38 protein-coding genes, 3 pseudogenes and 1 riboswitch are annotated in these 51,752 nt (G+C 47.9%); of the genes and pseudogenes, 39 read left to right on the top strand and 2 right to left on the bottom strand.

From position 1 onward, the window contains the following. Positions 1–427: 427 nt before the first annotated feature. From A372_RS0107110 to A372_RS0106965, 30 genes are all read left to right on the top strand, one after another. The gene (locus tag A372_RS0107110; protein WP_019420140.1) at positions 428–2,059 is read left to right on the top strand and encodes an extracellular solute-binding protein; all 1,632 of its coding nucleotides are present in this window, start codon (positions 428–430) and stop codon (positions 2,057–2,059) included. Positions 2,060–2,154: 95 nt separating this feature from the next. Then, positions 2,155–3,060 (top strand): ABC transporter permease, encoded by a 906-nt coding sequence (locus tag A372_RS0107105; RefSeq protein WP_019420139.1) that lies wholly within the window; start codon positions 2,155–2,157, stop codon positions 3,058–3,060. Between the two features lie 20 nt (positions 3,061–3,080). After that, on the top strand, positions 3,081–3,959 hold the full coding sequence (locus A372_RS0107100) for a carbohydrate ABC transporter permease (RefSeq protein WP_019420138.1): 879 nt from the start codon (positions 3,081–3,083) through the stop codon (positions 3,957–3,959). Positions 3,960–3,993: 34 nt separating this feature from the next. Further along, positions 3,994–5,724 (top strand): sensor histidine kinase, encoded by a 1,731-nt coding sequence (locus A372_RS0107095; protein WP_019420137.1) that lies wholly within the window; start codon positions 3,994–3,996, stop codon positions 5,722–5,724. Positions 5,725–5,737: 13 nt separating this feature from the next. Beyond that, positions 5,738–7,465, top strand: a complete 1,728-nt coding sequence (locus A372_RS0107090; protein WP_019420136.1) for a response regulator transcription factor — start codon at positions 5,738–5,740, stop codon at positions 7,463–7,465. A gap of 313 nt (positions 7,466–7,778) precedes the next feature. Further along, complete coding sequence (locus tag A372_RS0107085; protein ID WP_019420135.1) at positions 7,779–7,985, top strand: sporulation protein Cse60; 207 nt, start codon at positions 7,779–7,781, stop codon at positions 7,983–7,985. Positions 7,986–8,025: 40 nt separating this feature from the next. After that, a complete protein-coding gene (locus A372_RS0107080) occupies positions 8,026–8,328 on the top strand; it encodes a hypothetical protein (protein ID WP_019420134.1) in 303 nt (100 codons plus the stop codon). Between the two features lie 407 nt (positions 8,329–8,735). After that, positions 8,736–9,482: a type I methionyl aminopeptidase gene (map, locus tag A372_RS0107075; RefSeq protein ID WP_019420133.1), complete on the top strand. Its 747-nt coding sequence runs from the start codon at positions 8,736–8,738 to the stop codon at positions 9,480–9,482. A 318-nt stretch (positions 9,483–9,800) separates the two neighbouring features. Further along, a complete protein-coding gene (locus tag A372_RS0107070) occupies positions 9,801–11,078 on the top strand; it encodes a Gfo/Idh/MocA family protein (protein ID WP_019420132.1) in 1,278 nt (425 codons plus the stop codon). 545 nt (positions 11,079–11,623) lie between these two features. After that, positions 11,624–12,286 (top strand): hypothetical protein, encoded by a 663-nt coding sequence (locus A372_RS0107065; RefSeq protein WP_019420131.1) that lies wholly within the window; start codon positions 11,624–11,626, stop codon positions 12,284–12,286. A gap of 142 nt (positions 12,287–12,428) precedes the next feature. Continuing rightward, positions 12,429–12,644: a hypothetical protein gene (locus A372_RS0107060; protein ID WP_019420130.1), complete on the top strand. Its 216-nt coding sequence runs from the start codon at positions 12,429–12,431 to the stop codon at positions 12,642–12,644. Positions 12,645–12,855: 211 nt separating this feature from the next. Further along, positions 12,856–13,248: a hypothetical protein gene (locus A372_RS33460; RefSeq protein ID WP_019420129.1), complete on the top strand. Its 393-nt coding sequence runs from the start codon at positions 12,856–12,858 to the stop codon at positions 13,246–13,248. 47 nt (positions 13,249–13,295) lie between these two features. Beyond that, positions 13,296–13,859, top strand: a complete 564-nt coding sequence (locus A372_RS0107050; protein ID WP_019420128.1) for an AAA family ATPase — start codon at positions 13,296–13,298, stop codon at positions 13,857–13,859. A gap of 91 nt (positions 13,860–13,950) precedes the next feature. Beyond that, complete coding sequence (locus A372_RS0107045; RefSeq protein ID WP_019420127.1) at positions 13,951–14,148, top strand: DUF4177 domain-containing protein; 198 nt, start codon at positions 13,951–13,953, stop codon at positions 14,146–14,148. Next, positions 14,148–14,693: a GNAT family N-acetyltransferase gene (locus A372_RS0107040; protein ID WP_019420126.1), complete on the top strand. Its 546-nt coding sequence runs from the start codon at positions 14,148–14,150 to the stop codon at positions 14,691–14,693. Before A372_RS0107045 ends, A372_RS0107040 begins: the two co-directional genes overlap by 1 nt. Positions 14,694–14,733: 40 nt before the next feature. Beyond that, a complete protein-coding gene (locus A372_RS33455; RefSeq protein ID WP_019420125.1) occupies positions 14,734–15,285 on the top strand; it encodes a DUF6886 family protein in 552 nt (183 codons plus the stop codon). Next, the gene (locus A372_RS0107030) at positions 15,278–15,898 is read left to right on the top strand and encodes an NUDIX hydrolase (protein WP_019420124.1); all 621 of its coding nucleotides are present in this window, start codon (positions 15,278–15,280) and stop codon (positions 15,896–15,898) included. The genes A372_RS33455 and A372_RS0107030 overlap by 8 nt, the downstream gene beginning before the upstream one ends. Positions 15,899–15,980: 82 nt before the next feature. Beyond that, a complete protein-coding gene (locus A372_RS0107025) occupies positions 15,981–16,625 on the top strand; it encodes an SMI1/KNR4 family protein (protein ID WP_019420123.1) in 645 nt (214 codons plus the stop codon). Between the two features lie 111 nt (positions 16,626–16,736). Continuing rightward, on the top strand, positions 16,737–17,012 hold the full coding sequence (locus A372_RS0107020) for a hypothetical protein (RefSeq protein ID WP_019420122.1): 276 nt from the start codon (positions 16,737–16,739) through the stop codon (positions 17,010–17,012). A gap of 841 nt (positions 17,013–17,853) precedes the next feature. Continuing rightward, complete coding sequence (locus A372_RS0107015) at positions 17,854–18,867, top strand: LacI family DNA-binding transcriptional regulator (protein ID WP_019420121.1); 1,014 nt, start codon at positions 17,854–17,856, stop codon at positions 18,865–18,867. Between the two features lie 217 nt (positions 18,868–19,084). Next, entirely contained in the window at positions 19,085–20,494 is a 1,410-nt protein-coding gene (locus tag A372_RS0107010; RefSeq protein WP_019420120.1) for an extracellular solute-binding protein, read from the top strand. 124 nt (positions 20,495–20,618) lie between these two features. After that, positions 20,619–23,603 (top strand): extracellular solute-binding protein, encoded by a 2,985-nt coding sequence (locus A372_RS0107005; protein WP_019420119.1) that lies wholly within the window; start codon positions 20,619–20,621, stop codon positions 23,601–23,603. Continuing rightward, positions 23,600–24,487: a carbohydrate ABC transporter permease gene (locus tag A372_RS0107000; RefSeq protein WP_019420118.1), complete on the top strand. Its 888-nt coding sequence runs from the start codon at positions 23,600–23,602 to the stop codon at positions 24,485–24,487. Before A372_RS0107005 ends, A372_RS0107000 begins: the two co-directional genes overlap by 4 nt. Before the next feature lie 12 nt (positions 24,488–24,499). Continuing rightward, on the top strand, positions 24,500–25,372 hold the full coding sequence (locus tag A372_RS0106995) for a carbohydrate ABC transporter permease (protein WP_019420117.1): 873 nt from the start codon (positions 24,500–24,502) through the stop codon (positions 25,370–25,372). An 11-nt stretch (positions 25,373–25,383) separates the two neighbouring features. Further along, on the top strand, positions 25,384–27,423 hold the full coding sequence (locus A372_RS0106990; protein WP_019420116.1) for a YIP1 family protein: 2,040 nt from the start codon (positions 25,384–25,386) through the stop codon (positions 27,421–27,423). Next, complete coding sequence (locus tag A372_RS0106985; RefSeq protein ID WP_019420115.1) at positions 27,410–29,665, top strand: DUF5696 domain-containing protein; 2,256 nt, start codon at positions 27,410–27,412, stop codon at positions 29,663–29,665. Before A372_RS0106990 ends, A372_RS0106985 begins: the two co-directional genes overlap by 14 nt. Continuing rightward, entirely contained in the window at positions 29,665–30,525 is an 861-nt protein-coding gene (locus A372_RS0106980; protein WP_019420114.1) for a carbohydrate ABC transporter permease, read from the top strand. Before A372_RS0106985 ends, A372_RS0106980 begins: the two co-directional genes overlap by 1 nt. Positions 30,526–30,538: 13 nt before the next feature. After that, the gene (locus tag A372_RS0106975; RefSeq protein ID WP_019420113.1) at positions 30,539–31,474 is read left to right on the top strand and encodes a carbohydrate ABC transporter permease; all 936 of its coding nucleotides are present in this window, start codon (positions 30,539–30,541) and stop codon (positions 31,472–31,474) included. 25 nt (positions 31,475–31,499) lie between these two features. Further along, the gene (locus A372_RS33450; protein WP_019420112.1) at positions 31,500–32,297 is read left to right on the top strand and encodes a glycoside hydrolase family 16 protein; all 798 of its coding nucleotides are present in this window, start codon (positions 31,500–31,502) and stop codon (positions 32,295–32,297) included. A 29-nt stretch (positions 32,298–32,326) separates the two neighbouring features. Then, complete coding sequence (locus A372_RS0106965; RefSeq protein WP_019420111.1) at positions 32,327–34,339, top strand: glycoside hydrolase family 2 protein; 2,013 nt, start codon at positions 32,327–32,329, stop codon at positions 34,337–34,339. A 93-nt stretch (positions 34,340–34,432) separates the two neighbouring features. Here the strand turns inward: A372_RS0106965 and A372_RS0106960 are convergent, their stop codons facing one another. Continuing rightward, the gene (locus A372_RS0106960) at positions 34,433–34,870 is read right to left on the bottom strand and encodes a GNAT family N-acetyltransferase (RefSeq protein ID WP_026010939.1); all 438 of its coding nucleotides are present in this window, start codon (positions 34,868–34,870) and stop codon (positions 34,433–34,435) included. Between the two features lie 387 nt (positions 34,871–35,257). Between A372_RS0106960 and A372_RS0106955 the strand changes: the two genes are divergently transcribed. The 7 genes and pseudogenes from A372_RS0106955 to moaA all read left to right on the top strand — a co-directional run bounded on the left by A372_RS0106955 (position 35,258) and on the right by moaA (position 41,074). Continuing rightward, on the top strand, positions 35,258–35,833 hold the full coding sequence (locus A372_RS0106955; RefSeq protein ID WP_026010938.1) for a TetR/AcrR family transcriptional regulator: 576 nt from the start codon (positions 35,258–35,260) through the stop codon (positions 35,831–35,833). A gap of 27 nt (positions 35,834–35,860) precedes the next feature. Beyond that, positions 35,861–38,506: a cation-translocating P-type ATPase gene (locus A372_RS0106950; protein ID WP_019420108.1), complete on the top strand. Its 2,646-nt coding sequence runs from the start codon at positions 35,861–35,863 to the stop codon at positions 38,504–38,506. Positions 38,507–38,821: 315 nt separating this feature from the next. Next, a pseudogene (locus A372_RS0106945) lies at positions 38,822–39,118 on the top strand (nitrate reductase Z subunit alpha); the annotation flags it as partial. Positions 39,119–39,323: 205 nt separating this feature from the next. After that, positions 39,324–39,485: a hypothetical protein gene (locus A372_RS37225; RefSeq protein WP_157259470.1), complete on the top strand. Its 162-nt coding sequence runs from the start codon at positions 39,324–39,326 to the stop codon at positions 39,483–39,485. Between the two features lie 2 nt (positions 39,486–39,487). Continuing rightward, a complete protein-coding gene (locus tag A372_RS37220) occupies positions 39,488–39,637 on the top strand; it encodes a hypothetical protein (protein ID WP_019420105.1) in 150 nt (49 codons plus the stop codon). Positions 39,638–39,754: 117 nt separating this feature from the next. Further along, positions 39,755–39,916, top strand: a pseudogene (locus tag A372_RS36230) (molybdenum cofactor biosynthesis protein MoaE); the annotation flags it as partial. A gap of 141 nt (positions 39,917–40,057) precedes the next feature. Further along, the gene (moaA, locus tag A372_RS0106930) at positions 40,058–41,074 is read left to right on the top strand and encodes a GTP 3',8-cyclase MoaA (protein WP_019420104.1); all 1,017 of its coding nucleotides are present in this window, start codon (positions 40,058–40,060) and stop codon (positions 41,072–41,074) included. A 203-nt stretch (positions 41,075–41,277) separates the two neighbouring features. Here the strand turns inward: moaA and A372_RS33445 are convergent, their stop codons facing one another. Further along, positions 41,278–45,156 carry a glycosyl hydrolase family 18 protein gene (locus A372_RS33445; RefSeq protein ID WP_036703561.1) on the bottom strand — a complete coding sequence of 1,293 codons (3,879 nt, stop codon included), beginning with the start codon at positions 45,154–45,156 and terminating at the stop codon, positions 41,278–41,280. A gap of 108 nt (positions 45,157–45,264) precedes the next feature. Further along, positions 45,265–45,349: riboswitch (cyclic di-GMP riboswitch) on the bottom strand. A gap of 1,204 nt (positions 45,350–46,553) precedes the next feature. On the opposite strand from A372_RS33445, the gene A372_RS0106920 reads away from it, so the two are divergent. Both A372_RS0106920 and A372_RS0106915 read left to right on the top strand, forming a co-directional pair. Further along, entirely contained in the window at positions 46,554–48,275 is a 1,722-nt protein-coding gene (locus tag A372_RS0106920) for a hypothetical protein (RefSeq protein WP_019420102.1), read from the top strand. Positions 48,276–48,442: 167 nt separating this feature from the next. Further along, positions 48,443–51,752: pseudogene (locus A372_RS0106915) on the top strand (polymorphic toxin-type HINT domain-containing protein); the annotation flags it as partial.

Raw genomic sequence — 51,752 nt, 5'->3', positions numbered from 1 at the left:
CAAACATTAGCTGGTTTTTTTGTTTATGACATTTAGGTTTAAGACTGTTGCCGCAATAGTTGTATATAGATGTAAAGACCAGTATATAGAAACGCCGCCAAGCTCTTTTTATAATGAATCTATAAGAGGGTGTTCAAAAAGTCCGCTTTTGATCACGAAGTCAACCAGGAAGTAACTCGGCATCGAATCTTGCATTCACTCTCGAACAGCGTATGCTTTCGAAGTATGTTTCCTGCGGAAACATTTCAGCTGCTCATGTAGTCTTGCCTACACTGCGCTGCTCCTTACAAGTTTTGCAAAGCAAAACTCGCTTCGGAAGCATACGCTTCGAGTTCCTGCAACCTTCTCGGTGCTGAAAACCAACCTTTTTGAACACGCATTATAAGATATATTTACTACTTACTTTCACTTACTGGGAGGGTCGCACGTGAAAAGAAAACAGAAAATCAGTTTGGTCGTGGCGCTCATCATTAGCCTCGTTGCCGCCACTGCATGCGGGAAGCAAGAGGAGGCACAGAAGCCAGAGGGAGTACCAGCCACCGAGGCGAATGCCGTCTTGGAAATTTCAACGGTTCGTGCCAGTGATCCGTATCTGAAGTTTGATGAAGGAGAAGACTTTGACAACAACTCGGTGTACGACGCATACGAGAAAGACACCGGGGTGAGAATTACGAACAAATGGATAGCCGACGGCAGCCAGTTCCCAGAAAAGCTGAAGATGGCGATAGCTTCCAATGATATCCCTGACTTTTTCCCGGTTGAAGCCGCTCAACTGCAGCAGCTGATCGAAGCAGATATGATTATGGATTTGACAAGTGTGTATGAAGAGTTCGCCACGCCTGAAACGAAAAAGTTCATGAAAATGGACGGCGGTCTGCAGATGAAGTCTGCTACGTTCGATGACAAGCTGATGGCGATTCCACAGACGGGGAATCCTTATACCGGACAGTTCGTGTGGGTGCGAACCGACTGGCTGAAGCAGCTCAACCTGCCTGAACCGAACACGATGCAAGATTTAATGACAATTATGGAAGCGTTCGCAACGAAGGACCCGGGCGGAACGGGCAAGTCGTACGGCTTGGCATTGAATAAAACATTTAACGACGGCGCAACCGGCCTTGTCGGCTTCTTGAACGGCTACCATGCTTACTTGGAACAGTGGATTGACGATGGTACAGGTCAAATCGTGAGCGGAGACATTCAACCGCAAATGAAGGATGCATTGAAGGCATTGCAGGATATGTTCAAGAAAGGACTGATTGATCCTGAATTTGCTGTCAAGGATACGCAGAAGGCATCCGAATTGATCTTCGGTGACAGCATTGGCGTACTATACGGTGCCGAATGGACACCGGCCCATCTCGTCCAAGGGGCGGTAAAGGACGGAAAGGCCGTTCAGGAATGGGGCGTATATCGGCTGCCATCAGCTGACGACAAGCCAGCAAAGTCACAGATCGGATTGGGAGCCATCAATTACTATGTCGTGTCCAAAAAAGCCAAGCATCCAGAGGCTGTTATCAAGCTGCTGAATCATTGGATCGTGGTCGACAACAACCAGACGGAAGAAAATAAAGTATACGAATTTGGTAAAGATCGGGTGGAGAAGTCTAGCAACTACTGGCTGCTTAACCCGCTGACGCCACACAACCAGACGAATGACAACGGTGAAGTATTGCCGAAGGCGATTCAGAACAAGGACGCCAGCATTTTGACGACGAAGGAACACAGAACCCGGTATGGCCGAGCTATGAAATATGTGGAGGGCGATATTTCCATGTGGTGGGAATATTTGATTTCCGGCCCGAACGGATCGCTGTCACTCGTTCCGAAGATGAAGCAGGACAATCTATTCGAACAGACCAAGTTCTATGGCGCGCCGACGCCGACAATGGTTGAAAAAGGCGCGATTTTGAACAAGAAACGGGACGAAGTGTTCGTCAAAATCATTATGAATCAAGTTCCAATTGAGCAATTCGATCAATTTGTCGCCGATTGGAAGAAGCTCGGTGGAGATCAGATTACTGCGGAAGTGAACGAATGGTACGCCAAAAATAAATAATTGCATCGATGGATAGATGACATCTCGTTCCTTAGGGGAATCGGAACGCGTTCGGTTCCCCTTTTTCCTATTTTGATTTCAAGCAGGTGGTGCGTATGAATACAATAAAACGCATGTGGAAGACCGAGTGGCCGCTTCATGTCATGCTCCTTCCCGGATTGGTCTTCATTCTCATATTCAGTTATATTCCAATGGCTGGCATTATCATGGCTTTTCAGAAGTTCATCCCGAGTAAAGGGTTGTTTGGATCGCCGTTTGTCGGGTGGAAAAACTTTCAGTTTGTGATTGATTATCCCGATATCGGCCAAATCTTTTTCAACACCGTCTTCATTGCCGTTATGAAAATTGCAGCCGGACTCATCGTGCCGATTACGATCGCGATCTTGTTAAATGAACTGGGCAAAGAATGGATCAAACGGACCTTCCAAACGCTGGTCTATTTGCCGCACTTCTTATCTTGGGTGCTGCTAAGCGGGATCTTGATCGACATCTTATCTCCCTCTTCAGGCATCTTCAATCAACTCCTTGGCGTATTCGGCATTGATCCGATTTTTTTCCTGGGCGACAATAAGTGGTTTCCTTACGTGATGGTCATTTCAGACGTATGGAAGGAATTCGGATTCGGAACGATCGTGTACTTGGCTGCGCTCACCGGGATTAACCCATCGCTTTACGAAGCTGCAGAGATCGACGGAGCCGGGCGCTGGAAGCAGACGCTCTACGTGACCTTGCCGGGAATGATGCCGATTATCGTGTTGATGTTAACCTTGAACATCGGCAATGTGTTGAATGCGGGCTTCGATCAAATCTTCAATTTATACAGCCCGCAAGTGTATGAAAGCGCAGATATTATTGACACGTTCGTCTATCGCATGGGGATCCAGCAATCGCAATTCGGATTTGCAACCGCGGTGGGTCTGTTAAAGTCAATCGTCTCCTTTATTATGATTTCCGTGTCTTATATGTTGGCTTATCGTTTCGCGAACTATCGTATTTTCTAGCAAAGGAGCTTGGCGTACTTATGAAAAAGACACTGGGCCGGCGACTGTTTATTGGCTGCAATTTTCTGTTGCTTGCGGCGATCTCGTTTATGTGCTTGATGCCCATCATCCATATTTTGGCCATCTCGTTCAGCTCCGGCGCGTCGGCCTCGGCTGGCAAAGTGACATTATGGCCTGTCGAGTTCACCACGGCCGCTTATGAGAATGTATTCGGCAAGCCTGAATATTTGCAGGCCTTCTGGATTTCGATCCAGCGTGTCGTGCTCGGGACAGCCGCCAGCATGTTTCTAACGATACTAACGGCATATCCATTATCGAAAGACACGAGGCAATTTCGCCTGCGTACCGTTTACGTATGGATATTTGTATTCACGATTTTGTTTAACGGCGGTCTCATTCCTTGGTATATGACGATTAAGACGCTCGGTCTGATCGATTCGATATGGGCATTAGTGCTTCCGAGTGCGGTGCAGGTGTTCAATATTATTTTGCTGCTTAATTTTTACCGCAATTTGCCGAAGGAACTGGACGAATCGTCAAGGATGGACGGCGCCGGACACTTCACGACATTATGGAAAATATATGTGCCATTATCTCTGCCAGCGCTTGCGACAACCGGTCTCTTCACGATGGTCGGGCATTGGAACAGCTGGTTCGACGGGATGATCCTGATGAATCATCCTGATAAATACCCGCTGCAAACGTTTTTACAGACGATTATTATTAACCTGGACTTCCGATTTCTGAAATCGCAAGACGCAGAGTTAATGATTCAACTGTCCGATCGGACCAGCAAAGCAGCGCAAATATTTGTCGCCGCCTTTCCAATCCTGATCGTCTATCCGTTTTTGCAACGATTTTTCATTAAAGGAATTGTGATGGGAAGCGTCAAAGAATAATAGTTTAAAGTTATCTACTTAGGGAGATCAGATGATGAAGCTATTATTTCGCTTGAAAGACTCCTCGATTTTTATGAAAATCATGGCGGCGTTCATGACGGTGCTGCTTCCGCTCATTATGATCACGTGGCTCATCAATCACAAGGGAGCGGAAAGCATTCAGACGGAAATATCGCGGTCGACCATGAACACGACCCGGTTCTATCTCGATTCGCTCGAGAAGGAGGCGGATCGGATCATGCGATATTTGCCCAACTATGTTATGGACAGAGATTTGCTGGAACTAGCGGCGACGGGCAGAGATATGACCGATTACGAACGAGCGCAGAAAATAACGGCCATTCAGCAGCGGCTTGATCTAATGAAAAATTCGAGTCCGTTCATAAGGGAAGCGAAAGCTTACATTCCGCTGCTTGAACGAACCATTCTCAGTCTGCAATACGAAACGGCAATTGATCAGCAGGAATATAAGGCCATGCAGCTTAGCGCCAAGCATTACGATGAACCGTTCATCTATTGGCGGAATCGCTTGTTCATCAGCATGCAGTATCCAGCGAATTCCTTCAAGGAGCCGCTGTATGCCGTTAGTGTGGAGCTGTCCATTCGCGAAATAAAGGAGGCGCTTGACCAAATTGCCGGCTCGCTGGGCGGAGCAAGCGTGCTTTTGAATTTGGATCGCGACTGGGACATTCAGAGCAATGGCAATTCGGAATTGATGGAGCAGATCAAGGCTTTTACGCAGGAGAAGCGGCGCGGAGGAATGGAAGAAGGCTACGAAATGGTGCGATATGGCAGCGAGAGCTATTTGACCGTGTATAAGTATTCTCCGTTATGGAATTCGTACTCGATCACGTGCATTCCGGAATCCACCATTTTGGGGCCGCTTCAGACGTATCGGCAATGGTTTTGGTGGGCATGCGCCCTCGCGATCTGCGTTGGGCTGTTCTTCTCGTATTCGCTGTTCAAGCTCATCTATCGTCCATTAATGCGACTGATCCATTCGTTTAAGCGGGTGCAGCGCTTCAATCTGCAGCCGATCCCGATCGATCGCGGACATGACGAGTTCGGTTATCTATATCAAGCCTTTAATGATACAATTCAATCATTGAAGACGTTGATCGAGCAAAATTACGAACAACAAATTCGCAACCAAAGGTCAGAGTTGAAACGGCTGCAAGCCCAAATCAATCCTCACTTTTTATACAACTGCTTCTTTGTGCTGTGCCGGTTAATCAAGTCTGAGCATAAGGAGAAGGCCTATCAATTTTGCTTGTACATCGGCGAATATTTTCAATTTATTACACGGAACGATGAAGACGAGATACCGCTTGAGCTGGAAGTGAAGCATTCCCGCACGTATGTGGATATGCAGTCGATCTGCTACGGAGATCGCATCCGCGTCTGGTTCGACGTAGAGACACCGCACATCTTCGTTCCACGTCTCATTCTGCAGCCCATTATCGAGAATGCCTATAAGCATGCACTCGGCAACTTGTTGGCAACCGGCGAATTGTGGGTGCACAGCGAGCAGAAGGCGGAAGGGATTGCAATCTGTGTAGAGGACAACGGCAACAGCATGAGCGATGAAGAGCTGGAGTGGTTGTTGAATCGATTAAGACATTCCGCGGAATGTATCGACGAAACGACGGGACTTATTAATGTGCATCGGCGGATTCAGCTCCGTTATGGTGCAGATTACGGAATTGAAGTATCTCGCTCCGAGCTTGGCGGACTCAGAGTGCATATCTATCTCGGCATGAAGTAAAGGAGGAACCTGCATGTATCGGCTGCTCATCGTCGACGATCTGCCTATTATTGTAGATGGCCTGCTTGAACTGTTCGAACAGACGGAACGTTTGGAACTCGATATTATGAAAGCGTATTCTGGCGAAGAGGCTTTGGATGTGTTGCAGAATTACCGCGTCGATATCGTCATTTCAGACATCAAGATGCCGGGACTGGAAGGGATTGAATTATTGCAAGAAATCAAATCCCAATGGCCGGCCTGCAAAGTCATCTTTCTGACCGGGTACAACGATTTCCATTATATTCAGAGCGCCATCACCTACGGCGGGTTCGATTACATCTTGAAGGTGGAGAGCGACGATAAGATCATTCGCTCTGTCGAACGGGCGATCGCGTTGCTGGAGGAAGAAGGCGACCAGCGCCAAATGGTAGAGCGGGCCAACAACCGTATGCGGCAGGCGCTGCCTTTGCTGCAGAAGGAGTACGCTTGGGAGCTTCTGCAAGGAAAGCAGGAGACGGCAAGCGAGTTGGCACGGCATTTGCGGGAATTCGATATTCCTCTGCAGGCGGATCTGCCGGTGCTGCTGTTGCTCGGGCGAGTGGATGCATGGAAAGACACGTTCACGACGCCGGACAAGGCGCTGCTTATTTACGGGGTGCAAAATATAACCGAGGAATATGTAGCACCATATGTGCGCTGTTATTCATGTGTATACGACACGTCCAAAATCGTCTGGCTCATCCAACCGCGGGAGCTCGCGCTGGCAAGCCTTGCTTCGGAGCCATCTGCATCCTGCGAGATGCAAGCGTCAGGCGTATCCGATTCTGCTGCATGGAGAAACATGTACTCGTGCTTAAGCGACACGCTGGATACGGTTCAGCGGACTTGCAAGCAGCTGCTGCAAGTGTCTGTTTCATTCGCTATGAGCAGCGGACCGACAGAGTGGCACACCGTCTCCGACCGCTTCCATATGCTGAAGTATTGTTTCGTATATGGCCTGGGCTTGTCCAGCGAGGTCATTCTGACTGACTCTGACATCTTGAAGCAGCAAGAGAGCGAGACAGGAGGGACAACGAACGATTTTTTTCGCCATACCCGCATTCAGCTGCTCGTGAAATGCCTGGAGAACAACCATCGGGAGGAATATTACAAGCTGTATCTTCATCTGACGAAAATATGGAGTGACGATACGTACGCCTATGAACGAAAAATGGAGCTGTATCATTCCATGGCGGCCACTTTTTTGTCGTTCTTGAGCCAAAATGAAGCGTTCAAGCAGAAGGTAATCACTGTCCTCGACTTGGCTCCATTATACCAGAGGGACGATTCGGTATCTTGGCTGAATTTGAAGCAGTATTTTTTGAAAATGGCCGATTGCTTGTTTGAACGACAGGCTGCACAAGGGGAGCAGATGCCGGTTGAATTAGTCAAAAAAGTACACCGGTATATCGAAGATAACGTAGCGACCGATATATCGCTGTGTGCCATCGCAGATTATGTCGGGTTGAATCCATCTTATTTTTCCAGACTATACAAGCAGATGACTGGGATCGGGCTATCCGACTATATTAACGACTATCGCAACTTGCAAGCGAAAAAATGGCTGCTGAACAGCTCTATGAAGGTCAATGAAATCGCAGTTGCGCTTGGCTATAATTCTGCATTGGCCTTTATCCGGTTTTTCAAGAAGCAAAATCAATCGACACCGCAAGAATATCGGATGCAGCGCCAATACAAGGAAGTCAACAACGGTATATGAAAGTAAGGGTCTTGGTCTAAGCCTTAAGCCATGCTTTTCTCTGTGCAAAGGAGAACGGACGGATGTACAGCATCGGAAGCCATTGTATCATCGAACGCAATCGCTTATCGTAAGATAATTAGTTCAACTTATAAAGATTGAAGAAAAAGGATATTCACTTACTATTTATGGATACATCAGGGAAGATTGACAACGAGTTCCTATATTGATACAGTATGAACAACGAGGCATTTCGCTCCATACAGGGCGAGATGCCTTCGTGCATATTTGTGCCTTTTTACATTTAATGGACAACTGAGAAAGGAATGATGCAATGATTCAGGTGAAGGAGTTTTTAGATTTAGGTACCGCTTCAGCGGAGAAGAAGGCCAATGAATTTTTGGCTACGCTGCAAGACGACCAAGTGATCGATATTAAGTATTCGGCAGGTTATCGCTCGAATCGTGATACATCTGAGCAGAGAAGCTGCATTATGGTCATTTATCGAACCAACGATCATACAGGCATGCATGAGCCGTAGTGACGGGCAAAATAATGAACACGTAGAGGAGTTAATTGACATGACACATTGTTTTAAAGCGGTAACAAGAACGAATGAGAAGCGCTCCGCCTTGCGGGGACTGCGCAACGAGGGCAGAATCCCTTGCGTTATTCTCGACAAAGGAAGCAGCACCATGATTCATATCGACTCGAAGGAATTTACAAAATGGGTCAGAGACGGTCTTAGCAATAAGCTGGAGCTGAGCATTGACGGGGCAGGCAGCGTGTCCGTAGAAGTGAAGGCCATTCAGCGCCATCCGGTCACGAACGAAATTCTCCATGTCGATCTGCTTCCTGCAGACGGCGTGGCTGCTATTGCTTAAAGCCAAATCATACGTATGATAATCTGTATGGACTCATAAACCTTATCATATGGTAAAAAGAAGTCAGGGGAACAATGCCTCTGGCTTCTTTTTGAGTTGGGGGTTCATGAGGTATACGGGGCTGTCTTCTGAAAGCCTGCACAGCGTATCTCCTTCTTCGAGTTCTTGGTCCCTTTGGGTCGTGAGACCATATTCTGATGGAAGGGGAGAGTGAAGCAAGGCGGTCGGAGGAACAACTTGCCCATACTCCAAACGCCATTTAACCTGCTAATTCCCCAGTGATGATGGACAATTAATAAGCTTTACGAATGAAAATTGCGAAAAAGTTTCACAAGAATGCCGAATGGCAAACCATTTTGATGTAAAATATGATATATATCATCAATAGGAAACAATCGAGGTGTAGCATGATTATTTTGAAGAGCAAACAAGAAATTATGGAAATGCAGAAGTCGGGCAAGCTTTTGGCCCAATGCCACACAGAAATTAAAAACATGATCAAACCGGGTGTGACCACACATGACATCGACCAATTCGTAGAAAAATTTCTCGAGCAGCATGGAGCGACACCCGAGCAGAAAGGGTATCACGGCTATCCCTTCGCGACTTGCGCTTCCGTCAATGACGTCATCTGCCATGGCTTCCCGAACAAGGAACCGTTGAAGGAAGGGGATATCGTCACGATCGACATGGTCGTCAATCTCAATGGCGCTTTGTCCGACTCAGCTTGGAGCTATCGGGTAGGGGAGGTGTCGGAAGAGGCCGATCGATTGTTGAAGGTGACGGAGCAATGCCTGCACCTGGGTATCGAGCAGGCGGTCGTAGGCAACCGGATTGGAGACATCGGCTACGCCATTCAACATCACGCCGAACCGCTCGGCTATTCAGTCGTAAGGGACTTCATCGGACATGGCATTGGAAAAAGCATGCACGAGGAGCCGCAAGTCCCTCATTACGGCATTCGCAACCGCGGTGTAAGATTGAAGGAAGGCATGGTCATTACGATTGAACCGATGCTGAACACAGGAGCGTATCATGTCAAGCTGGACAGCGACGGCTGGACCGCTCGAACGGCGGACGGCAGCCTGTCCGCTCAATATGAGCATACGCTTGCCATTACGGAGGATGGTCCGCTCATTTTGACTAAGCTGTAATCCGTATCTGTCATACTGAACATGCTTAGCATGAACCGTGCGCTCCCTAAAACGGTGTTCCGTGGCGGGAGCGCATTTTTGTTTTTTCATCGGATTTATCCCGTATGCCGTTGAGAGCGCGAACGATTATTCCGGCAAGCCGATCGCAGCAATTAAAATGAAGAAGGAAATCCAAAAATAAAGTAAGATAATCCAATGAATTGTGAACGGCAATAGTTATAATAGCACTATACCATTAGAAGTGTTATTAATTATGGTATGTAGCATTCGATTTTGATTCAACCAAGAGAGAGAAGCAGATAAAGAGGTGTCTAGGATATGAGTGTGAAGGCAATCTTGCTGGGGGCCGGAGTGCGTGGCGCGGAAGTATACGCGAAGCATGCATTGCAATACCCGGAAGAACTGCAATTTGTAGCCGTTGCCGAACCGGATGAGAAAAGACGGGCTTCTTTCGCGCGAGAGTATAATATTGCTGACGAACATGTATATGCGGACTGGAAGGACGTATTTCAACAGCCTCGCTTCGCGGATGCCGTATTCATTTGCACGCAGGATCGGATGCATTACGACGCAGCGATGACAGCGCTTGAAAAAGGGTATCATATCTTGCTCGAAAAGCCAATCTCGCCATCGCCTATCGAATGTGTAGAGATTGAGGAGGCTGCACTGCGGCACCGTCGCATTTTAACGATATGCTATGTTCTCCGTTACACGCCGTTCTGGTCTACAATTAAACAGATTATCGATCGGGGCGATATTGGCAAGGTCGTAAATATCCAATTAAGCGAGAATGTGGGCTTTGCGCATATGGCACACAGCTATGTGCGAGGCAACTGGCGCAGCACGGAGCATTCCAGCCCGATGATACTTGCGAAGTCGTGCCACGATCTAGATATTATTTTGTGGCTGATGGCCCAAGATTGCAAGCGGTTAACTTCATTCGGCTCTCTGTTTCACTTCAAGAAGGAAAATATGCCGGAGGGGGCAACCGAGCATTGCACAGACGGTTGTCCGCATGTTGAGGACTGCTGTTATTCCGACTTGCGTTATTATTTAGGAGAAGGCCGCCGACGCGCGCTTCATTTCTCTACAGATCTATCTGATGAAAGTATTCGCGAGAAGGTTGGTCATACGCCATATGGCCGCTGTGTATACCGATGTGACAATGACGTCGTCGATCACCAAGTGGTTAATATGGAATTCGAAAATGGAGCGACGGCCTCTTTCACCTTATCGGCATTTACCCATGATAGCTCGCGTACGGTGCAGATTTCAGGGACACGTGGTGAAATTAGAGGGAATATGCAGAAGCAATCATTCACGGTGTTTGATTTTGCAAGCAACCGCTCTCATGAAATAAAGGTCCATGATGAAGGAAGTGAAGGCTGCAGCATTATGCTTAGCGAGTTCTGCCATCTTATTCAATACCCGAATAATACGTATGCGCAAGCTTCGTTGCGTGGTTCCGTACAGAGCCATATGATGTCCTTTGCAGCAGAGGAATCTCGATTGCAGCATGGAAAACCGATAGAAATATCGGAAATTACACAACGCTACAGACAATTTTCCGGCTGTGAAGCAGTTGGTTCTTGTTAATGCTTTGGAATTGTTCCGAATTATGAAGCCTGGAGGAGTGTGTTTACTCACGCAAACCATTGTTATGATAAATCGCCCGCTTCAGGCTTTAGCATCACTGAACGTGGAGATAGCTGTCCTCTGTCCGACGGGTATGTCAGGTAGTTCACTGAACAGGATCTGGAGGAAGGGTTATCGCTATCTCCATTTATCATTATTGATAGCTCCCCGAAGGGAATATGATCGCCACGTTCTGGCGTATAATTGCGAAACAGTACTTCCCCATGCTGCGCCCCCGCGCCATAGCGAAACGATAGAATAATAACCGCTGCTATATTTAACCTCATGGCTGTTTTAATCCCTAAAATATATTAAGCTTTAAAGTATCCGACCCATGGGAAAAACTTAATTCCGACGACGATGATGATGCCCAGAATATCTGCCTGGAGCATGTTGCCGATTATTTTCAAGAATACTTGGACAATTAGAAGGGCAAGGGAATCGATGTATTTGCATCAAGAACGTCATCGTAGCCGATCGCCGATGTAGAAGGAGGTTGCACGCTCTTGAAAAAATTATTGATATCCGCTATTTTCACCATTGCCGTCGTCGGCGCGATATGGTTCGTGTATGAGTCACAATCTGATGATGGCTCAAGCGATTCAATCGTCAGCGCCATCGAGAAGGTGCGAGGGTACGCGTATGTCGGTTATATCATTCCTGAACAGCCGGTAGAGGGCGGAGTCGTCGTATTCTTCCTGCGGAATGCTACTGGAAACAAAGCCGGATCTGCGGTCTCTACGGAATATGTGAAGAAGACACCATCAGGTTGGAAATGGGGATCTGGCGGCAGTTTCTCTGCTTCCAATTTACATATGACGCTTCCTGAGCAGCAAGCGCGTAACAACCCCATTCCGATTGGCAATGCAAGCATGTATGTGCCGAGCACGGCAGGCTCGGAATTCGGGGACAGCCCGTTTCCGATGCTCATCGGCGTCGTCGTACATCCAGACGAGGCGAGAGTGGTTGTCAAGGATGGAGTGAAGGGGCTTGAAAGGCAAGCGGAGCTCATCAAAGTAAGCGATTCGTTCAAATTGTACTATACTTTTTTGGATGAGGTTCAGGGACAAAAGCTGTATATTACCACTTATAATGACAATGGTGACATCGTGCGGGAGGATATCATCGATGAAACGGTGACTATCACTACGATAACCAATCCGAAATAGCGAAAAAAACAATGAGGTGGTGGCATAGCATGACAGGTCGAATCTATTTTATTAACAATCCGTGACCGAATGGTCATCGCATCAGTACCGTATTTCATCGCATCCGGTTCGACCGGGCAGATAACGACGCCTATACGATTCATTGGCAAGGGAAGGCGGCTATGACGTATGCCGGGATGAAGAATTCAAGTATGATTACAAGACGACGATCTCTGCGGCTGTATTTCAAGGCATAGAGATACATACGGAGATTGATGAGCGTACGGCGCATCAGCTGCTGGAGAGATATGTGCAGCACCCGAACGAGTTTACGCTGATTGAAGTGGATGGGCAAAGAAAGTTTGTTTTTCGGAAATAACTATGGCTCGGGCCTTAGCGGGTTAGGGAAGCTGGAAGTCTTGGGGTTCACTCTCCCACTAGCTCCCTCTGGAGCTAACGTCAGATTGAGCAAGGTAAAGAGTGTCAAATTGCTCTTTTGTTCACTCTCCCCATGATTCAGATTATGCAATAAATAGGTCAGCAACAAAAGGCATTTCTACCGCACATTCTTCCAGGGGCAGCGTAATCTGTTGGATTTCCGATACGAATGGATTCGTGGCAACCGCATGAGCGGAACGGTCGTCGGGGGCAACATCCGCTGCTTTTTGAAGCTGGCGGGGACGGCGTACTTTCCGGATTTTACGGACACCGTCATTCTGCTGGAAAGCTTGGGCGGACGCGCGAATCGCATCGTGCCTCTCATCGCGCAGCTCCAGCAGCTCGGTGCCTTCGAACACTGTACCGGCATCATTCTCGGCTCCTTCACCGAGTTGGAGCAGCACGGGGAGTACGCCATCGTTGAAGAATACCTCGTAGCTCTGACGCAACGAAGAAGCATTCCTATCGTAAAAACGATTGAGATCGGGCATGAAAAGGAATGTAAAGGTATCGTCATCGGGAGTCAAATTGTATTAGATAGATGAGTGGCTAAGGGGAATAACAACCCATTCTAATGTTAGGAGGTTATGTTATGAAGCAAAACCAACTAAACGCTCAAGGCAATCCAAGCCTCTTTCTCGTAACAGGTATTATGGCATCCGGAAAATCAACGGTCGCGCAGCTATTGGCGGAACGATTCACGAAAGGAGTTCATGTGCGTGGAGATGCATTCCGCCGTATGATTGTGAGCGGGCGCGAGGAAATGCTGCCTGACGCATCGAAGGAAGCGATTCGACAGCTGCATCTGCGGTACCGCTTGGCGGCAGCCGCAGCGGATGCGTACGTGGAAGCCGGATTCCATACGGTGGTACAAGACGTGATTGTAGGGGCCGAGGTCAACACATTCATTCAGTCCGTCAAGACCCGCCCTTTCTATATGGTCGTGCTCTGTCCGCGAACCGACATCGTGGCGGTCCGGGAAGCGGCCCGGAACAAGCAGGGCTACGGAATATGGACGGTATCGGATTTAGATCATATCCTTCACAATGAAACGCCTCGAATTGGCATGTGGCTCGACTCTTCCGAGCTGACCCCGGAGGAAACGGCCGATGAAATTTGGCGCAGGGCATGGACAGAGGCGCTAGTTTTGCCGTAGGCTTATAGTAGTTCAAAAAGGGACTCTTTTGGAACAGTGATAAGTAGAGACTCATTCGTAATGATCTCAGCTAAGGAAAGGATGAATTGCAATGGAACAATGGGAGTATAAGACGTTGAAAATTAAAACAGGGGGTTTCCTCGGCGGCAAGGTCGACGAAAAATCGTTCGAAGATGAGCTGAATCAGCTTGGCATGGATGGCTGGGAGTTGGTATCCTGCTTCGATACAAGTCTATCGGGCCAGACGACCGACGTCATCTCGGTATTCAAAAGAAGGAAGAAAATGTGATGCTGTTCACTGCCAATAGGATCCATGTCAGACCGCTCCGTGACAGTGACGCTACCCTGCTTGTCACGTGGCTGTCGGATCCCGAAGTGCTGCGTTATTATGAAGGCAGAGATCGCCCGCACGACCTCGCGATGGTCCAGAAGCATTTTTATGGGCGCTCCCGCGACATTACACCGTGCATTGTAGAGTATGATGATACGGCCATCGGGTACATTCAATATTACTCGCTCGCGGAAGAAGAACGTCAGGAATATGGTTATGAAGAATCCGAGGGACGATTTTTCGGGATGGATCAATTTATCGGAGCAACGGAGTATTGGAACAAAGGGATTGGAACCGAGCTGGTTCAAGCCATGGCACGTCATTTAACAACGGAATATCATGCCGATAAAATCGTCATGGATCCGCAAACGTGGAATGAGCGCGCGCTTAAAGTGTATGAGAAGTGCGGATTTCATAAGGTCAAATTACTGCCGCAGCATGAATATCACGAAGGTGAAATGCGGGACTGCTGGCTCATTGAATACGAAGCAAACCAAGCGTGAAAATATCGGCATACCTATTACAATGTGAAAGGGAGGACATATGCTCTATCATTTCAGCGAGGAACCGGATATCGAAATATTCAAGCCACGGCCGCCGACTTCGTTTCCGCAATATCCGCCTATGGTATTCGCGATTGATGAGGCTAGCGCTGTGCATTACTTTTTCCCAAGGGACTGTCCCCGGGTCATCTATTGGAAAGCGGCGTGGACGACAGAGGAAGATCGCGATCTTTTCTTCGCGAATACGACCGTAGACAAAATTATCGTCGTCGAAAATGGGTGGCTGAAGCGAATCCGCAGTACGAAGCTATATGTATATACGTTTCCCGCGGAGAAGTTTCAATTGTTCGAAGAAGCCAAAACGGCTGGGTATTACACAGCAGCGGAGGAAATCGTTCCTTTGCAGGTCGAGCCGGTCGGCGATTTGCTAGAGCGGATCGCGAGCCAGCACGTAGAATTGCGGTTCACCCCGGATTTGCATCCCATTCGCAATAGCGTTATCGCTTCTACGCTGGATTTTTCCATCATCCGCTTCAAACATGCGGCGAAGGCGAACGCAACCATTGAGCATAGGAGAGAGCATTATGGTTAGAAAAGAGTATATCGACACGTTCACGAGCAATATGGAGCATACAGGTGTTAAGCTGCGGGATGAGGTTCATTCCGAAGGGCTGTGGCACCAAACGTTTCATTGTTGGTTATGGAGGGTGGAGAACGGGAAAGCGCACCTTTTGTTTCAAAGAAGACATAGCCAAAAGAAAGATTACGCCGGGCTATTGGATATTACGACAGCAGGACATCTGGAAGCCGGGGAACGTCCGCTGGATGGCGTCCGAGAGTTGAGGGAGGAGCTAGGAATTGACTTGGATCCGTCACAGCTCACCTATACCGGTGTCATTTCCGATTCGATTAAGGGCGACAACATCATTGACAATGAGTTTGGCCATGTTTTTTTCCATGAGTATCAAGGCTCTTTAACGGATTTCCGATTGCAGGAAGATGAAGTCACTTCGATTGTCACAGTCGAAGTTGGGCATTTTCGCTTGCTGTTTACCCATGAAGCAGAGAGCATTGCTGGAACAGAATTCGTGCCTGTGCACGGTCCTGCTGGCGTGGAAGTGAAGCTGACGATGGGCGATTTTGTTCCGCATGAACGTACATATTATGAGTTTATATTGGACCACCTAGCAAGTTGTGTGGAGTGAACCAGAGCCCGCAAATACTTGAAAATACTCGAAATTATAGTAGAAGGACTGAACTGCCAAGCATCGAAAGGAGTTACAGCAGATGAAGGAAGAAAGGGCACTGATAAAGGACTATTTGGATTCGTTTCTGACAAACGTTGATCCATTAGCGTTCATGAGTGTGGAGGAAAATGTGCCGGATGATATGAGAGCCGGTGAAGTAGATGAAGAAGGTTGGGTGAACTGGAAGCTCATCCCCTCTACTATTACCGATGAGGAAATTCGGGAATTGGAAGCTGAGTTCTCGATCTCCTTTCCACCACTATTGAAGGCATTGCTCCAAACGTATCATTATATCGATCTACACTTCAATAACGTGAAGGAAGAGGACGGATATAAAGGCGATTGCCGATTCATTGAAATGCCTGCGATGTCGTCGGAGGACAGGCTGTCCAACTACCGGTTTCTGCTTCAGTCCTGGGAGCCGTTGTTAGCGGCAGGTTATGTTCCTTTTACGGAATGTGAAGACAGTCAAGGCCCTGTCTGCTTCGACACGTTGAGAATGGACGAAGACGGCGATTGCCCCGTCATATGGATTCTGCACGATTATTTGCATGAGCTGGGGGAAGATGGGTCTCGGGTACGAGCGAATGTGCTGCCGTACGTAAATGACATCTTTGCTTCATTCCGTGAAATGATCATGACGTTATGCTCACTGCGGAATACAGAAGAACAAATAGAGGACTAATCTTCCAGGTCATAATCGCACGTCTCCAGATCATCCATAGGAACCTTCAATGCTTCTGACATGCCGGCCCTCCTTTCCCAACGAAGCTAGTTTGGAAAATGTTCTTTTTTTGTGGCTCACGAAAAAAAACTTCAGGTTAATCCAGATAAAGGCGTGCGCATTCTGTGCGAGTTGATTGAACACCGGAAGCTGTATGTGAAAGACAGAGCCATTTTTATCGCAGGCGAGCAGAAGATAGAGGAGGCCCGTCCTTACTTGGAAGCGGCGCTCGCCGACTATCGAATTCCGCCTGCAGAGAGCGATCCGATTCGCGGTGGTGGCCGGGCTCACTCCAGACGCATATGCGACCAAGCCACAATTGCGCTAGACAAGCTGAATCAAGGTTAACGGCTTAACGGCTGATAACTGGTGAGATGAGATTGGTGACATAACTGTTGCGCTTTGATAAGGAAACGGAGAGACAAGGCACGTGATTCGTTACCGGTTGTATAACAGATATGATCCTTAGTGCTTCCAGTCAACGACTATACTCTGAAAAGATCTTATCGCCACTCTCCCTTTCATTCAGAATGATTCATCCCTCCGTATGGGGGAAGTTGTGTGCCTGTCTTCTCCCCGTTCCGTGCAACGTTAGTCCTCAGACTGTGCAGCAGTTCATGCTACCGCATAACTGCCATGCCACATCACAGTTGAGCGTTGGGCTGACTTGTGAAATCGTTGTTTCTGATCGAAGGGGAGAGTGACTATAAGCGCCAAACGGAGAGAGCTCGTCTCCCCAAATGTGGATTCGGACATTCATGGAATGACCGGACGACGTCCCTATGATGCGACGAACGATCAGGGTCAGACAGCCATTCATAGGACCAATGACTGGTCTTCGCTCACTAGTTTGCTGCTTAGGCAATGGCAGTCATCTCAAATTTCAATATCCTCATGTAACGGGTAAAGTGAAATACCCGCTCGGTATGGTTGCTTGTTGCCCTCCAACTGCACAACTACAGTTAGCTTGTTCTGTACAACGTTACTCCTCAGAATGTGCAGCAGTGCAGCATGGAATTACATTAGATCCAAGCGGCTGCTCAAGTAAATTTTGTCGTCTCGTATGTAAAATAATATTGAAAACGATTTCATTTCTTGTTATACTCTGGGTGTGAGTCAGATGGAAGTGTGCCGAAGTGTACATAGCGATTCATTTATCTGAAAATATATGACAGAGGCTGAGTTTTTAATGGACATTAAAATTGTGGATGTATCAAGAGCAGCAAAGGTGTCTCCGACGACCGTCTCCAGAGTGTTGAATAATAACCCGCTGGTAAAGGCTGATACGAGGAAAAAGGTGCTGAAGGTTATTGAGGAATTGAATTATGTGCCCCATGCTGCTGCGAAAAATCTGCGACAGCAAAAAACGTTGACCCTAGGCGTGATTGTACCGGATATTATGGTGTCCTACTACACGAATCTGGTCAAAGGCATTCAGAACAAGGCCTACTCCGAGAAATTCAAAGTCATCATTTGTGATGCGCAAAACAATAAAGATATCGAATCGGAGTATTTGCAGCTGCTCACCAACCGAAGCGTGGACGGAATGATTTTGGTGGAGTCGATGTTATCCAAGCAAGAAGTGATGGAGCTTGTCGAACGAGGGTATGTAATCGGCACGATCGGGCGCAGCATTGTGGATCCTAAAATCTTCAACGTCCAGACCAATACGGCTGAGGTTGCCCAGCAAGCGGTGGAGCATCTCATTGAGCAGGGACATAAGGATATTGCATTCATCAGCGGCTATGCGCATGCCGTAGACAGCTTTGACCGTCTAGAAGGATATATTAAAGCTTTGAGAGATCATGGCATTCCATTTCGTCCGGAGCTTGTAGAGAACGGTGATTTCAACCAAGAAGGCGGTTATGCGGCAATACAGCGTCTTTGGGCCAAAGAACTTGATTTCACGGCAGTATTCTCGGCAAATGACGAGATGGCCTTAGGCGTGTATGATGCATGCCGGGAAGGGAGCATAGCCATTCCCCAAGAGCTCGCCATCGTTGGTGTTGATAATGAGAGGGTGTCCCGATACTTGACGCCGCCCCTGAGCACGATCAACCAACTGAAGGTTGAAATGGGGTACGCTCTGGCTGAATTGCTAATTCGGCAGATCAACGGTGAGCTGGATGATGAACATGACCGAATAGCGATTATTGATTCTCAACTATGCATACGCGGTTCCTCGGATTATAAAAGAACATAAGTCCGGGCTTCTTAGCCGAGGACCCCTTTTATAAAATGCACAAAAATGAAATCGATTTCATAAAAGTGTGGTTATTGTAGCTTGTATTACTAAAAGAGTGGTATTTCTACAATGGATACATATATATTCTGAATTTATGAAAACGATGTCATTTGAGAGTCTTACTACGGTTTCATGCAATTATACCTATATATTATAAGACAAAGGGGATAACGAGATGAGCAGAAGAAAGAGTTTTTCATTATTGCTGGCTTTGTTGTTGGTTGTATCCATATTTACTGCCTGTACGGGCGGGAACAATGCGGCTAACGAAAGCTCTAGTTCGACGAATCAGCCGGCAACCGGCACGCCGAAGGAAGAAGAGAAACCATCGTGGCAAACAGAAAAGATTACGCTGAAGTTTGCAAGCTGGGAAACCCCGGAAATGGAAGCCAAGCTGTTAGAAGCTTTCATGCAGAAACACCCTAATATTACCGTTGAGAAAGATAGTTCCATTAACTGGCCTTGGACGGATTCGCTGACTGCGGCAGCTAGCGCCGGCAATCTGCCAGACGTATTTTGGGTAGAGAACGTGCCAGTTGGCGTGGAGAATGATTGGCTGTATGACCTGACGGAATTATGGGATGCTGACGAGGAAACAAAAGCCATCTATCCGAACATTGCGAAGCAAGCGGTATATGGCGGCAAACGCCTGGCGTCGCCTACCTTCCAATTCATCATGGGCGTCTTTGTGAACAAAACGCTGCTCGAGAAAAACAACATCCCGCTGCCGGGCTACGATTGGACGATTGATGAAATGATCGACATCGCGAAGAAAGTATCCAATCCGGCAGAGCATATTTACGGGATTGGCGGCCCGTGGGGCAACCTGTCCTTCGATGAGCATTGGCCGGCGTTGAGTGATGCATCTATGGGCAACAGCACCTTTGATGGCGAGAAGTTTCATTTCACGAATCAGCAATGGATTGATGGCTACAATCAGAAGCTTGAGCTTCGCCGATTGAAAGTGGAGGAGAAAATGACCGGTGAAGAGAAAAAAGCCGTGTTCGGAGACGAAGGGGCATGGCCTATGCAAAAAGGGCACGTTGCGCTCGGGATCGACGGTTCTTGGAACATGGCAGCATTGGGGGCGCAAATGGAAAAGGATGGAGCAGGCAAGCTTGATTTCTATCCGTATCCCCGCGGCAAAGCGGGACAAAGAATGCCGATCGTTCTGGACTACATTGGCATATCCTCCACGACGAAGCATCCAGAAGCCGCTTATGAGTTAATGAAGTTCATGACGTGGAGCAAAGAAGGCTGGTTGACTCGTCTCGACTTGAATAAGGAATTAAATATCGATATCGATAAATTCCCGGTTGCCGAATTTTCGGAAGTGTGGGAGAAAATGGACGGACAGTTGAAGATGGAGGGCGTGAAAGCGGCAATCAAGCTGTTTGATCAAGCGGTGCCTGGCTTCGGCAAAACGCTCCCGGGCTGGAGAGAATACAATGTCTGGCTGAATGATGAGCAGAAGCTGTCTGAAAAATTCGTTAAAGGCGAATTGAAGCCAGCGGATAAAGCGAAAGAGATGGAAGACAAGGCGAATGAGTTCGTCAGCCAAGCGATGCAACGAATAAATCAATAAACGCCATTGACCGTAGGTGCGAGAGAATATGCCAAGAGGTTTTTCAAAAACCCCCCCTTTTGATCGCGCATGTTAACTCTTTCGCACCTACGGCATTACTAAAGAAGTAGGCAGGGAAGAGACCATGAAAAAAACTTATCGAACATTGCTGATATGCATCATGATCGCAACTCTTCTTGTTGGCGGGTATAAGGCGCCACGAACGCAAGCGCAGGCGGAATCGGAGCAGCCAGTGCCGCTACAGGCTGGTGAAGTTGAGAATGCACGTCAATTGCTTGAGCCAAGCTACACGGAAAAGCTACAAGAGTGGTCCGAGGTTCCCATAATCCCAAATATACAAATTGCCGTGTCACCCAGCAAGGATGAGACTAACCAAGGCTTAATTGTTTCCCAGTCGGAAAGCTTCGGATATGGTGGAGATACGGTGCGTTGGAATAAGGATACGAAGGTCACATTGAATGTCAACGTCGAAGAACCCGGATTATATCAACTTGCTTTTGATTACTACATATTGAATGACAGTATTTTACCTACCGAGGGTTATTTGCAAATTAACGGACAATATCCGTTCTATGAGAGTCGCCGGATCCTGTTCCCGAGTCTGTGGGAGAACAAGCCGCTCGCAGAAAAATGGGATCGGTATGGCAATGAGCTGCTGCCTCGTTCACAGAAAGTGAAGCAATGGCGAACGGTATACGCCATGGATGCGAGTTATTTTCATATGGATCCGCTCAAGTTCAAGCTGGAGAGAGGCATAAACACCATAACGCTAGTCAACACCAGGGGGGAAATGCTGCTGGGCAATGTGAACATCAAAGTCCCTGATCAAATAGAAACGTATGATGATTACTTGAAGAGCCAGCCAACTGTAGATGAAAGCGTAAAACATATGGAGACGCTTCTGATTACCGAAGCGGAGCAGCCGCTCTTTAAGAACGATTCCTCCATTCGGGCGGCCTCGGCACGTGAAAGCCGGCTCACTCCGTACGACACGGAAAAGCAGCTGCTCAATATTATCGACCCGAGATCCTATGAAAAAGGCGGGCAGTCGCTGACCTGGGAGCTGGACGTGCCGCAGGATGGGTATTACCGCCTTGCATTCAAATACTTGCAGGAGAGCAAATACGATCTGCCTGTGTTCCGCAGAATTGAGATCGACGGAGTCGTTCCTTTTCGCGAAGTGGACAATTATGCCTTCCACTACACAAAGAAATGGAAAAATGAAACACTCGGCAACGGGGATGAGCCGTACCGATTTTATTTGAGCAAGGGGAAGCATACGCTGGCCATGACAGTCAACCTCTCGAGCATGCGTCCATTGGCTGAGGATATCGTGTCCAAGATGAAAGAGATCAGCCGCATGACGTTGGAAATCAAGAAGTTGACCGGCAACAAAGCGGACGCGAACCGAGATTGGAATCTGCTCGAATATATGCCAGGCCTGGATAAGCAGTTGCTGAAGTGGGCGGATGATCTGGATCAACGCTTTCTCGAAATTAGCATGCTGAATCCGGAGGTGGAGGAGATTGGCGAAATTGTGAATCTGAAGCTCGCTTCGAAGCAGCTGCGCACAATCGCCAAAAATCCGAACGAGCTGCCCAATCGTCTGAACCTGTTCTCAGAGGGCTCCGCATCCGCGGCCCAACTGCTCGGCACGCTGTTGCAGAAGATTTCAGAGTCTCCGCTTGCCTTGGATCGTATTTATCTGTTCCAGGATGAGGATGACAAGCTTCCATCGCCCAATGCAGGCTTTTTTGAAAAGCTGTGGGAAGCGATCAAACGCTTCTTCTTGTCCTTCACGAATCAATCCTACTCCAGCACGAACGAGGCGGAAGACGAACTGGAAGTGTGGGTGAACCGTCCTAGGCCATTCGTGGAGCTGATGCAGAAGATGATTGATGAACAGTTTACACCCGCAACGGGGATCGCTGTTAAGCTGTCCATCATGCCGGATGAGAACAAGCTCGTCTTGGCCAATGCATCCAATCGGCAGCCTGACGTTGCCTTAGGCGTCAGCAACTGGATTCCATATGAGCTGGCGATCCGCGGGGCTGCAATGGATCTGCGGCAATTCACAGGCTACGAAGAGATCGTCACACGATTCTCTAAAGGCGCGATGATTCCATTTTCCTTCGGGGACGGCGTCTACGCACTGCCGGAAACACAAAACTTCTGGGTGATGTTCTATCGGCAGGACATTCTTGACACGTTGAAGCTAAGTCCGCCGGATACGTGGGATGAAGTCGTGGAGATGCTGCCTGAGCTGCAGCGGCTGGGCATGAACTTCTACGAACCGCTTGCGCTATACAAAGGCTTCAAGCCGTTCAACGCGACGACGCCGTTCATTTATCAATTTGACGGAGAACTGTTCAGCGAAGGCGGCATGAGCACCGCCATTGACAGCGAGCAAGCGCTGGAAGGCATTAAGTTTATGACGGACTTATTTACCATTTATAATTTGCCGCAGGACGTACCGAATTTCTACCATCATTTCCGTTACGGCACGATGCCGGTCGGGATATCTGACTTTAATACGTACATTCAGTTGAAGGCGGCAGCTCCAGAAATCGCCAACATGTGGAAGATTGCTCCGCATCCGGGAGTGGAAAAGGCAGATGGAACGGTGGAGCGCTGGGCGCCGGCAGGCGGACAGACGGGTATGATCTTCAACGGGACGAAGTACACGGAAGAGTCCTGGAAATTTCTTGAATGGTGGTTATCCACTCCGATTCAAGTTGAGTTTGCCAATCTCATGCAGACGACCTTCGGCATGACCTACATGTGGAATACCGCCAACCTCGAGGCGCTGGAGCAGGTGCCTTGGTCGGAGGAAGACAAGCAAGTAGTTGTAGAGCAATTCGAATGGGTGCGGGAGCCGTCTCGCGTACCGGGCGCCTACATGGTTGAGCGGGAAATAAGCAACGTATGGAACCGAGTCGTGTTCAACGGAGACAATCCGCGGACTGCAATCGATGATGCGGTGGTGCGTACGAATCGGGAAATCCTGCGCAAAATGGAGGAGTTCGGCTACTACGCGGATGGTAAGATGATTAAGCCTTATCCGGTCCCGACCATATCAACGATAGACAAGTGGGTTGAGCGAAAATGAAGACACGCAGATGGAATGAAGCTTACCTGTTTCTGACGCCCTATATTGTAATGTTCGGAACGTTTATCATCATCCCGGTGCTGGTGGCGATAGCCCTCTCCTTCACTTATTTCAATACGGTGGAGATGCCGAGATGGCTCGGGTTCAAAAACTATATTGATCTGCTGACGCATGATGAGATTTTCATGCAGCATGTCCTGCCCAACACGATTAAATTCGCTTTGATCGTGGGGCCGGGCGGCTATCTCATCTCGTTCCTGCTCGCGTGGATGCTGGCGCAAATTCCACAGAAGCCGCGGACAATACTTGCGCTAATCATCTATTCCCCGTCGATGACGATGGGCGTCGCGATGGCGGTCGTATGGACGATCATCTTCAGCGGCGACCAGGCGGGGTACATCAACTCGCTTCTGCTCAATATGGGGTTGATCAATGCGCCGATACAGTGGCTGCAATCGCCGGAGCATCTGATGACGATCATGATCATCGTATCCTTGTGGAGCAGCATGGGGGTGGGCTTCCTCGCGATGTTCGCGGGGGTGCTCAACATTGATCAATCCATCTATGAAGCGGGATATATTGACGGTGTTAGAAACCGTTTTCAAGAAATATTTTATATCACGATCCCGTCGATGAAGCCGCAGATGCTGTTCGGCGCGGTGATGGCGGTCGTGACAACGTTCCAAGCCGGCGATATCGGCGTCCAGCTGTCCGGCGGCAACCCGACGCCGCAATATTCCGGGCAGCTCATCGTCAACCATATTTCTGACTACGGCCTTATTCGTTATGAAATGGGGTATGCAAGCGCGATTTCGGTCATTTTGATTATCGGTGTATATATGCTTTCGAAATTTTCCTGGAAATTATTCGGTGAGAAAGAATAGGGGGTGCAGGCCATGTCTTATCAAGGCACAAAAATGAATCCGTCCAAGTTTCACCGCAGTCAGCTGAAGTTTTATGCCATCCTTATTCCATTGGCGTTCTTTATGATGCTGCCGATTATGTTTATTATTTTTCATGCTTTTAAGCCGATTGATGAGCTGTTTGCATTCCCGCCGCGCTTTATTGTACAGAAGCCGACGCTTGATAACTTTAGGGAGTTGTTTTTTACGACGTCGACATCCGGCATTCCGTTCAGCCGGTTCATATTCAACAGCTTGCTGGTCACCTTATCGGTCATGTTCTTTTCGGTATTCATAAGCTCATTGGCAGCTTATGCCATGTCAAAGATGAAGTTCAAGCTGCGCAAGGCGCTGTTCGAGGTCAACACGCTTGCCTTGATGTTCGTGCCGATCGCGGTGCAAATTCCGCGTTATTTAGTCGTCGTGCAAACTGGCATTCTGGATACGTATTTTGCTCATATTTTGCCCTTGCTTGCGATGCCAATCGGCTTGTTTTTGCTCAAGCAGTTCATCGATCAGGTGCCTGACGAGCTCAAAGAAGCCGCCGTCATCGATGGGGCGAGCGAATTTACGGTATTCCGCAAGGTCATCGTGCCCGTTATTATGCCGGCACTAGCTACCGTTGCGATTTTAGCTTTCCAGGCCGTGTGGAACAACCTTGAGACTTCGAACTATTATGTCAACGATGAAGGCTTGAAGACGATGTCCTTCTTCATGAGCTCGATTGCGTCACAATCCGGCAACACGGTCGCCGGTCAAGGGATGTCCGCTGCCGCTTCCCTAATTATGTTCGTTCCGAACCTGATCATTTTTATATTGCTGCAAAGTAAAGTCATGAACACGATGGCGCATTCAGGTCTGAAATAGAGGAGACTACCATGAGAAACGTTTACGGCAAAATCATGCTGCTTGTTCTCGTCGTCTTTCTATGGCTTGACTCCTCATCCGCAGTATCGGCTGAGGCGCCATACAAGACATATACGGAAGACCATAACAGGCAGTTTGTTCGAACCCAGGACGCTTATTATCCTGCGGGATCGATTGAAAAGGTGGGGGAATTGGAGTTTTCCGGACCTTCCGACCTTTATATTGACGCTCACAACCGGATTTATGTCGCGGATACGAACAACCACCGCATCGTCGTGACCGATGAAGCAGGCCGCTTGATCCGGACGGTCGGCGAGGATGTCCTGCAGTCCCCGACCGGTGTGTTTGTCGATGCTCAAGGCTTTGTCTATGCAGCCGATGGCGGGCTTGGCCAAGTCGTAAAGTTTGGCGAGGACGGAAGTGTGAACCACACGTACGAGCGTCCGGAATCTCCTCTGTTCGGCAAGAACAATCCGTTCAAGCCGTTGAAGGTGGCGGTCGATAAGCGCGGCAACGTATATATCATTAGTGAGGGAACGACGAACGGGGTCGTTCAGATGAGCTCGCACGGCGACTTCCTTGGTTATTTCGGAAGCAACGAATCGCAATCAAGCCTGCGCATTATGTTGGAGCGGTTCTTCTTCACCGATGCGCAGCGGGCGAAGCTGTTCAAAAACGTGCCGCCTTCTCCGACCAACATCGCGATTGATGAGAAGGGATTAATCTATACGATTACCCAAGGGGATGAGGGCAAGTCCGTCAAGCGCTTCAACATTTCCGGCTTCAATCTGCTGCCTGTGGATATGACATTTGATCCGTATTACACGGATGTGTACCTTTCCAAGAGCGGCAACATTTATACGCTCAGCCAAACGGGCATCATTTTTGAATTCGATACAGAAGGCAATCTGTTGTTCTCGTTCGGCGCTCCCGATGACGGGAAATCACGTATCGGCTTGTTCCTGAACGCTGCGGGCATCGCCGTCGATTCCCGAGAACATCTTTATGTGCTCGATAAAGAGCGCAACAACATTCAAATTTTCGAGCCGACAGAATTCACCGGTCTGGTCCATCACGCACTAGAGCTGTATAAGGAAGGGCATTACGTCGAGAGCCGGGAGCCATGGAGCCAGGTGCTGAGAAGAAACAACCTGTTCGATTTGGCGCACAAAGGTTTGGCTGACGCCTATTACAAGCAGCAATTGTATGCGGAATCGATTGAGGAATATGTAATCGCGAACGATAAGGAAGGGTATTCGAACGCCTTTTGGGAAATACGCAACCGCTGGCTGCAGAACAACCTGATTGTTGTCATTTACCTGGTGCTCGCCTGGCTCCTGTTGCGAGTGCTGCTGCGATGGGTGCAGCGTAAAACGCGCGTCTTCGATCCGGTGCTTCGCATCAAAAGAAACATGATGTCTATCGCGTTTATCCGCGAGGTGCTATTCCTATTCCGGTTCATCAAAAATCCGTTCGACGGATTCTATGGCATCAAGGAAGAGCAGAAGGTATCGCTATGGTCCGCAACGTTTTTGTATGCGCTCTTTTTTGTGGAATATGTGTTTGCACTGTATAATACGGGGTTCATTTTCAACAATATGGAGCCTTCCAATCTCATTCTAATGAGGGAGATCGCCAAAGTATTCGCGCCGTTTGCGCTGTGGATTATTTCCAATTACTTGGTCAGTACGATTAGTGAAGGGGAAGGCAAGTTTTCAGAAGTGTACAAAGGGACCATTTATGCAATGGCGCCATACTTGGTGTTCAGCCCGATTATCGTGGTTGTCTCTAATGTGCTGACATTTAATGACGCATTTTTGTACAGCTTCTCCAGTAATATTGTCATCGTATGGTGCGTGGTGCTGATGTTCATCAAGGTAAAGGAAATTCATGATTACACAGTTGGCGGAACGATTCGCAATATATTGATTACGCTGTTCGGCATGCTGATTCTGAGTCTAGTGCTGTTCATTGTTTATGTGCTGTTGGATCAGGTGTTCGACTTTGTATACTCTGTCATACGGGAGCTGATGGTACGTGCGGAACTCTAACTGGATAAGGACTCTCGTAACAGCTGGCATCGTATTGATAGCCGCAATTGTATTCTATTTTGTCTTTTTGAATAACGGGCCTGAACATAAGGACATGGGAGCCAGCTCGACTGCCGAGCTGCAGGCGGCTTTTCCCGATCATGCCAAGCCTGGAGCGCCGCTGTCATCCGAATACCGCAAGGTAGCGGAGAGTGACCGGCTTGAGCTGCGGCTCAAGGAAGCCAGCTTGTCGATTCAAGTGGTGGACAAACGTTCGGGCTATACGTGGTCTTCCGAGATAACGGATACGGAAGCGAACGAATCGTGGAAAAACTTCATGGCGTCCGGCTTGTCACTCGACTATTTCGAGCAGGAAAAGCCGAATTCGACCCGGACGGATTTGGTATCCCAGACCAATAAATCGGTTGTGTTCGAGCCGATTGAGAACGGGTTTAAAGCCATCGTCCGTCTGAATGATCTCAAGCTTGGATTGGATCTTCACGTCAAGCTGGAAGACGACCAATTGGTCGTCCATATTCCCCAGCACAGCATTGTCGAAGGGGAGAAGGTGAAGCTGGGGTCTGTGTATATCTATCCGTTTCTTGGGGCGACCAAAGCCGGTGAAATAGACGGATATATGTTCATTCCCGACGGCTCCGGAGCGTTGATTCGTCTTGCGGACAACAAGGGGAAATTCAAAATCCCGTATGAAGCCAGAATTTACGGCATGAATGAAGGAATCGAGACCTCAAAGCGTGATATGTATACGAATCCGCCGCATGCCGTTCAGTATCCGGTATTCGGCATCGTGCACGGGGAAGGTGGCAATGGGCTGTTTGGCATTGTGGAGAACGGCCAATATAACGCCAAAATCTTGGCATATCCGAACGGAGTGAATACACCGTATAACTGGACGACGGCGCAGTTTCTGTCCCGTGAGTCTTATCTGCAAATGACGAGTCGTACGCTGGGGGGCATCGTTGTCTTCGAGAAAGAACGCAATCCAGAAGATATGCAAATTCGATATAAGTTCTTGAACGGTCAGGATGCAAGCTATGTCGGCATGGCCAAAACGTATCAAAGCTACTTGGCTGACAGGGGCGTGCTTAAGAAGATGGAAGCCGGCAGCGATGCGGCGATACCGATGCAAGTGGATGTTCTGGGAGCTGAAACGGAAAATGGGATGTTCGCACAGCGTCTCATTCCGGTGACGACCGTCGCGCAGCTGGAAGCGATGCTCGCCGATATGAAGCAGAATGGGATTGGAAATGTGAACGTTGTGTATAAAGGCTGGAACGAAGGCGGGCTGTCTGGCACAAGTCCGGCACCCGTAAAATACGAGACGGCGCTCGGCTCCGCGGATGACTTTGCGCGGCTGGCGGCAGCGGTATCGCAGCAAGGCGGACAGCTTCATCTGTATAGCGATTTTACAGCCGCTTATGAAGGCTCTGCACGATTTTCCGCCCAATCCGATGCAGCCAAGAAAATCGATAAGTCCATTATCACGTTGCCGACTTACCAAAAAGTGTACGACACGATGTATTACTTGTCTGCGGATAGCACAAGGGACATCGTGCAGCAAAATAAGAAGCAATACGCCGATCTGAACGTGTCGGGAGCAGCGGTTGACACGACCGGATCCGTGCTGTTCTCCGAATCGGTAGACGGCAAGCCGTCGGCCCGCAGGAATACGGCGGACACGTATATGGCAGCCATGAAGGGGCTCGCGGAAACGGTGCCTTCGGTGCTGATGTATTCACCGAACGATTACATGCTTCCTTATGCCGATCAAGTGCTGGAAGTTCCGATGGACTCTTCGCAGTACATTTATGTCAGCGAGGTGGTGCCATTTGTGCAGATGGTACTGAAGGGCTACAAGGATTATTATGCGCCTTACACCAACTTCTTTGCCAATCCGCAGACCAGTCTGCTGCGCATGATCGAAACGGCATCGTATCCGTCCTATTACTTGACGCACGAGTCTTCTTACAAGCTCAAGTTTACGGATTCGAACGATGTCTATACGTCTGCGTATGCAGATTGGCGCGAATCGATGGCAGACGGCTACCGTATTCTGAATGAAGCGCTGCAGCCGATACGTTACGCTGCAATCGAGAACAGGGCACGTTTCGCTGCTGATGTTGTGCAAGTAACATACGACAATGGAATCGCCGTTATCATCAATTATGCGAACCGTGACTTCCAGGGGGAAGACATTACCGTGCCGGCGAACGGCTTCCAAGTAATCGAGGTGAACCGCTGATGGCCCGGATTAGACTGACGAACAAGCGCAGAAAGGCGCTTATCGGATTGACGTTCGTCTCGCCATGGATCGTTGGATTTCTCATATTCACCATGTACCCTATGCTTCACTCGATGTTTCTCAGCTTTCATCGGGTGAAGATTACGCCAACGGGGATCAAGACGACGTATGTCGGCTTTGAAAACTATAAGTATGCGTTCTTCTCGGATCCGGCATTTGTAGAGAAGGTGCTCAAGTATCTTCAGGAAATGGCGCTCAATGTGCCGATTATCGTCGTGTTTTCCTTGATTATCGCATTGCTTATCAATCAAAAAATTAAATTCCGCGGATTGTTCCGGACGATTTTTTTCCTGCCGGTCATCATCACGAGCGGACCGGTCATCAACGAGCTGCTTAACCAGGGTGCCACTTCCATTCCGAATATTGAGCAGTATGGCCTGTTCACGATGATCGAGAACAGTCTGAATCCGGTTATAGCCGAGCCCATTATGTATTTGTTCAAGCAGATCATTATGGTGCTATGGTTCTCCGGCGTACAAATTCTCATTTTTTTGGCTGGTCTGCAAAAGGTGGATCAATCCATCTATGAGGCTGCCCGCATTGACGGCGCATCTTCATGGGAAATATTTTGGAAGGTAACGCTGCCTGATCTGATGCCGCTCGTCATCGTCAACGTCATCTATACCATCGTTTACGTATCGACGTTCGCTTTGAATGAGATCATCATCTTGATCAAAAATAACATGTTCAGTACGATTACCGGCTTTGGTTACGCTACTGCGGTAGCGTGGGTCTATTTCATCATTATCATGCTCATGCTCGCGATCTGGACCGGATTGCTCAGCATGAAGAAACGATAAGGAGGGGAGCGCCATGTGGAAAAATCGATCGATCAACACGGCGAACAAATTCCGCAAGCGGTTGTTCGGCATGGGAGAAAACGATGGCTTTGTGTTCAAGGCGGTGGTGTATCTCCTTCTCATCGGAATCGGCTTCGTATACTTGTATCCGATGCTGTTTATGCTGGTCAACAGCTTCATGAGCTTGGATGATTTGGTGAACTCGATGGTAAAATGGATCCCTTCGACGCTGTATTTCGAAAACTATGCGAAGGCGTTGAAGGTGCTAGATTACAAAACAACGCTGCTGCAGACACTTATGGTCGCAGGGGTGCCCGCGCTGCTGCAAACCGTAGCGGCTGCTATCATCGGATACGGCTTTGCCCGCTTTGACTTTCCGCTCAAGAAGCTGCTGTTCGGATTGATGCTGGCAACCTTCGTCATCCCGACGCAGATTACGATGATGCCGACCTACCTGCTGTTCAAGAAATACGAGCTGCTCGGTTCATTGGAAACGTTCATCTATCCGGCCATACTCGGGCAGGGCTTGAAGAGCGCTTTATTCATTCTTATTTTTTATCAATTTTTTAAACGCATACCGGCAGTGTTGGAGGAAGCGGCGGAGATCGATGGGGCGGGCAGCTTGAAAATTTTTTACCGCATCGCTATACCGATGGCTGTCCCTTCGATTATTATCGTGTTTTTGTTCTCATTCGTCTGGTACTGGAATGAAACGTATTTAGCCGGACTTTATTTCGGCAACGAGTTGACGATTTTGCCGCTGGAGCTGCAGCGATTCGCCGACAGCTACAACAAGGTGTATCCGCCGGGCAGCCCGGGCAACCAACTGAACGAAGCGATCAACCTGGCCGGTACGATGCTGACGATAGCTCCGCTGCTAATCCTATACTTCGTGCTGCAGCGTTGGTTTGTGGAGGGCGTTGACCGCTCCGGAATTACGGGCGAGTGAGTAGCTGATGGGGGGCGATACATATATGGGGAAGGAAGCAAATGTTCCGCAGGAGAAGCGAGGTTGGAAGCTCTTGTGGAACGACGAGTTTGAAGGGGCAGACATCGACATGACAAAGTGGCAGCATCAAGTCGGCGGCTGGGGCTTCGGCAACAATGAGGACCAATATTATACGAGTGATGCGGCCAACGCGTATCTCTATAACGGCAAGCTCGTAATTAAGGCAATGAAGCAGGAGTATGGGGGCAAGCCGTATACGTCCGCCAAGCTGGTCACGCAGGGCAAAGCGGATTGGACCTATGGAAGATTCGAAATCCGCGCCAAGCTGCCGCGCGGGAAAGGAATGTGGCCCGCCATATGGATGATGCCGACGGATATGCAGAAGTACGGGGGCTGGCCGAGCTGCGGTGAAATCGACATTATGGAATATCTCGGTCACGAGCCGAGAACAGTGTACGGAACGTTGCATATGGGGAATCCGCACATCTATAGGGGCGGACATGTGGAGTTGGAGGCGGCGTTTGCAGACAATTTCCATCTGTTTGCGCTCGAATGGACTCCGACGGAAATGAGATGGTATGTCGATGACGAGGAGTACTACCGGACATCGACATGGTTTACACGCAACAATGAGGACGCTGACAATGAGCCTTTCCCGGCGCCGTTCGACCGTGCGTTCTATTTACAGCTAAACTTGGCCGTCGGCGGGAATTGGCCGGGCTATCCAGATGACACGACGGTGTTTCCACAGACGTTCGAGATCGATTATGTTCGCGTCTATCAGCCTGATGACGGACGCTACGATGGAAACAACGGTTCGTGATTACATTATACCAATTGGAGGAGTAGACAATGAATCGTCTTATGACGCAGCCAGATGCGGCGAGCATGATTCAAACGACGATGGAATTGCGTACCGTTGACGGGATATGCGTCCCTTTTCAGAGCGGCATTCCCGTACCGTCATTTGATGCGCAGGAGCGTTTGACACTCGATTTGAAGGGAATATGGAAAAAGGAGCGCTTTGCGGCCGACCATGATTTTTCGCTGTCGCCGCGTGACGAGCGCTGGTTCGAACGCTTGCGCGCAGAAGCCGCTGGCCGCACCGGCGTGGAGTTCGACGATGCGGACTGGGATACACGCAAGCTGCCGTTGCCAGAGAACGATATACAAGGGAAAGAGGAAGCGAACTCTAGCGAAACGTATGAAGATGGAGTGTGGTACCGCCGCACGTTCGTGTTGGGAACGGAATGGGCAAATAAAGCGGTGACGCTGCATGCGTTGTCGATCAGCTATATTGCGGATATATGGGTGAACGGACATTGGGTTGGTTATCATGAGGGCGGATTTACGCCATTCGCATTGGAGCTGAGTTCCTATGTGAAGGCAGGCGAGGTAAATACGATTGCGCTGCGGATTGATAATCCCCCATGGGGCAGCCGGGTGGATATCATTCCTGCAACGCCTGGAACGGACTTTTTTAACTATACCGGTGTCATTCATGATCTGTATATAAGCGGATCTTCCTGTTGTCATATAGCGCGAGTGGATGCAGTTCCACTGGATGTAGAGGGAAGTGTTAAGTTTACTGTCGTCTTGGAAAATCGCGGCTCACTTCCAGCGAAATCGCAAGTTGCAGGGCAGATTTTCGATGCGGATGGGGAATGTGCCGCGTTCCTGAATTCACCACGCGCTGCGGATATTAAGGGCAGTCAGGCGGCTTGGGACGGCGATTTGTCGTGGACGGCAACGTTGGCGCCATATGAGACTCGAGCGGTTGAGATGGTAGTGCGCATACGCGAGCCGCGGCTATGGGCCTTTTGGAAGCCGGAGCTGTACGTGGCGGAGTTCAGCGTTACGATGGCGGACACCGCGGATGAAGCGGATCGCTTCGCTACACAATTCGGTCTGCGTACCGTGACGACAGAAGGAACCTGTCTCTTGTTGAACGGTCGCCCCGTGTTTCTGGCTGGCATCGCGCGCCATGAGGAGTGGCCAGATACCGGGCGCAGCGCGACATGGGAGCGAATCCGCGATGATCTCGCACATATGCGGCAGTCGATGCACGTTAATTTCGTGAGAACCGGACATTATCCGAACCATGTGTATACGTCGGTGCTGACGGACCGGCTCGGTCTGGCGACCATCAGTGAAATTCCGCTATGGCAATTCAAGCGCGAGCATTACGAGGCGCAGGAGCAGAAGCGGCTGTGCGATCAAATGTGGAGAGAAATGATCTTCTCCCAATATAATCGCCCTTCGATTCTCATGTGGAGCACGCAAAATGAATCCGTCGAGGTGGAGCTGCGCACCAAGTATAACATACGTGTCGTGCAGGACTTGAGGGAGCATTACGCCGATGGCCGTCTGACGACGCAGAGCGCAGCCGCAGATCAGCCGGGCGCGCATGACCCTTCGATGGAGCCGCTCGATGTGGCGGGATGGACGATGTACTTCGGCATTTTCCACGGCAGCACGTATTATGAGGGTACGCGCGATTTCCTGCAGAAGGTGCAGGAGCTGTGGCCGAACAAGCCGGTATGGAATACCGAATTCGGTCATTGGTCCTCTGAGCGGGATACGATGGCGGCCGAGCAGGTGAAGACGTACAAGGAGACACTCCAGGCTTTGATGGAGCGGGCGGTCATATCGTCCGACGGCGAGGCCGAATGGAACGCGGACGGCTTCCTGGTAGGGATCGATTTCTGGATTATGTATGATTGGTACGTGAATCATAACAATTGGATCGATACGTTCGGTATTTTTCATATGGACCGCAAGACGATGAAGCCCGTCGGGGAGCTGCTGCGTCAAGATTATGAACGATTGACCGCATTTGAAGGCGGATTTATCAAGCAGCCTTAAGAAGGTTTGCGGTGTCTAGAGTAAGAAGAGTGTCTGAGTCCCCGTCCTATTACTAGGAGGGGACTATTTTACGCTTCGCTTTGCAACCAGCTGTCACAAGGGCAGGCTCATCGTAATGTTCCGTATTGCAAACCCCATTTTTTCATAGAGTTGTATGGCATGATTGCCTGCGAAGGCGCTTAGGCGAACTTCAGGATAGCCTTCAAGCTTCAACTCATCTATGGCACTTTTCATTAACCGCTTGGAAATTCCTTGACCTCGGTATGGCTGCAACACATATAACTCATAGATAAAGCCAGTCGCGCTATCGGTGAATTGGTCTTTGCTTGCTCCAATTAAAATCCAGCCCTTCAACTGTTCATCCTCAGTCGCTATTAAGTAATAACCGCCCTTTTCCAAGATTGGATCTACTAGTTTTTTGATTTTTTCATGAGACGGTTTTGCTCTGCCCAGCGTACCCTCGAATAAGGCTTGCGGAGAAAGCGCCATAATTTGTTCTACTTCCAACATGTTTGGTTTTTTGATTTCTATCATTCAGATTTCACTCCTTTCGTTTTTGGGATGATAGAGGAAAATGAGTGCTGGAAATGAAAGATGTCTGACTTGAATCTTTCTTGCTAGCCAAAGTCTTATTAGTATAACAGAATCCGACTTCAGATATTATCTGTGAGGCTGAAGCCTGGCGGTTTTTGTTTTGACAAATTGGCGTAACATAGCAAATCTATGATTTATGTAAGGATTGTTATATTGTCTTTTCAATATTGTGAAGAACACGTTTTTTAGAATACTCCCATTGGTCTTAAAAAAGTATGTTTGCATGGTTTTATATTGTGATGTATATCATAGCCATATCCTTGATTGACCCATAAACTCAAAAGCAAGCAAGTACTTGCTTGACGAATTGGGAGGAGGATATTCGTGAAACAGACTAGCAGAGAAAAAATGATGTCGGCTGCATTGGAAAATATGGCGGTGCATGGATTCAAGGGCACAACAACCAAGTGTATCGCCAAGCAAGCAGCCATTAATGAAGCGACCATATTTAAGCATTTCAAAGGCAAAGATGATTTGATTCATGAAGCGCTGGAACAACAAATGATGATGATGAAAGCAAAGATCGACACCTTTTTCCATGCCGATCACGAAAACATTCGTGAACTGCTGCTGGCCAAGATTCAATTTATAAATGACATTTATGAAAGTCATAAAGATTTCTTTTTAATTACCATTAAAGAAATGGGCAGCAAAGAGCTGGAATTTATGTATCCCTCGATATTTGAATATATTACCGAGGAGCTTGAAAAAGAGATTGCAACCATGGCGGACGATTCCATCACAGAGGATGAAATCAGAGGCATCGCCATGATCGCGAACAGTGTGCTGCTGACCATTATTCTTGAAAAAGTGAAAGCAGAATGTTTTGGGCATCCGGTTAGACTGGACATGAAAAAGGAATTGCTCGTTGAATTTTTGATTCGAATTTGGGGAAGATAGATTAACGAAAAAAGAGAGGTGCATGCAATGAATTGGATGGAGAGGAAACTGGAAGACATCTTTAAGACGCTTCAAACGAACAGAGAGAAAGGCCTAAGCAGTAAGCAAGCATCGGAGATGCTTCAGAAAGAGGGCTATAATGAGTTTGAAGAAGAGAAGAAAGAGAGCATATGGGCGAAGCTACTGCATCAGTTATCAGAGGTTACGACGTTAATCCTGATCGCAGCGGCCATCATTTCCACTTATCTTGCGGTGACGGCGGGGCATGACTATGCAGAGCCTATCGTTATCATCGCCATCGTTGTATTGAATGCGGTGCTTGGCATCCGTCAGGAGCTTAGCGCGGAAAAGGCTTTAGATGCTCTTAAAAATATGAATACTCCTGTGGCAAAGGTTGTGCGTGATGGAATATTGCAGCCAATCGATGCTAAAGAGCTCGTACCTGGTGATATTATCGTGGTCGAAGCTGGAGATATGGCTCCAGCCGATGCCCGTATTATAGAGAGTTCCAACTTGCTTGTTGAGGAATCTGCCTTGACGGGTGAGAGCGTTCCATCGGAGAAAAATGCAAATGCAGAGGTGAAAGAATCCGCTCCTCTCGGAGATCGAGTGAATATGCTCTTCTCTGGCTGCTTGGTCACCAATGGACGTGGCAGAGCGATTGTCGTAGCAACCGGGATGGAGACAGAGATGGGTAAGATCGCTTCCCTTCTCAACAATACGAAGAAGAGCAAGACTCCACTTCAGAATCGTCTTATGGAGCTTGGGAAGAAGCTAAGCGTCGTTGCTGTTGTATCCGGTGCGATTGTCTTCACGATTGGTCTCATGCATGGCGAGACGATGATGGAAATGTTGATGACGGCTGTATCCTTAGCGGTAGCTGCCGTGCCGGAGACGTTGCCTGTTATCGTAACGATCACCCTTGCATTTGGCATTCAGAATATGGTGAAGAAAAATGCAATCATTCGCCGCATTCCAGCCGTAGAGGCACTTGGCAGCGCGTCGGTTATCTGTTCAGATAAGACGGGAACACTGACACAGAATCAGATGACGATTAAACAGATCTGGGCTGTATCTCATGAGCCGAAGGAAGACATTGCCGTATTTAATGACATAGAGATCGAGCTTGTAACGTTATTCAGCCTTGCAAGTAATGCATCCATTGAAGTAAAGGATGGCGAAGAAACGATTATCGGTGATCCAACCGAGTCCGCGATTATTCGTTTGATGCAGAATAAAGGGATGACAAAATCAGAGCTTGAAGCGAAGTATCCGCGTGTACATGAGCTTCCATTTGATTCTTCACGGAAGCTGATGACGACGGTACACCGTACAGCAGATGGCTACATCTCTATCACCAAGGGCGCATTCGACCGTATTCCGTTGGATCCAAATGCAGCATGCACGAATCAATATCAAGCACAGGCGAATCAAGTTCACGATCGATTCGCAGAGCAAGCCCTCCGAGTGCTTGCGCTGGGATACAAGCACTATGATGAGCTGCCTGAGAAGCTGGACGCAGAAGAGTTGGAGCAGGGTCTTCGCTTTGCTGGTCTCGTAGGGATGATTGATCCGCCGCGTCCGGAGAGTAAGGCTGCGGTACAAGCCGCTAAGGATGCAGGGATTAAGACGGTCATGATAACAGGAGACCATATGGCAACGGCGTCGGCCATTGCCCGTGAGATTGGCATTCTGGAAGAGGGCGACCTCGCGATATCCGGTGCGGAGCTTGAGCGCATGTCGGATGAGGAGCTCACGCGTAAGGTTAAAGATATTGCAGTATACGGTCGTGTATCTCCAGAAGATAAGATTCGTATCGTACAAGCTTGGCAGGCTAATGAAGCTGTGGTAGCGATGACAGGCGACGGGGTCAATGACGCTCCTGCCTTGAAGGCTGCAGATGTCGGGACGGCAATGGGAATCACCGGTACAGATGTAGCGAAGAGCGCTTCGGACATGGTATTGACCGATGACAACTTCGCCACGATTGTCGATGCCGTTGGTGAAGGAAGACGTGTATACGAAAATATTCGCAAGACGATCTACTTTTTGCTAAGCTGTAACTTCTCTGAGATCATGATCATGATAATTGCTATTATGCTAGGTTGGGGAGCACCGGTAATCGCTATTCAATTGCTCTTGATTAACGTCGTAGCTGATGGTATCCCAGGCTTCTGCTTGAGCCGCGAGAAGATGGAGCCTGATACAATGCGCCAGAAGCCAATAGCGAAGAATGCAGGCATATTCTCGAATGGTTTAGGCAAGAAGATTGCCCTTCAAGCAACGATTTACACGATCCTGACGTTAGTTGGCTTCTATGTAGGAAACTTTGTGCAAATCTCTGATCAAGTTGGACCGTCATATGAAGTAGGGCAGACGATGGCATTTGTCATCTTGGGCTGGTCCTCTGTCGTTCATATTTTCAATGTGCGAAGCAACACTTTGTCGATCTTCACAATCGGGTTCATGTCCAATCGTCCATTGTTCTGGTGTGCGATGTTGTCACTAGCTATCGTGTTTGGTGTAGCGGTTATCCCAGCGTTGATGGACATCTTCCATCTCGTACCGCTTAGCTTGACGCACTGGGCACTGATTACGGTTCTGTCCATCTTCCCGCTTATCGCTGTCGAGCTTATAAAGCTAAGAAAGCGTGCGCAACTAAGAGCACAATGACAACAATCTAACCCATTTCAATAGTACAGAACGGATGGGTCACAAATGTTGAAGTTATACTGATCATAATCTCAGTTATTCCATGTGAATAATCATATTAACAGCCGTCTCTTGAATCGAACATTCGGGAGACGGTTTTTTATGTGCTGCGAATGACGGCTTTTTGAAAAAAAGAGGGATTTCCCCGAAAGGATATAGGGATTTCCCCTTATAGAAATGAAAATGGTTCCCTTTCATAATGAGTGTATAAGAATAGACAAATCATTGATTCCCGTCAAATCTTTGTCATTCTGCAGAAGGAGTAGTGATCTCCAAATGAAACGGAAATTTGGACTGAGGTTCTTTAAGCCAACAGAAAGTTATTCAGGCAACTGGTCGATTCTCGAGGAAAAGGATCGTACATGGGAGGACATGTATCGCGGGCGTTGGTCGCACGATAAAGTCGTACGTACTACGCACGGCGTCAATTGTACGGGATCCTGCAGTTGGAAGGTATTTGTGAAGAACGGAATTATTACATGGGAAAATCAGCAGATCGATTATCCATCATGCGGTCCGGATATGCCTGAATTTGAACCGCGCGGTTGCCCGCGCGGCGCTTCGATCGCGTGGGGCAATGCGTTGATCGTTCTCCCGGGCGGATCCGCGGGAATGAAGCAGACGCGAAGTGGACGTACTCTTATTAGGGGTTGAGGAAGGGCCTGCGGAGTGGGTACTATGAAAATATTGCAGGTAGTAGGCTATAAAAATTGCGGGAAAACGACACGGTTCGAAAAGTGGATTCAGTTCCTGGTTAACCCGAGGTTTGCGTGTCTCGGTGATTAAGCATCATGGACGCGGCGGACCGCTCTCCATGCCGTCTGCAGACACAGACAGTATGAAGTTCCTGTCTCAGGGAGCTGTAAGCTCTATCGCAGTTGGCGACGGTATGGTTCAGATGCATATGCATATGGAGGGCGGCCTGAGCTTCAAGAATTAATCATGTTAGCTGCGTTAGCCAAGCCACACATTATTTTCGTAGAGGGATTTAAGGAAGCGCTGGAGCCCAAAGTGGTCATTGTACGCACGAAGGAAAAATGGGATTGGTTGCAGAAAGTATCGAATAACATTCATACTTGTCTTGGCATATAAGGATGCGGATATCGATCGGGACGAAGATATAACGGTGCTGGGCAACCAGGATGAAGCTTGTATAGATGAATGATGTTAGACTATTTAGAAGGTGAGCATTAAATGAAGCAATAAGAGATTATCGACGGCCCCCTGAATATTCATTATGTTATGGAATTTGTACTGCATCCAGGTGCAGGCGCTGTGACTACGGGTCATGTACAAGAGTGGACACAAGGTGTGAGAACGTTATACTTGGCTTATGAGGCCTATGTGCCGATGGCGGAAAAGAAACGCGCAAGGTTCAATACAGTGTAATGAGATTATTGGCACAAGTTGATGTGCGATGGATTCAGGGAAGCAAGTTAACCGTGAACTCCGGCCATGTGTTTCAAAATATGAATACGCCGGAATAGCATGAAGAGAGAGGGAGGCTGTAATATGACCATAGAACCCATGCGTGATCAGTTGCGCCGACCGATACGCGATTTGCGCATTTCAGTCACCGATCGCTGCAATTTTCGATGCACATATTGCATGCCGAAGGAAATTTTCGGTTATGACTTTATGTTCTTACCGAAAAATGAGCTGCTGACCTTTGAAGAGATCTGCCGCGTGGCACAACTATTCGCTTCTCTCGGTGTGAAGAAGATTCGTATAACTGGCGGCGAACCTTTATTGCGAAGCGATTTACCGGTATTAGTGGAGATGCTTGTTCATATTGACGGGATCGAGGATATCGGATTGACCACCAACGGTCTTCTCCTAAAGCAGTACGCCCAGCAATTATATGATAAAGGTCTGCGCAGATTGAACATTAGCTTGGATGCGCTGGATCCGGATCTTTTCGCACATATGAATGGGCGTGGGATTAAACCTGCTGCTATATTGGAAAATATTGAGCATGCGAGAAAAATAGGCTTCAAAATTAAAGTGAACATGGTTGTGCAAAAAGGTGTAAACGAACAAGAAATCCTGCCTATGGCAGCCTACTTCAAAGAACAGGGAATCACGCTCTGTTTTATTGAATTCATGGATGTAGGGAACGACAATGACTGGAGCTTTGAGCGTGTTGTCACCAAAAAGGAGATTTATGAACGACTGTGCGCTACCTACGAATTGGAACCTTTAGACCCCCATTACTATGGGGAGGTTGCACAACGATATCGATACACAGACTGTAAAGCCGAGATTGGCTTTATTACCTCCGTATCGGAGTCGTTCTGTTCGACATGTACGCGTGCGCGGTTGTCATCGGAGGGGAAATTTTATACCTGTCTGTTCGCTTCGCAGGGATTTGACTTGCGAGAACTGATTCGCGGAGGTGTGGCGGACCATGAAATCCTTGCCGCTATTCGCGGTTTGTGGGAGAAGCGGAATGACCGCTATTCGGATGAACGTACCGAACAGACGGCGATACAGCGAAAAAAAATAAACATGTCCTATATTGGCGGGTAGAAGAGGTTGCTCAATAAGTCATCTTTTGATCACGAAGTGTTTCAAGGAAAGAGAAGCTTCGGCGGCTACGGTCGTCATTCAGGTTGAAAGCAAGGAGAAGGGACTAACCCATGCAGGCCATCTATAATCATAACGGAAATACATCCTCGATTATAGACTTCCATGCACGGGTCAGCCCTGATAGATACAGCTTCGTCTTTCTATTATTCTACAAGCTTCCAGGACTCATCGCTTCCCGGAATGCTCTGTGTCCACCACTTGGCTTGATAGAGTGTGCCTTCATAGCGGACTAAGTCGCCTTCTACATACACAGAGCCCGGCACGTAATCCACACTGCCATCTTCATTTGGAATCACTTCTTTTTTCCATGCTTGCGAGGTATCTGGCGCTTCTCCTCGTACCCACCATTTAGCCGTGTATTTGTCTCCTTTGTAGATGACCGTATCGCCTTCTAGATAGATCTTGTTCGGATCATAGGTATCCACAAGTTCATCCGTAACGGTAATATGGCGTTCTGCAGATGCTTGCAGGCCTTGGCTGTCTTCTACGGTGTATACCAACTCATATGTTCCTGGAGCAGAGGAATCAACCGTTCCTTCGATCACGATGCGATCGGTCAGGTCGCCATCCTCTTCATCCGTAGCGGTAACCCCTTCTCTCGGATCGAAATGATCGCCAACAAGAATCGTTTTATCCGTTGCGCCATGAATCACAGGCTTGTTGTTAATCTTTTCTGCAACGGTGATAGTACGTTCAGCAACCGCTTGCTGCCATTGGCTGTTCTCTACGGTGTACACCAGCTTATATGCTCCTGGAGTAGAGGAATCAACCGTTCCTTCGATCACGATGCGATCGGTGAGGTCGCCGTCCGTTTTGTCCGTAGCGGTAACTCCTTCTCTCGGATCGAATTGCTCGCCAACGAAAATCGTTTTATCCGTTGCGCCATGAATCACGGGTTTTGAAGCTACCGGCGGGGTGCTTCCATTTCCGAATGTTTTGAAAATATCGGTAAATTGATATTGCGCTGTAACACCAATATTATTTTCTAGCATCGCATCCCGGTTCATGGACCAGAAGGAGGTCATGGCCAACCCTTTGTCGATCGCATGATCCACAACCCATTGCGACCATTCTGTCGTAAAGATCGGATGAGCCTCGCCCTCAAAGCCAATAGATGGCGTTGTTCCGATGATTCCATAAGCCTCTTGCTCGGTTAGATCCATGTTTGCAAATTGCTTGAAGTATTGCTTCACTTGATTCTTCGTCGAATCGACGGCTCTCAGAGAAGCGGATCCATAGTTTTCACCAGGTAGGAGTGTTCCGTTTCCATAGCACATCGTCATAACGTTCACGACTTTGACATCCACGCCGGCAGACAAGTAAGCTTCCAACACATCCAATTGAACGGAAGTCAGACCGCTTGGCAGTACAGGGAGTGTTAATACGATATCGACTCCCGTTGCATCTTGCAGCTTCTTAATCGCCTTCGCATTGGCGATATTCAGGGCTTTGTTCTGAGCGCCGCCCTCAATATCTAGGTCTAATCTGGTCAGTCCATAGCCTTGAACAAGCTCCATATACGTATTGAAGAGCGTATCTGTATCTTGAGTCACTTCCCAGAACGTAACGCCGTTCAAACCGCCTAGCGAGATCGTGACATCGCCGCCCATCTCGCGCAGTTCCCGGATAGACTGCTTAATTCCTTGATATTGGGCGTTGTCTACATTCTTTTCATTCAGGACAGAGTATCCTCCCCAGCCCCATTGCACTTTACCGTCAACGATTTGCTTCGAGATGGATTGAATAAAGCCGAGATTGAAGAATTTCACGCCTGTATCCTCTGAAATTCTGACGAGGTTAGGCGCACCGTTGTTGGAATAGCCTGGCTTAGTAACCCATGCAACCATATCCATGAACGGAGAATTGACTTGCTTCGGCCACTCGATTCCTTCACCAACCCCAAAGTTATACTCTGGAGATACCGCCGCTTCGACAACCGTAATCGTGCGAGCTTTTTCTGCCGTTAATCCTTGTGAATCCGTTACGGAATACGTCAGCTGATACTTGCCAGCCAGATTGGTGTTTACTTCTCCCGTCACTGCAATGCGCGACGTTAAATCTCCGTCTTCCACGTCGGTAGCGGTTATGCCGGCCAGCTTATCGAACACGTCGCCGACTTGAATCGTGTAGTCCGATACGCCATGCAATACAGGCGCTTGATTCTTGCCTGGAGTCTCATCGCCCAGAATGAATTGTCTATTCATTTCCGGGCTGTTATTCGATACCCGCTGAACAAGTTCCATGCTTGCAATCTCGGCATCTCCCTTAAGTTTGAACGTATAGGATCTGCCAGGTTCAATCGTTTTGGCGTCATAAACCGATTTCAAATCGACGACCGTATAACCGTTCTCATTGGTTACGGTTCCTGCCAAATAATCGCCGGAAGTCAACGGTCCATCGGCTTGGATGTAAAGCTTCGGCAGCTTAACCGTTTTTGCGCCTCTTTCCACGGCTCTCAATACTTGATTCGATTCGGTCAAAGACTCGTTATTGACGAGGGTAATTTCATACCCTTTATTGTCGCCCCAAGGCTCTGTATACGGTTTCATAGCAGCCGTCACGTCCAGCTTGGCATATTGGATCTCATGTGTTTTCAACGGCTGACTTCCAAAGAGGCCTTCTTTCGTCGCCTTTGTTAATTTGTCACGCTTGGCAGGGTTCGTAGTAGGGGCATCATTGGCAGCCATCCAAGCAATGACGCCGCCTAAACCGTGCGCAAGCACATATTTCGTTTTCTCATGAATGGATTTTTCATTGTCATACGTGTAGAATACGCCAGTTGTGTCATCATACAGATAGGGAGCTTTTGCAAAATCATCCCAGTATTCTTTGAGATTCGGGTATGTGGCCTTCAACTTGTCGAGATTGCGATAAGACCAAGTCCCTGTTCGGCGGCCGCCGTCCCCAAGGACGAGAGGGGATTCGCCAACCGCGCCGCGGGATGGAGTGTAATCCGCATCCTTGGCAGATAGTGCGGCTTCACCGAATAGTCCCGGATGATTCGGGTCGGATCCTTGCGACACTTTATCCCAGCCGCGAGTATAGTAAGCCGCTCCGATGACAATCTTGCTCGGCTCGGCACCTTGCTGAATCAAATAGTTCACGCTCTCGTCAATGGATAGATTGTTGCCGGTGAGCGGGTCATTTGGATTCGGATACAAGCCGGTGTGATGGCCGCTTACCTCATCCCATGCGCCGCGCATGTCATAAGTCATGATATTGGCAAAATCTACAATGTTAAATAACTTAGGCACATCAATGCCGATATCAATCTTCTTTTTGGGAGCGGGCAGGGCAACAGTCAGCTCATACGCTTTACCAAGCTCGGCTCCTTGTTTATTCAATGCGTTTTTCAAGTCTTGCAGGAGCAAAATATAATTATTTTTATCCTCCGGCGTGGCGTATTTCGTGCCTTCATCGTTTTTATTATCGACCAGATCTGGCTGGCGAACTTCAGCCGGGAACTCCCAGTCCACATCCACGAAGTCCATGTTCGTGTATTTGATGAACTTCATTACATTCTGAACCAGATTCGCCCGCTTCGAAGCATCTGCCGTTACAACGGAGAAGTCACCTGATTTGGACCATCCGCCAAGAGAGATGCCGATTTTCAGATTCGGATTTTCTGCACGCAATTGCTGCAGGGCGATAAGTGCGCCGGCATTGGCTGCATCCCATTGTACGCCATCCTGGCCGACAGGCGCGCCTACAGCCACATCCTTGTCCGTAAAGACGAGGTTGCCTTGGGCATCAAAATCGAGGAACGCATAGTTCAAGTGGGTTAATTGATCCGAGGGAATATCCTTGGGATAAAAGCTCCCTTGTCCTCCCCAGATCGACCAATCGCCATAATACATGACATTACGGATTTCCTTTGTCGAGCTCTGCTTTACAACAGGTTCCTTTGCTGCGGGAATAGTCGTTCCTGCATAGGCCGGCGCCAATGAAGATACGAACATCATAATGGTCATCACCGTCATTGCGAATAACCTTCGGGCACTCTGCTTTCTCCTTGTCTTCATCCGTGTTCACTTCCTATCAATGTATTATATTAATAGGCAGCTAGGGTGTTTCTTACTATGAGCAATTCATAAATAACGCATACGACTAATAGGGAGTGGATTCTATTAATCGGCAACTGGCTGGCATAGAATTTCTTCTTTAGCCCCTTTAGCTTTGCGTCACTAGATTTCCCTAGCTTTGCCTAGTAATACCTGTGTAAAAATGCATGCGCTTTCATTTTCGATCTTCACAGGTGGAAATAATGTTTTGACTATTCATTCTGTATGCAGAACGATGCCTGTTTGTATCGTTTAATATACAGTAAATACGCGCTTATTTAATGGGACTTAAGAATTAATTGTGAAAGGCAGCACATAGTTCGATTTTATTATTCATTTGAAATGCCAGACATGATAGAACGGCTGTGATAAGGGAGTTCATTTTTATGCCAACTCGTTTGATAATATGTCTCAGCCCAGTAACCGTATACTTCTTCTAGCATTCCTTGTAATATATTTTTACATATTTTGGGTATGTAGAAGAATCTGAGCAATAGGTCATAGGAAGGAGGAAAGGATACAATATACACCATAAAATGGTGAGAATTAACTGGTGGTTTTGCTTTGTATGCAAAGTGCATGCTTTCGAAGCGGGCTTTGCTTCGCTAAGCATCTAGGAGGTACGCCATGATGAACAAAACCATTTTAATAACTGGAGGCCGGGCTCTTGGGGAGGAGAGTTGAACAGGTAGTTGTTGGCTTATCATCAGCCGCAAGAAGTTCGCGTCTTTTTGCGCAATGAAGCAGCAGTTCAACGACTCTAGAACGACACGGAACTGCTACGGTAATGGAGTTTTTTCTTTATTTTTCCCAACCTCTCAGGTTCATAGATCCAGCTCCAATCCTAGAGCCACAAGGGATACAGGTAATTTGAGAATGGTTTCTGGTTTATTTAGTTTCGGTTGGGAAAATAATGGCGAAACCCGCGCCGCTGCGAATGCGACGATATTTTCTTCCTAACCTTGCCTGAAATGCTGGATGTCTTATCCTGCACTTTCGATTAGGATGTTCAGTTGCTAATCGCTGTCCGCAAGGCAAGTTTCGCGTATTATCAACGGCTGCAGCCACCGTGAGAGATAACGAGTGAAGGGGAGAATATCGAGGTCAAGCTGGACGGAGGCGATGCACCGGAAGGAGCCTTAATTGGACGTATCTCCTGGTATCGTCGAAGGGAGAGCTAGAGTCGTGACGGATCCGAGCACGGCCGCACTCAAGGAAGGTGAAATAAAAACAACTATGGATATTAGAGGAAATTAAAGGTATTATTATGGTTGATTTCTAAAATAAAGGAGGAAGGCGATGGAGCTATAGTTTAACGAAGTGGGGCTGTATTTTATCCAGAAAGGTGGGGTTGGAAAATGAATAAAAAGATTGCTTTTATTTTTATTCTAGCAGTTTTTTTGGTATCTAGCGTCAACGCTTATGACGCGGAGTACAGTTATGATGAGAATGGAAACATAAAGAATATCACGAATGATGATACGGATATCACATATCAGGCAGATAAGAATGGCAATATGACAAGTAGAAGTGTGAGCAAGAAGGTATACGAAAAGGTGACAAACAGTGATTTTAAAAACGTAAACAATGCCGGCAAGGCGATTGGCTGGTCCTATGTGACGGATAGGGAAGCGGTATCCAGTTATGGCATTCAAAAGATTGGATCGAGAAATCATCAGCAAATTCAAGCTTCTAATATGCCTATTGGAAGTTCGATTGGCATTAAGCAAACGATTTCTATTTCTGCAGATTCAAATAAATACCTACGAGGTATGAAAAGTTCTTTGAAGATTGAACATCTGCAGAATGCGGAGGCAATAATGGCGCTCGAATTTGTGGATGACAATGGCAAGGTTATCGAAAGAGTTGCTAAAAAAAGCACGTTAACGAGCAATTTCTTTTATACAATAAGTGAGAAAATAGGTAGTGTTCCCGATAATGCAAAAAAAGCAGTCATTCAATTAGTGATTCACGCAACGGGAAGCAATGCCGCCGGCGCGATAACAATTAGGGGTGTTGATGTTACTTATGATTACGATCCTTTCTTTAATCTACTCATGAATTATGATTTCCAAGGGGAGGGAATCTCAACGATAGGAGGTACAATCTCAGATTACTGGGATGATGCAGACAACACCTATTCTTCTAGGCTCTATATCGAAGGGGATAAAGGCGGAAAAAGAAGCCAGGTTGTAGGCCGCCATCATGACGGCGGAAGCAAAGAAATATATATAAGCCAAAATATTCTGCTGGATGATAAAAGAAAATATCAGATAAGAGGGATATCCCATCGAGTAGGAGACGCGGAATCGCATTTACGCATCTTGTTTTTTAATCAGCATGGTACTTTAATGGGAACCAATTATACTTCATCTGATAGTCTTACTAATATGACCGTTTCAATCAGAGGAAGCATTCCAAAGGGTACTGTTTATGCAACCATTTTTGTGGGGGCACGCTTTGATAGTGATCGTGGTTTCGGACATGTTCATATTGATGGTGTCACGTTTGAGTATAGTATAGAGCCACAGGCATTATGGAACTCGTTCTTTACCATATTTGATAAGAATAGCGATATAGCACAAGGCTGGGAAAAAATAAATGGGCGTAATATGAAGGAAGTGGGGATTTATGGGAAGGGCGATAGAGTTAGAGGGCAAAAAATTACTGTACCGCTGGGACAATGGGGGCAAGATAGTTCGGCAGGAATTTTGCAAATAATTAGAGTATTTGATGATACTTTTTCAAGCAAATTCTCATTAAGAGGCGAAATCTTTATCCAAAGCAGTAAAAATGCTAAATTGGAAGTTAAAGTTGAACTATATCCAAAAAAAATTAATATGCGCGTACCCACACAAACCGAAACTTACATGTTAACTCCAGAAAACCATGGGCAGGTTGTTAGTATAGAGGGAGAAATACCGCCGGGCATAGCCAAGGCAAGGATCTCCGCACGCTTAGTACCGATAAATCCTGACGAGCCGTGGGAAGCAAGTGTAGTGGTTCATGATTTACGCTTTAATCCTTTCTACAACCCTTCAAGTCCGGTAGAAATGTTCCTGCCGGAAGGGATGGAATGAAATGAGTGACATAAACTTTTAATACTCCTAGTACTCCTCAGGCCTCTGCTTTTAACATTTCAGCTGTTCAATTGCCTGAATGGTAAGCGGTTTCTTAATGGGAACGACGCTGTTTATGCCAAATGCAAAATAATAAGAGTAAGGAAAGATAATTGATAGGGGAGATCATGTTGAGAAGATGGTTATCACTAATTCTCGTATGTGTATTATTGATTACAAGCGTGCCTCTCGCGTCTGCACAAGAAGCTTTTGCACTTGAAAATTCAGACATAGAGAAGTATCCGACAGTAACTTCCAGTGTGTATGCTCCGCAAGCAACCTTTGCAGATTTTGACCCAGACGAGCTGATTACCGTCACGTCCCTTACCGAGACATTCGGCGTGACCCGGGATTGGGTGCAGGAGGAGCTGCTCAAAGGCTATGAACTCCATCAAATCTATCAAGGCCTGCAAGCTCTGCGGCAGGGGAAAGACTATGGAGAATTCATGAATCGTACCTATCCGAAGCCTTCTCCAGATCCACTTATAGCTCATCAGGAACAAGTGAAAAGTGTATCGGAGGCTGTATATCAAGCCAGTGTAACGGAGCAAGTATACGGCAAGAAGGAACGGTCGGTAACGGATCTGGTGTACGGATTGCGGATGTTCTCCGGCAGCGAGCCTTATGATGAGATCGCCTTGCGCAATAAGCCGATTCGGCTGGATCAAGCTCCTTATTCCGTTGGAGCAGTAAATGATCATATCTCGACCGTAGATGGATCCCTGCGCGTAGAAATAACCGATCTGGTCATGCCGGGCTCGAACGGCTTGGACTTTGCGCTGCGGAGAATTTATGACAGCTCTTTGGCGAAGGACGATATTTATGTGGACAGATGGAATGGGAAGAACAGTACGCAGGAAACACAGGAAGAACAAATATTCCATCTCGGCAAAGGGTGGATCTGGGACATTTCGTATATTAAGAAGGTCAACAACAACCGCTATATCTACATTTCGGGCCTTGGCACCTACAGCTTATCCGAAAATGACCGACTGCTCGGATATCCATTCCGCGATTTGGATTTTGGTGATACGGACAAGTACCTACAGACAGGAGATAGAGCCTCCTATGAACTCAATAATCTGAAGACGGGAATCACGCAGTATTTTAGCCATTCCGGCCAACTGATATTAATTGAAGATAAGTACGGCAATTGGATTCAATTTTCGTATAAATACCAACCAGATGTTGGTTACGTTCTGTATCAAATCCGAAGCTCGAGCAGGGATCACCGATATACGAACGAAATGAATATTTCCTACAACAGCGATAATACGATCTCTATCCAAACCGGGGATCGAAGGGTGATCTATAAGAAAGAAAGGGTTAATAAAATAAAGAATGATGTGCTCTCCCGGGAGCAAGATATCTTAACGGAAGTAATCGATCCGCTTGGGCGTTCGACCAAATATGATTACGGCGTGTGGAACTGGCTGAATTTTAATCTGGTTGATTCATACAAATATCTGACTGGAAATGATCGCATCATATTCTGGGGAAAGAACGAGACTATCGCGCTGGGGGTAATTGAACACCCAACCAAGGCCATTACGGAATATGGATTCGATAGTGTTATTTATCGGAAGATCGGAGAGTATGCGGAAGAGCAGGTTATAAGGTACAAAGCACGCCGTAACTACTATAGCTCACAGAAAAATACGAAGAAGAATGAGCTGATATTGAGATATAACAATGGGGATGTAGGGAAGTATTTCGATCAAAACTTCACGTTTTCTGTAGAGGTGTACGACAAATTTAAGACCGTAACCTATTCGTACGACAAACAGTATACGGATTACCTCTCTCCTTCGGTAGTATATAACACGAGGAAGGCTATGGTAGATCAGCGAACAAACGACAGTCAGGTGTTTACGTACAGGTACGATACAGCTCGAAGAAATCCGAATCCGATCCGCATCGAGGAGACGAATTATCAAGGAGGAGCTTCATCCGCGTCCCGTGTTACAACACGGACGTATGATCGTAATGACTGGGGCTTTATTGAATCCGAGACGAATCCGCTCGGGGCAACCAGCCGTTACGAGTACACCATCGTGTCGCTGAGGAAGTTCGGCTTGATGAACAGTGTCCTGCCGATAGATCGGGACATGAACCTGCGTTCCGAGTATGAATATGATGAGGATCGCGGAGGATTAATGCAGGCGATCTCGAAGAATGACAAGGGAGAAATTGTTCAGCAGCTAAATTATGAGTATGACTATGCCGGCAATCCGCTCAAGATTCGAATCAAGGGAGATACTTCCGAGACTGTTGTTTATCAGCAATTCAGCCCTGATTTCAAGCGATTCTTTTTAAGTGGGCAAATCGTAGGCGTTAAGAACGTTGACGGCAGCAATGAAGTGGTCGAAAGCAGTATGGACTATATCCCTGAGACAGGGCTTCCGACCAAATTTACAGACGGCAATGGAAACAGTACCTCCTATACGTATGACAAACTGGGGCGAATTACGGCCGACATCAATCCGGATGGAACGAAGACAACAATCGTTTATGATGATCAAGCAAATAAGATGTTCATCACCGATCCGAATGGGCTGCGAATCGAGAAGCATTTCGATCCGCTCGGCAATCTTATCGCCGAAACCAACGGGCGTGGTATTGCCGAACATGCGTATGATGAGAACGGCCGGCTCATTCGCAAAGGGAACTTTAACGGATCCGGATTTCAATATGAGTACGATGCCTGGGATCGAGTTATCAAGGAAAACTTCCTTCATGGTATGAACCGCATCGTTTATGACGATGTAGCCAATACGAAGACAACTATCGATGGGGCCAACAACGCGAGTCGTGAAACATATGACATCATGAATCGGGTTATAAAGAAAGAGGAAATCAAGCCGTCTGGTCAGGCGGTGGTATTGGCCCGTTACGAATACGACTATGCGGGTAACGTCAAGGTTGCATACGACGGAAACAATAACGCAACGAAATACGAGTACGATGTATTGGGACACATGATCGCCGTAACGGATGCCGAAGGGAAAACGACGCGCTACCGGTATAATATGGCTGGAAATGTGATCGAAGTCAAATATGCGGACGGAAATACGGTGCAGAAGCGGTATGACGATATCGGCCGTCTGCTGGAGCAAACCGATCCGAAGAAGCAGAGCAAGCGTTTCTATTATGACGGCAACGGTAACTTGATTAAGAGCATCGATCGGAAAGGTCAGGTTCAACAGTACGTATATAACAACCGGAATTTCCTAATAACCAGCATCGCACCGGACGAGACGATTTCCTACAGCTATGACGCAGCAGGAAACCGTACGGCCATGACCGATCAGACGGGAACGACAAATTATGCGTACTATCCATCAGGAGAACTAGCATCCATTACCTATCCGGATCAAACGCGTATTGGTTACGATTATGAGGTTCGCGGGCTGCGTACGGAACAAGCAGTGGCTGTTG

It is taken from the genome of Paenibacillus sp. OSY-SE, from assembly GCF_000283315.1.
In the GTDB taxonomy this organism is placed as follows: domain Bacteria; phylum Bacillota; class Bacilli; order Paenibacillales; family Paenibacillaceae; genus Paenibacillus_B; species Paenibacillus_B profundus.
The sequence above is the reverse complement of the archived record's forward strand: the minus strand, read 5'-3'. Positions and strand labels throughout refer to the sequence as shown.

Coding starts and splice junctions, on each gene's coding strand:
- A372_RS0107105 (WP_019420139.1), top strand. CDS start 2,155: ATGAATACAATAAAACGCATGTGGAAGACCGAGTGGCCGCTTCATGTC.
- A372_RS0107100 (WP_019420138.1), top strand. CDS start 3,081: ATGAAAAAGACACTGGGCCGGCGACTGTTTATTGGCTGCAATTTTCTG.
- A372_RS0107095 (WP_019420137.1), top strand. CDS start 3,994: ATGAAGCTATTATTTCGCTTGAAAGACTCCTCGATTTTTATGAAAATC.
- A372_RS0107090 (WP_019420136.1), top strand. CDS start 5,738: ATGTATCGGCTGCTCATCGTCGACGATCTGCCTATTATTGTAGATGGC.
- A372_RS0107085 (WP_019420135.1), top strand. CDS start 7,779: ATGATTCAGGTGAAGGAGTTTTTAGATTTAGGTACCGCTTCAGCGGAG.
- A372_RS0107080 (WP_019420134.1), top strand. CDS start 8,026: ATGACACATTGTTTTAAAGCGGTAACAAGAACGAATGAGAAGCGCTCC.
- map (WP_019420133.1), top strand. CDS start 8,736: ATGATTATTTTGAAGAGCAAACAAGAAATTATGGAAATGCAGAAGTCG.
- A372_RS0107070 (WP_019420132.1), top strand. CDS start 9,801: ATGAGTGTGAAGGCAATCTTGCTGGGGGCCGGAGTGCGTGGCGCGGAA.
- A372_RS0107050 (WP_019420128.1), top strand. CDS start 13,296: ATGAAGCAAAACCAACTAAACGCTCAAGGCAATCCAAGCCTCTTTCTC.
- A372_RS0107045 (WP_019420127.1), top strand. CDS start 13,951: ATGGAACAATGGGAGTATAAGACGTTGAAAATTAAAACAGGGGGTTTC.
- A372_RS0107040 (WP_019420126.1), top strand. CDS start 14,148: ATGCTGTTCACTGCCAATAGGATCCATGTCAGACCGCTCCGTGACAGT.
- A372_RS33455 (WP_019420125.1), top strand. CDS start 14,734: ATGCTCTATCATTTCAGCGAGGAACCGGATATCGAAATATTCAAGCCA.
- A372_RS0107030 (WP_019420124.1), top strand. CDS start 15,278: ATGGTTAGAAAAGAGTATATCGACACGTTCACGAGCAATATGGAGCAT.
- A372_RS0107025 (WP_019420123.1), top strand. CDS start 15,981: ATGAAGGAAGAAAGGGCACTGATAAAGGACTATTTGGATTCGTTTCTG.
- A372_RS0107015 (WP_019420121.1), top strand. CDS start 17,854: ATGGACATTAAAATTGTGGATGTATCAAGAGCAGCAAAGGTGTCTCCG.
- A372_RS0107010 (WP_019420120.1), top strand. CDS start 19,085: ATGAGCAGAAGAAAGAGTTTTTCATTATTGCTGGCTTTGTTGTTGGTT.
- A372_RS0107005 (WP_019420119.1), top strand. CDS start 20,619: ATGAAAAAAACTTATCGAACATTGCTGATATGCATCATGATCGCAACT.
- A372_RS0107000 (WP_019420118.1), top strand. CDS start 23,600: ATGAAGACACGCAGATGGAATGAAGCTTACCTGTTTCTGACGCCCTAT.
- A372_RS0106995 (WP_019420117.1), top strand. CDS start 24,500: ATGTCTTATCAAGGCACAAAAATGAATCCGTCCAAGTTTCACCGCAGT.
- A372_RS0106990 (WP_019420116.1), top strand. CDS start 25,384: ATGAGAAACGTTTACGGCAAAATCATGCTGCTTGTTCTCGTCGTCTTT.
- A372_RS0106980 (WP_019420114.1), top strand. CDS start 29,665: ATGGCCCGGATTAGACTGACGAACAAGCGCAGAAAGGCGCTTATCGGA.
- A372_RS0106975 (WP_019420113.1), top strand. CDS start 30,539: ATGTGGAAAAATCGATCGATCAACACGGCGAACAAATTCCGCAAGCGG.
- A372_RS33450 (WP_019420112.1), top strand. CDS start 31,500: ATGGGGAAGGAAGCAAATGTTCCGCAGGAGAAGCGAGGTTGGAAGCTC.
- A372_RS0106965 (WP_019420111.1), top strand. CDS start 32,327: ATGAATCGTCTTATGACGCAGCCAGATGCGGCGAGCATGATTCAAACG.
- A372_RS0106950 (WP_019420108.1), top strand. CDS start 35,861: ATGAATTGGATGGAGAGGAAACTGGAAGACATCTTTAAGACGCTTCAA.
- A372_RS37220 (WP_019420105.1), top strand. CDS start 39,488: ATGTTAGCTGCGTTAGCCAAGCCACACATTATTTTCGTAGAGGGATTT.
- moaA (WP_019420104.1), top strand. CDS start 40,058: ATGACCATAGAACCCATGCGTGATCAGTTGCGCCGACCGATACGCGAT.
- A372_RS33445 (WP_036703561.1), bottom strand. CDS start 45,156: ATGAAGACAAGGAGAAAGCAGAGTGCCCGAAGGTTATTCGCAATGACG.
- A372_RS0106920 (WP_019420102.1), top strand. CDS start 46,554: ATGAATAAAAAGATTGCTTTTATTTTTATTCTAGCAGTTTTTTTGGTA.